Annotated in this window: 54 protein-coding genes (1 of these 54 only partly in view); 17 read left to right on the forward strand and 37 right to left on the reverse strand. The window is 46.3% G+C overall.

Translation table 11 applies throughout. The features are described from left to right. Nucleotides 1–679: 679 nt before the first annotated feature. The 12 genes from hag to GDZ68_RS12660 all read right to left on the reverse strand — a co-directional run bounded on the left by hag (nt 680) and on the right by GDZ68_RS12660 (nt 9,851). The gene (gene hag / locus GDZ68_RS12605) at nt 680–1,534 is read right to left on the reverse strand and encodes a flagellin Hag (protein ID WP_153722659.1); all 855 of its coding nucleotides are present in this window, start codon (nt 1,532–1,534) and stop codon (nt 680–682) included. Between the two features lie 336 nt (nt 1,535–1,870). Beyond that, nucleotides 1,871–2,092, reverse strand: coding sequence for a carbon storage regulator CsrA (gene csrA, locus GDZ68_RS12610; protein WP_153722660.1), 222 nt, complete (start codon nt 2,090–2,092; stop codon nt 1,871–1,873). A 1-nt stretch (nt 2,093) separates the two neighbouring features. Next, complete coding sequence (fliW, locus tag GDZ68_RS12615) at nt 2,094–2,525, reverse strand: flagellar assembly protein FliW (RefSeq protein WP_153722661.1); 432 nt, start codon at nt 2,523–2,525, stop codon at nt 2,094–2,096. Between the two features lie 48 nt (nt 2,526–2,573). Beyond that, nucleotides 2,574–3,125, reverse strand: a complete 552-nt coding sequence (locus GDZ68_RS12620; protein WP_153722662.1) for a DUF6470 family protein — start codon at nt 3,123–3,125, stop codon at nt 2,574–2,576. 100 nt (nt 3,126–3,225) lie between these two features. Further along, nucleotides 3,226–4,095, reverse strand: coding sequence for a flagellar hook-associated protein FlgL (flgL, locus tag GDZ68_RS12625; RefSeq protein WP_153722663.1), 870 nt, complete (start codon nt 4,093–4,095; stop codon nt 3,226–3,228). Nucleotides 4,096–4,113: 18 nt separating this feature from the next. Continuing rightward, a complete protein-coding gene (gene flgK, locus GDZ68_RS12630) occupies nt 4,114–5,652 on the reverse strand; it encodes a flagellar hook-associated protein FlgK (protein ID WP_153722664.1) in 1,539 nt (512 codons plus the stop codon). A gap of 12 nt (nt 5,653–5,664) precedes the next feature. Further along, nucleotides 5,665–6,171, reverse strand: coding sequence for a flagellar protein FlgN (locus GDZ68_RS12635; RefSeq protein WP_153722665.1), 507 nt, complete (start codon nt 6,169–6,171; stop codon nt 5,665–5,667). Nucleotides 6,172–6,189: 18 nt separating this feature from the next. Beyond that, nucleotides 6,190–6,459, reverse strand: coding sequence for a flagellar biosynthesis anti-sigma factor FlgM (gene flgM, locus GDZ68_RS12640; protein WP_153722666.1), 270 nt, complete (start codon nt 6,457–6,459; stop codon nt 6,190–6,192). A gap of 130 nt (nt 6,460–6,589) precedes the next feature. Beyond that, nucleotides 6,590–7,003 (reverse strand): TIGR03826 family flagellar region protein, encoded by a 414-nt coding sequence (locus GDZ68_RS12645; protein ID WP_153722667.1) that lies wholly within the window; start codon nt 7,001–7,003, stop codon nt 6,590–6,592. Nucleotides 7,004–7,009: 6 nt separating this feature from the next. After that, entirely contained in the window at nt 7,010–7,624 is a 615-nt protein-coding gene (locus GDZ68_RS12650; RefSeq protein ID WP_153722668.1) for a ComF family protein, read from the reverse strand. After that, nucleotides 7,621–8,991 carry a DEAD/DEAH box helicase gene (locus tag GDZ68_RS12655; protein WP_194841153.1) on the reverse strand — a complete coding sequence of 457 codons (1,371 nt, stop codon included), beginning with the start codon at nt 8,989–8,991 and terminating at the stop codon, nt 7,621–7,623. Before GDZ68_RS12655 ends, GDZ68_RS12650 begins: the two co-directional genes overlap by 4 nt. An 11-nt stretch (nt 8,992–9,002) precedes the next feature. Beyond that, complete coding sequence (locus GDZ68_RS12660; RefSeq protein WP_153722710.1) at nt 9,003–9,851, reverse strand: DegV family protein; 849 nt, start codon at nt 9,849–9,851, stop codon at nt 9,003–9,005. A 130-nt stretch (nt 9,852–9,981) separates the two neighbouring features. Between GDZ68_RS12660 and GDZ68_RS12665 the strand changes: the two genes are divergently transcribed. Next, entirely contained in the window at nt 9,982–10,758 is a 777-nt protein-coding gene (locus tag GDZ68_RS12665) for an enoyl-CoA hydratase-related protein (RefSeq protein ID WP_153722669.1), read from the forward strand. 282 nt (nt 10,759–11,040) lie between these two features. Here the strand turns inward: GDZ68_RS12665 and GDZ68_RS12670 are convergent, their stop codons facing one another. Continuing rightward, the gene (locus tag GDZ68_RS12670) at nt 11,041–11,436 is read right to left on the reverse strand and encodes a flagellar protein FliS (RefSeq protein WP_153722670.1); all 396 of its coding nucleotides are present in this window, start codon (nt 11,434–11,436) and stop codon (nt 11,041–11,043) included. A gap of 114 nt (nt 11,437–11,550) precedes the next feature. On the opposite strand from GDZ68_RS12670, the gene GDZ68_RS12675 reads away from it, so the two are divergent. Further along, nucleotides 11,551–12,360, forward strand: a complete 810-nt coding sequence (locus GDZ68_RS12675; RefSeq protein ID WP_153722671.1) for a flagellin — start codon at nt 11,551–11,553, stop codon at nt 12,358–12,360. Nucleotides 12,361–12,380: 20 nt separating this feature from the next. Here GDZ68_RS12675 and GDZ68_RS12680 read toward each other — a convergent pair whose 3' ends face one another. From GDZ68_RS12680 to GDZ68_RS12725, 10 genes are all read right to left on the reverse strand, one after another. Continuing rightward, on the reverse strand, nt 12,381–12,674 hold the full coding sequence (locus tag GDZ68_RS12680) for a late competence development ComFB family protein (protein WP_153722672.1): 294 nt from the start codon (nt 12,672–12,674) through the stop codon (nt 12,381–12,383). A gap of 158 nt (nt 12,675–12,832) precedes the next feature. Then, the gene (gene aspA, locus GDZ68_RS12685; protein ID WP_153722673.1) at nt 12,833–14,278 is read right to left on the reverse strand and encodes an aspartate ammonia-lyase; all 1,446 of its coding nucleotides are present in this window, start codon (nt 14,276–14,278) and stop codon (nt 12,833–12,835) included. 91 nt (nt 14,279–14,369) lie between these two features. Continuing rightward, nucleotides 14,370–16,340 carry a S9 family peptidase gene (locus tag GDZ68_RS12690; RefSeq protein ID WP_153722674.1) on the reverse strand — a complete coding sequence of 657 codons (1,971 nt, stop codon included), beginning with the start codon at nt 16,338–16,340 and terminating at the stop codon, nt 14,370–14,372. 288 nt (nt 16,341–16,628) lie between these two features. After that, the gene (locus tag GDZ68_RS12695) at nt 16,629–18,317 is read right to left on the reverse strand and encodes a methyl-accepting chemotaxis protein (RefSeq protein ID WP_228551098.1); all 1,689 of its coding nucleotides are present in this window, start codon (nt 18,315–18,317) and stop codon (nt 16,629–16,631) included. Nucleotides 18,318–18,709: 392 nt separating this feature from the next. Next, nucleotides 18,710–20,263 carry a fatty acid--CoA ligase family protein gene (locus GDZ68_RS12700; protein WP_153722676.1) on the reverse strand — a complete coding sequence of 518 codons (1,554 nt, stop codon included), beginning with the start codon at nt 20,261–20,263 and terminating at the stop codon, nt 18,710–18,712. A gap of 808 nt (nt 20,264–21,071) precedes the next feature. Next, nucleotides 21,072–23,006, reverse strand: a complete 1,935-nt coding sequence (locus GDZ68_RS12705) for an FtsX-like permease family protein (RefSeq protein ID WP_153722677.1) — start codon at nt 23,004–23,006, stop codon at nt 21,072–21,074. Further along, on the reverse strand, nt 22,978–23,769 hold the full coding sequence (locus GDZ68_RS12710; protein WP_228551095.1) for an ABC transporter ATP-binding protein: 792 nt from the start codon (nt 23,767–23,769) through the stop codon (nt 22,978–22,980). The genes GDZ68_RS12705 and GDZ68_RS12710 overlap by 29 nt, the downstream gene beginning before the upstream one ends. Further along, nucleotides 23,738–24,772, reverse strand: coding sequence for a sensor histidine kinase (locus tag GDZ68_RS12715; RefSeq protein WP_153722678.1), 1,035 nt, complete (start codon nt 24,770–24,772; stop codon nt 23,738–23,740). Before GDZ68_RS12715 ends, GDZ68_RS12710 begins: the two co-directional genes overlap by 32 nt. After that, entirely contained in the window at nt 24,772–25,470 is a 699-nt protein-coding gene (locus tag GDZ68_RS12720; protein WP_153722679.1) for a response regulator transcription factor, read from the reverse strand. Before GDZ68_RS12720 ends, GDZ68_RS12715 begins: the two co-directional genes overlap by 1 nt. Nucleotides 25,471–25,584: 114 nt before the next feature. Then, a complete protein-coding gene (locus GDZ68_RS12725) occupies nt 25,585–26,577 on the reverse strand; it encodes a lipoate--protein ligase (RefSeq protein WP_153722680.1) in 993 nt (330 codons plus the stop codon). Nucleotides 26,578–26,786: 209 nt separating this feature from the next. On the opposite strand from GDZ68_RS12725, the gene yhfH reads away from it, so the two are divergent. Continuing rightward, nucleotides 26,787–26,912 carry a protein YhfH gene (gene yhfH / locus GDZ68_RS12730; RefSeq protein WP_153722681.1) on the forward strand — a complete coding sequence of 42 codons (126 nt, stop codon included), beginning with the start codon at nt 26,787–26,789 and terminating at the stop codon, nt 26,910–26,912. A 467-nt stretch (nt 26,913–27,379) separates the two neighbouring features. Here yhfH and hemY read toward each other — a convergent pair whose 3' ends face one another. From hemY to hemE, 3 genes are read right to left on the reverse strand one after another with little or no spacing between them, the layout of a single operon-like run. Next, entirely contained in the window at nt 27,380–28,798 is a 1,419-nt protein-coding gene (gene hemY, locus GDZ68_RS12735) for a protoporphyrinogen oxidase (protein ID WP_194841155.1), read from the reverse strand. Nucleotides 28,799–28,826: 28 nt separating this feature from the next. Further along, complete coding sequence (hemH, locus tag GDZ68_RS12740) at nt 28,827–29,762, reverse strand: ferrochelatase (protein ID WP_153722683.1); 936 nt, start codon at nt 29,760–29,762, stop codon at nt 28,827–28,829. A 24-nt stretch (nt 29,763–29,786) separates the two neighbouring features. After that, on the reverse strand, nt 29,787–30,830 hold the full coding sequence (hemE, locus tag GDZ68_RS12745; RefSeq protein ID WP_153722684.1) for a uroporphyrinogen decarboxylase: 1,044 nt from the start codon (nt 30,828–30,830) through the stop codon (nt 29,787–29,789). 297 nt (nt 30,831–31,127) lie between these two features. Here hemE and GDZ68_RS12750 point away from each other — a divergent pair, with 297 nt between their 5' ends. From GDZ68_RS12750 to GDZ68_RS12770, 5 genes are all read left to right on the forward strand, one after another. Then, on the forward strand, nt 31,128–31,637 hold the full coding sequence (locus GDZ68_RS12750) for an antibiotic biosynthesis monooxygenase family protein (protein ID WP_153722685.1): 510 nt from the start codon (nt 31,128–31,130) through the stop codon (nt 31,635–31,637). Nucleotides 31,638–31,789: 152 nt separating this feature from the next. Continuing rightward, nucleotides 31,790–32,953, forward strand: a complete 1,164-nt coding sequence (locus tag GDZ68_RS12755; RefSeq protein WP_153722686.1) for a M20 family metallopeptidase — start codon at nt 31,790–31,792, stop codon at nt 32,951–32,953. A 317-nt stretch (nt 32,954–33,270) separates the two neighbouring features. Continuing rightward, nucleotides 33,271–33,702: a MarR family winged helix-turn-helix transcriptional regulator gene (locus GDZ68_RS12760; RefSeq protein WP_153722687.1), complete on the forward strand. Its 432-nt coding sequence runs from the start codon at nt 33,271–33,273 to the stop codon at nt 33,700–33,702. Continuing rightward, nucleotides 33,692–34,102 carry a rhodanese-like domain-containing protein gene (locus tag GDZ68_RS12765; RefSeq protein ID WP_228551096.1) on the forward strand — a complete coding sequence of 137 codons (411 nt, stop codon included), beginning with the start codon at nt 33,692–33,694 and terminating at the stop codon, nt 34,100–34,102. Before GDZ68_RS12760 ends, GDZ68_RS12765 begins: the two co-directional genes overlap by 11 nt. 5 nt (nt 34,103–34,107) lie before the next feature. Beyond that, the gene (locus GDZ68_RS12770) at nt 34,108–34,539 is read left to right on the forward strand and encodes an EVE domain-containing protein (RefSeq protein WP_153722688.1); all 432 of its coding nucleotides are present in this window, start codon (nt 34,108–34,110) and stop codon (nt 34,537–34,539) included. Nucleotides 34,540–34,621: 82 nt separating this feature from the next. On the opposite strand, the gene GDZ68_RS18105 is transcribed toward GDZ68_RS12770, so the two are convergent. Genes GDZ68_RS18105 through GDZ68_RS12785 form a run of 3 tightly spaced genes read right to left on the reverse strand, consistent with a single transcriptional unit; the run spans nt 34,622 to nt 38,344 of the window. After that, nucleotides 34,622–35,923, reverse strand: coding sequence for a hypothetical protein (locus GDZ68_RS18105; RefSeq protein WP_194841156.1), 1,302 nt, complete (start codon nt 35,921–35,923; stop codon nt 34,622–34,624). Then, nucleotides 35,916–37,667 (reverse strand): sensor histidine kinase, encoded by a 1,752-nt coding sequence (locus GDZ68_RS12780; RefSeq protein WP_153722689.1) that lies wholly within the window; start codon nt 37,665–37,667, stop codon nt 35,916–35,918. The genes GDZ68_RS18105 and GDZ68_RS12780 overlap by 8 nt, the downstream gene beginning before the upstream one ends. Further along, the gene (locus tag GDZ68_RS12785) at nt 37,664–38,344 is read right to left on the reverse strand and encodes a response regulator transcription factor (protein ID WP_153722690.1); all 681 of its coding nucleotides are present in this window, start codon (nt 38,342–38,344) and stop codon (nt 37,664–37,666) included. Before GDZ68_RS12785 ends, GDZ68_RS12780 begins: the two co-directional genes overlap by 4 nt. A 642-nt stretch (nt 38,345–38,986) precedes the next feature. Between GDZ68_RS12785 and GDZ68_RS12790 the strand changes: the two genes are divergently transcribed. Continuing rightward, on the forward strand, nt 38,987–39,523 hold the full coding sequence (locus GDZ68_RS12790; protein ID WP_194841157.1) for a competence protein ComK: 537 nt from the start codon (nt 38,987–38,989) through the stop codon (nt 39,521–39,523). Here GDZ68_RS12790 and GDZ68_RS12795 read toward each other — a convergent pair. The 4 genes from GDZ68_RS12795 to GDZ68_RS12810 all read right to left on the reverse strand — a co-directional run bounded on the left by GDZ68_RS12795 (nt 39,486) and on the right by GDZ68_RS12810 (nt 43,148). Further along, entirely contained in the window at nt 39,486–39,863 is a 378-nt protein-coding gene (locus GDZ68_RS12795; protein WP_153722692.1) for a hypothetical protein, read from the reverse strand. The genes GDZ68_RS12790 and GDZ68_RS12795 overlap by 38 nt on opposite strands. A 164-nt stretch (nt 39,864–40,027) precedes the next feature. Further along, nucleotides 40,028–40,591: a nuclear transport factor 2 family protein gene (locus GDZ68_RS12800; RefSeq protein WP_153722693.1), complete on the reverse strand. Its 564-nt coding sequence runs from the start codon at nt 40,589–40,591 to the stop codon at nt 40,028–40,030. Nucleotides 40,592–41,287: 696 nt separating this feature from the next. Continuing rightward, on the reverse strand, nt 41,288–41,962 hold the full coding sequence (locus GDZ68_RS12805) for a response regulator (protein WP_153722713.1): 675 nt from the start codon (nt 41,960–41,962) through the stop codon (nt 41,288–41,290). 40 nt (nt 41,963–42,002) lie between these two features. Beyond that, on the reverse strand, nt 42,003–43,148 hold the full coding sequence (locus GDZ68_RS12810) for a sensor histidine kinase (RefSeq protein ID WP_376776799.1): 1,146 nt from the start codon (nt 43,146–43,148) through the stop codon (nt 42,003–42,005). Nucleotides 43,149–43,295: 147 nt separating this feature from the next. Here GDZ68_RS12810 and GDZ68_RS12815 point away from each other — a divergent pair, with 147 nt between their 5' ends. Further along, a complete protein-coding gene (locus GDZ68_RS12815) occupies nt 43,296–43,928 on the forward strand; it encodes a YigZ family protein (protein ID WP_153722694.1) in 633 nt (210 codons plus the stop codon). A gap of 135 nt (nt 43,929–44,063) precedes the next feature. Continuing rightward, nucleotides 44,064–45,104 (forward strand): LCP family protein, encoded by a 1,041-nt coding sequence (locus GDZ68_RS12820; protein WP_194841159.1) that lies wholly within the window; start codon nt 44,064–44,066, stop codon nt 45,102–45,104. 277 nt (nt 45,105–45,381) lie between these two features. Here GDZ68_RS12820 and GDZ68_RS12825 read toward each other — a convergent pair whose 3' ends face one another. Then, nucleotides 45,382–46,431, reverse strand: coding sequence for a glycosyltransferase family 4 protein (locus GDZ68_RS12825; RefSeq protein WP_153722696.1), 1,050 nt, complete (start codon nt 46,429–46,431; stop codon nt 45,382–45,384). Between the two features lie 348 nt (nt 46,432–46,779). On the opposite strand from GDZ68_RS12825, the gene secA2 reads away from it, so the two are divergent. Together secA2 and GDZ68_RS12835 are read left to right on the forward strand one after the other, a co-directional pair. Continuing rightward, nucleotides 46,780–49,146, forward strand: a complete 2,367-nt coding sequence (gene secA2, locus GDZ68_RS12830) for an accessory Sec system translocase SecA2 (protein WP_153722697.1) — start codon at nt 46,780–46,782, stop codon at nt 49,144–49,146. Further along, entirely contained in the window at nt 49,143–50,051 is a 909-nt protein-coding gene (locus tag GDZ68_RS12835) for an accessory Sec system S-layer assembly protein (protein ID WP_153722698.1), read from the forward strand. Before secA2 ends, GDZ68_RS12835 begins: the two co-directional genes overlap by 4 nt. A 267-nt stretch (nt 50,052–50,318) precedes the next feature. Here GDZ68_RS12835 and GDZ68_RS12840 read toward each other — a convergent pair whose 3' ends face one another. Together GDZ68_RS12840 and GDZ68_RS12845 are read right to left on the reverse strand one after the other, a co-directional pair. After that, complete coding sequence (locus tag GDZ68_RS12840; RefSeq protein ID WP_153722699.1) at nt 50,319–50,798, reverse strand: C40 family peptidase; 480 nt, start codon at nt 50,796–50,798, stop codon at nt 50,319–50,321. Nucleotides 50,799–51,662: 864 nt separating this feature from the next. After that, on the reverse strand, nt 51,663–52,367 hold the full coding sequence (locus tag GDZ68_RS12845) for a glucosamine-6-phosphate deaminase (protein WP_153722700.1): 705 nt from the start codon (nt 52,365–52,367) through the stop codon (nt 51,663–51,665). 353 nt (nt 52,368–52,720) lie between these two features. Between GDZ68_RS12845 and GDZ68_RS12850 the strand changes: the two genes are divergently transcribed. The 3 genes from GDZ68_RS12850 to GDZ68_RS12860 are packed head-to-tail and all read left to right on the forward strand — an operon-like array spanning nt 52,721 to nt 55,044. Then, nucleotides 52,721–52,861 (forward strand): cytochrome c oxidase subunit 2A, encoded by a 141-nt coding sequence (locus GDZ68_RS12850; protein WP_228551097.1) that lies wholly within the window; start codon nt 52,721–52,723, stop codon nt 52,859–52,861. A gap of 26 nt (nt 52,862–52,887) precedes the next feature. Continuing rightward, nucleotides 52,888–53,388 (forward strand): cytochrome c oxidase subunit II, encoded by a 501-nt coding sequence (locus GDZ68_RS12855; protein ID WP_153722702.1) that lies wholly within the window; start codon nt 52,888–52,890, stop codon nt 53,386–53,388. A gap of 3 nt (nt 53,389–53,391) precedes the next feature. Next, entirely contained in the window at nt 53,392–55,044 is a 1,653-nt protein-coding gene (locus GDZ68_RS12860; protein ID WP_153722703.1) for a b(o/a)3-type cytochrome-c oxidase subunit 1, read from the forward strand. A gap of 47 nt (nt 55,045–55,091) precedes the next feature. Here the strand turns inward: GDZ68_RS12860 and GDZ68_RS12865 are convergent, their stop codons facing one another. Continuing rightward, nucleotides 55,092–56,993, reverse strand: a complete 1,902-nt coding sequence (locus GDZ68_RS12865) for a sensor domain-containing phosphodiesterase (RefSeq protein WP_153722704.1) — start codon at nt 56,991–56,993, stop codon at nt 55,092–55,094. 254 nt (nt 56,994–57,247) lie between these two features. Between GDZ68_RS12865 and GDZ68_RS12870 the strand changes: the two genes are divergently transcribed. Continuing rightward, nucleotides 57,248–57,671: the 5' portion of a C40 family peptidase gene (locus tag GDZ68_RS12870; RefSeq protein WP_153722705.1), read on the forward strand. 293 nt of this gene lie beyond the right edge of the window; 424 of the gene's 717 nt are visible here — the first part of the coding sequence; the start codon lies at nt 57,248–57,250; its stop codon lies beyond the right edge, outside the window.

A 57,671-nucleotide genomic window follows, 5' to 3' on the forward strand; every position in this document is an offset into this window, starting at 1 on the left:
GTTTCTAATAGAAGAATACTCTTCTAGATAGATTCCAATCTTTTTATGACCCGCTATTCTCTTTCCGAATAAAACTGACGCAATTTTACTTTTTTTGTGATTCATCTAAATATTTTAGAGCATTATCAGTGATACAAATATTTCCGCAATTATAACAATCTAATATTTTGTAATCTAAATCATTTTTCTTTATGACCTGTTTGTTGTTTCTTATTTGCAGATCGGACAATAATTTTGCATGGTCATTTCTCCCTTAATAATTTTATATTAAAAAACACGATCCGATAACTCGGATCGTGTCTGTTTAACCATATTAACGTAACAACTGAAGTACGCCTTGTGGTTGTTGGTTGGCTTGCTTTGCCGCCATGTCTTTCGATCATGGAATAGACTATATCTTCACCCTCATGTTACAAGGGGCTGGGCACTTCGAATGTTAACTAGTAACACCCTACGGATTTCATCGTCGTAGCGGCTGCCTTAGACGGTATATCCTAGTCGTTGAACGTTCCCCACGGTTTTCCGACAGGGGCTTCGCTGCTGATTGTCCAATCTCTTCTTTTTCAGGCCTTCGCGTTTACCGTTTCCAGTTCCGCTGTGGCAGAAGAGCTCTCAGGAGGTTCCAGCAATTCACCCAGTGATGATCTTATCCGTTGCCAGATAAGACGCCCGTACAACATTATCGAAGAAGTTGTAAAACTCCTTGCGACGACTGTTGTGCTTGAGCCAACATTGCTTGTGCTGCTTGAGTTAAGATGTTGTTCTTTGTGAAGTCCATCATCTCTTTCGCCATATCGACGTCTCTAATACGTGATTCTGCAGCTGTTAAGTTTTCAGACGAAGTACTTAGATTATTAATTGTATGCTCTAAACGGTTTTGTGTTGCTCCTAGATTAGAACGCTCTGCTGCAACATTCTTAATTGCAGTATCGAGAGTTGTAATAGCTGTATTTGCTGCGGTAGCTGAAGATACATCTAATCCTTTTCCTGTCTTACTGTCGCCTGATCCCACTTTTAATCCGCTTGCACTCATATCTTTAATATTTAAATGAATATTTTGTCCTGTATTAGCACCGATATGGAAGTTTAGACCGCCTGCCCCTGATCCAGAAAGTGATCCATCAACTAGTTGCTTGCCATTAAACTGTGTAGTTTCAGAAATACGTGTAATTTCTTTAGAGAGCTGGTCAACTTCTTTTTGAATAGCTACTCTATCAGTATCATCGTCATTTGTATCGTTTGAAGATTGAACAGCTAATTCTCGCATGCGCTGAAGAATATCATGTGTCTCATTTAATGCCCCTTCGGCAGTTTGAATCAATGAGATTGCATCCTGTGAGTTCTTTTGTGCCATATCTAATCCACGAATTTGTCCGCGCATTTTCTCAGAGATTGCAAGACCAGCTGCGTCGTCTCCTGCACGGTTAATTTTTAGTCCTGAAGATAGTTTCTCCAAATTTTTAGACGCGTTTGTATTATTTGCTCCCAATTGACGGTGCGTGTTAAGTGCTGCGATATTGTGATTGATAATCATTTTATTTTCCTCCTTGAGTGTTTGTTGGGTTCACGTCCATGTGACCCGTTTTTTTGGGCGGTTGATGGATCCGGCCGGTCTCTATCTCCCGCTTACATTACTAATATCGGATAGGCGGATAGAGTGTTTAGTGTTTAATAGAATTTATTTTAGTTTGTTTTTAAATGTGTACGCGGTGTGGCGCTTGGTGGGTGGGTTGGAGATACCGATATCTGGTTAGACGACCGAAGGTTGCCAGGTCTTAGTTACCGGGATGCCAGATCCCGTCACCATTCGCTAAGGCTGTGCGAATGGTAGCAGGAGCCTGGCACCCTAGTGTGTGGGTATAGCTTTAGGTTAGTCTTTTTTGATTAGCTGTGAGAATAGGTTTGCGTCGAGTGTGATAGCTTCTGTGTTAGTTTCGCTGATCGACTGAACAAGCTCACCTCTCAGGATGTCGACGGATTTTGGTGCTTCGATACCGATCCGCACGGTGTCACCTTTAATTTCGAGTATGCGGATTTCGATGTTTTCTGCGATTTGAATAGTGTCGTTTGATTTGCGGGATAGAACGAGCATGCTAGTTCCCTCCTTTGCCGATTGGGTGTCTGACTTCGAAACGGTTTTCGTTGAGGATCATTTGCTTTGCTTTTTTGTTATGCAGTTGAAAGATGAGCGGCGCCTTCAGGTTGATGGTTGATTGTTCGAATGGCTGCTTCATTGACAGGATGCCGAGTACCATGACATCTTCGGGTTTCGTGATTATGAGTGAGTTGATGGTTGGTTCATCGATTTCGAAAGAGTAGTCGTCTGTCAGTGTGTATGGGTTAGCTACGATGAATGCTGTGTTAGCTTGTTTTGTTGATTGGAGTACTTGAAACGTATTATTGCCTTCGATTGGCAGTAAGGCGAATTCGATTTCTTCTTCGAATCCCGGGAGGCCTTTTGGGAAGTGCCAAGTTTCGGTTGGTTCTATTTGGATGTTGCCGTGAAATTTGGTTTGGATTTGCATTGGGTTTGCTCCTTTTTTCGGGATACCAGGTCCCCTTGGTGTGTAATGTTAGGCTTTCCAGTCGATTTGGATCGAGTTGTACTGCTCCATGACGCCGGTTACTTTCCCTTGTGTGTAGTTGTGAATTGGTTTATTGATTTGGACGTCTATGTTGGCTTTTTGCGGTGTGGCGTTGATGTTGAGTGAGCCTTCGCTGAAACTCATTTGCAGTTTGGAGCGGTCGCCTACAAAGCGGACGTTGATGTCGGCTTGCGGGCGGTCTGTGTTTTGTTTGACGACGTCTGCGATGCTGGCGCCGTTTTCGATTTTCATTAGCTGCTGTCCTTCTGACGCGCGGCGGCCTGTTCCTTCTTGGACTTTCTGCATGCCGTATTGCGCATTTTCTGCACTGCGGCGTAAGGGACTTTTCAGGTCAATGTCGGCACGGTTTTCTGTCGTGTCGAGTAACAGTTGCGGACGTGTTGTCGACATTTCCAGGATGGCCGCGGGCTGTTCGATGCTTTGGGTGGCTTTTGGCTGCTCTAGTTTCTGGATCGGTTTGTCGATTTGCAAGCCTAGTTTTGCCGGTGTGGTCTGGATTTGCAGTTGTGGGATGTTCATTGGGTTCACTCCTTTAAAAACGGGTGCCAGGTACAGCCACAATTCGCAAAGTTCATGCGAATGGTGTCCATACCAGGCACCCTGGATACGAATTATTTTGTTATCGCAAGAAGTCGACGAGCGACGGCTGGATGATGCGCGAACCAACGGAGAGAGCTGCACGGTGAATGGATTCTGATGTAATCAGTTCCGTGATTGCCACTTCATAATCGACGTCTTCATTTAACGAACGCTGTTTTTTTGCAGCTCCTTCTTGCATTTGAAGACGGTTGTCCATGAGTTCTGCACGATTTGAACGGGCACCGATGTCGGCACGAGCTGTTAGAACAGAATCCATATGTCCTTCCAATTTAGTAATTGCCCCGCTAAAGTCGTTTCCATCTTCCGCATATTCTGCAATTTCATTGAACAAGTCATCAATGTCTTTAAACATTTTACTTCCATCGGTGTTGACTTTTAGATTAACACCGTCAAACACTTCAATCTCAACATTTTTTCCGAATGCATCATCAGTTTCATAATTATTTCCGTTAAATAGTGGTTTATCAGTCATCGTGCCACTAAAGATATGCTTATCACCGACTTTAGTATTCGCCAAGTCTTGTAATTGTTTTTGCATTTGTCCCAGTTCTATTTTAATTTTTTCACGATCATCCGGTGTCATTGCACCTGTGTTGGATGCGTTTCTTACAAGATCTTGTGCGCGAAGCAGCACTTCTCCCACTCCATCCAGCGCATCATCCGAGCTGTCAAGCCAGTTGTTTACTTCGCCCAAATTCTTTTGGAATTGTCCTACTTTGTCTACGGTCATATTATAGCCAAGACTTTTCATGACGACAACTGGATCATCTGATGGTCGATTCACTTTTTTACCTGTATTCAACTGTTCTTGCAACTTACCCATTTTATTGTAGCTGTTCGATAGATTGCGCAGCATATTATTGGATAGCATTGATTGTGTAACACGCATAGCTATAATTCCTCCTTATTATCTGCCGACAACACCCATGCCGTTGATGATTTTATCTAATGTTTCATCCATAACAGTGACCATACGGGCAGATGCATTGTAGGCCTGCTGGAAACGGATCATGTCTGTCATTTCTTCATCCAACGAGACAGAACTGATGGAGTCTCGGCGGTTAGACACCGCTCCAAGCAGCGTCACGGAGTTCCCCGTCATCTTGACAGCTTGTTGTCCTTCTACACCAAGCCGACCAACAACTCCAGAATAATAGGTTTGTACGCTAGAACCTTGCAAATCTGCTAAAGGATTGAACAATACATCTCCTAGTTTTTTTGCATTTCCAGCATTTCCGACTTGCCCTGAAGCACTTGAGGCATTGATTCTACTAGGGTCTTCTTGAATTGCATCAACTACTTTGATTCCACTTGCACCAGTACCTTCAAAAAAGTTAGGTACTTTTTCTTTTTCTGGCTGACCGTCAGGAGTAGGAAGTGGTTCCCCTGAAGCATGGACCTCATTAAACGCTTTTATAAAAGCATTTGCCATCTTATCCAACTCAGCCAGCATATCGGGGTACAGTCCTTTTTTTGCCCCTGTAGAATCTATATATCCAAAAGAAGTCACTAAAGATTTAAGTGATCCTGATTTCTGCATATCATTTACATCCAATGTTTCAACTTCTTGAGGTCCACCTGTAATTGTAAAACCTGTCATTGCGCCAAGAGGATTCCCTTCAGAATCTGTACCCTCTTGCCCAACCGGTTTCAGTTCAGAGACACTATCTTTGTGCACGACGGTAATCGGTTCACCATTTGTCTTAATCTTCACGGTTACTGTACCATCGGCCATCGCTGGTGCACGGCCGCCAGTTTTTTCGTAACTGACCTCAATTGGTACAAGTGTTGATAATTCATCCAATAGGTTATCACGTGCGTCATATAAATCATTTGGCAGATAGCCGTTCGGTTCGACTTCTGCAATTTGACGGTTCAGTTCACCGATCTGTTTAAGAAGAGAGTTAATATTCTTCGCAGAGACACCGATTTCTTTACCGAGGTTCGTCTGGATATCATTCAACGATTTATCTATGTAGTTGAATGAATCTGCAATAGCAACACCGCGTTCTGCCACGACTGCTCTCGCTCCGCCGTTCTCTGGACTAGCCGCAAGTGTCTGCAACGCCTGCCAGAAGTCGCTGAAAGATTGTTGCAATCCATATTTTGAAGGCTCTGCCAGCACATCTTCCATTTGGGAAATGGCGTCTGTTCTCGCGCCCCAATAGCCTAATTTATTCGACTCATCCCGATACTGCTTATCCACAAATCCATCCCGAATCCGCTGTACAGACCCGGCCTCCACACCAGTCCCCAAAAACCCCGGCATAGTCCCAGCATTAATCCCTACCCCCGGAAATCCGGAAGTGGCCTGCATATTAACTCTTTGTCTAGAATAACCCAGCGTGTTCGCATTACTAATATTATGTCCTGTCGTATAAAGAGCGGATTGCTGGGTGTACAATCCGCGTTTGCTTGTTTCTAGTCCCATGAATGTTGAGCGCATGTTGTGTCCTCCTTAAGCTTGGGAGTCGAAGGATGAGAGCTTTGGTTTGGCTCCTTGCTGCGACTGCCCTTGTACTTCGTTTTTTGAGTAGTTGACGGATTCCGGACGCGGACGGATCATGTCCAGCGATAGATTCACGAATTGAAGCGATTGGTACGTCATTTGCTGATTGAGTTCGTTTTGCTGTTTCAACGCATGAATCGCATGCAGGAGACGGTCCTTCGCCTCTGCCAACGGTTGTTTGTCCGGTTCGTCCGCCAGTTCGATCAGTTGCGTCATCGTCGGTTCAGCAGAGACTGGACTTCCTTGTTCAGTCAGGTACTGCTTCACGGCTTTTACGCGGTTTTGGTCCATTTGCACGATGGCGGCAAGATGCGCCTGCTCCTCCTTCAACAGCTGATCAATTCCGTCGATGTCTCCGCTTTTCAGCAGTGCCGTCTTGTCGTTGGACAGTCGAAGCAGGCTCGTATGCAGTTGTTCGAGATGATTGAGCATTGTCAAAATTGGTTCGATGGACATGTGGTTTCCTACTTTCTCTTACAGCTTATTGAAATAAGACAGCATGCTGGAAGCGAGTTTATCCGCGTCCACTTGATAGTCGCCGGACTGTACTTGCGCTTTCAGTTCCTGTACGCGCTGCTGGCGTGCCGTTTCCACCGGTGAAGCAGCGGACAGCTTTTTCGCTTCTGATGAAATCTCCAGTTTGTCAGTCTTCATTTCCTGTGTTTGCTTCGCTTGATTGACTTTCATTTGCTGATTGCGGTAGGGATTAACCGACTGTGTGTTTTGAATTCCATCCAGTTTCATAGGTGTCGCTCCTTTCGTTTTTGCACTTTTATTTAGCCTTATTCTTTATTTCGGCAGATTTCCGATAATATTTAGGGGCTTTGGTACGAAAAACAGCGTGCAGTACGAACTGCTCGCTGTTTTTCCTCACTTACGGTCTTTTTTGCGCGTGATAGGTACCGCGTTCCTGTTCCGCCATCGCATCCCGCAGTTCCTGTGCCGCTTCGATCGTATTCAGGTCTTTTTTAATTTCATCCGTACATTTTGCACACAGCTTGCCGCTGCTCGTCAGCGCGCCGCATTTATCGCACGGATAGCCGAGGTTTGGAAATAAAGCGGGCTGCAGTCTGCCTTTGCGCACCCATTTATGCAGCAGGCTTTCCGTCACGCCTGTTGCCTCGACAATGCGGTCGATATTCGCTGCACGGTTTTCCCGTTTGCGCAGGAACCGGTAGACCGTTTCGTACATTTTCTCTTCACTCACCGCGCAATTCGCGCACACTTCACGGATTCCCGTATAATTGAAAAATTCGCCGCAGCTCGGGCAATTTTTGAGTTCTGCCATATCTGATCACTTCTTTCCTGTAGGTCTGAATAAAGTCACCGCTTCTACACGTGCCGCACCCGCCAGCTTCAGCGTCCGGGCCGCGTGCTGCAGCGTGGTGCCCGTCGTGAAAATATCATCGACGAGCACGATGGCTTCCTTATTGGGTATATCGGCAGTCACCGCAAATAATTCAGTCATCGCCAGACGTTCCGCACGGGATTTTTCGCCCATGACCGATTCCGTAGTTTTCTGCAGCAAGTTTTCGTATGTCACGCCTGCCGCATCTAGCAATGCATCGACTTGCGCGAACGTGCGCTTTCGTTTATTCCGCGCATGCATCGGAATCGGCACGACGACTTTTTTCGAATCATTCAGTGCACCCCGGAGATCATCCGCAAACACCGCAGCGAGCGCAATGTCCTGCAGAAATTTGAATTGATGCAGAAACTCCCTCGCCGCTTCATTATATGCATACAGCGAATGAACAGAATCGAGCCATTCGGTTTCTTCCCGGCTGTCGATCCGTTCAAATGAATTCCGGCACGGCAGGCAGATGGCAGTCGTTTTCGCGATGCCGAGCAGCTGCTGCCAGGTCGGCTGGTCGTCAAGCGGTTTATCGCAGATCAGGCAGCCGTTCATAGCGGTACCTCGGTCTTGTTGAGCTTGCAGATTTCCCGTTTTGCTTCGTCCATTGCGCTCGTAACGCCTTGGTGGAACAGCACGAAATCACCCGACGTATGAGGCACCGACCGTCCGACTCTGCCGCCGATCTGGATGAGCGCGCCTTTATTGAAAATGGTCTGTTCGGCACCGACGACCGCTACCTGCACATTCGGAATCGTGATGCCGCGCTCGAGAATCGTGGTGGTCAGCAAGCCCGGAATCTCTTTCTTTCGCAGCAGCTGCACACGCTCTTTGCGGTCTGCATGCTCTGCGTGAACGGCGCAGATCTTCCCGTCCAGCTGCTGAAACAGCGGTTCCGCCAGCTCCATCAGTTCGATCTGATGAAAGAAGATAAGGAACGGCTGCCCGTTATTCAGACAGTTTTGCGTCCAGTCGAGCAGTTTCTTCGGAATACGCTTCTTTTTGAGCTGCTTGTCGTAATTCCACAGCGCTTCATGGCGGGGCACGGGCAGCGGCTGTCCATGATAGCGCCGGGCCAGCAGCGAAATATTGCCTTGCTTTTTATTCATCGCAAGCAGCTGAGCAGATGGCGTCGCCGTGACGAAATGAATCGGCGAATTTGGTTTCGCCGCTTTCCTCACTGCCTGCTGCAACGTTTCTTCTGCGGTATAGGGAAATGCGTCCGCTTCGTCTACAAACACGGCGTCAAATGCTTCGTGAAAGCGGTACAGCTGATGCGTCGTCGCGAGAATGAGCTGTGCGTCAAACCGCTCTACTTCTGCCCCGCCGTACAGCGCTTCCACAATGGTGTCCGGAAAAGCCGCCTGCAGTCTCGGCAGCAGTTCTAGAATAACATCCACTCTCGGCGCTGCCAGACAGACGCGCTTGCCTTCCTTCAATAGATAGTGAATCGGCTGGAACAGCATTTCCGTCTTGCCCGAGCCGCATACGGCATACAGCAGATGCGAAACACTTTGCTTCGTGCTTTCTAGCAGTTCACCTGTCGCCTTCTGCTGCGCAGGCGTCAGATTGCCTTGCCAGTTCATCCGGTGTTCTGTCGGAAACAGCGGTGCCTCTCCCGTCCAGATCACTAATTCCGAACAGCAGGACACACGCCCCATGTTCAGGCAGTGGCGGCAATAGGCACACGGCGCTTCACACTGCGCACACTGGAATACTGTGAATCTCATCTGATTTTCATTGAGACAGCGGTTGCATGTATAGTGCTTACCGTGCCATGTTGTTTTCACTTTGACACCTTTTATTTGCTGTATCGAACGTTGCTGTATTGCTTCGTCAATCGCCTCTTGCGGAAACGGCAGTAACTGACGCAGCCAGATGCGGCCCGCCAAAAATTGCCGGATTTCTTCGTTAGCGGCCATACGGTTCCTCCTCAGGTTCCGCGCCGTTTCACCCAGCCGAGTCCCATCGCCCCTTCGCCGAGGTGGGTGCCGATGACCGGACCGAAATGGCTCACGGTGAAATCGACGTTCGGATGTTTTTTCTCCAAGATTTCTTTCCATTCGACTGCTTCTTCGTAACGGTTCGCATGGATGACCGCCGCATCCAGCAGCTGGTCTTTCGCGTCTTCCGCCAGCAGATCGGCAATGCGTTTCATAGCTTTCTTCGACGTGCGGATCTTCTCGAACGGCACGATGACTTTGTCTTCAAAATGCAGGATCGGCTTTACTTGCAATAGCCCGCCAACAAGTGCCTGCGCGCCTGAAAGCCGTCCGCCGCGCTGCAGGTGAGACAGGTCGTCCACCATGAAATACGCTTTCAATGTCTTCTTCATTTGATGAAGCTCTTCGATAATCTCATGCGGGTGTCTGCCTTCATTCGCCAGCTGGGCTGCACGGACGACGTAAAACCCTTGCGGATACGCCGAAATTTCCGAATCAAACGGAAGCACTTCGATATCGCCGACCATTTCCCCGGCCTGCACCGCGCCCATATACGTGCCGCTGATGCCGCTCGATAAATGAATGGAAATGACCGCGTCGTAGTCTTTCGAGAGTTTTTCGTACAGTGCTTCAAAATCGCCGATCGCCGGCTGGGAAGTTTTCGGAAGCGGACCTTTGCCGCGCACAAGATCATAGAATGCACCGGTCGTCAGATCCACGTCTTCTTTGAATGCCTTGCCGTCAATCGTCACTAATAAGGGGATGGTGTGGATGCCAAGCTCTTCTTTTATATCATCCGGCACATAGGCCGTGCTGTCTGTCACAATCACTGTTTTCAACATGATCAACTCCTGTCCCCTATTCTACCTGAAATCGCCACAATTGGCATCTGTGAATATTAAATATACAGGCCGCTCCCTGTCATGCTATCGTGTAAATAGACGAATTATTTTGAAAGGGGTTTTGATTATGCAGGACATCCAGTACGAACAAAGAAATTCGGTCGCGTATATAACACTCAACCGGCCGGAAGCAATGAATGCTTTCAACTTTAATTTGCTGATGGAGCTTGGGCAGGTGGTGGAGGGAATTCGAATAGATCCGGATATCCGTGCAGTTGTGATTACAGGCAGCGGAGATCGTGCGTTCAGCGTCGGAGCCGATTTGAAGGAACGTAAACTGCTGACGGAAACGCAAGTACGCCGGAATCTGAATAAAATTGGCGATGTCTTTACGATGATCGACCAGCTGCCTCAGCCGACCATTTCGTTGATCAACGGCTTTGCATTCGGCGGCGGAATGGAATTGGCGCTTGCCTGTGATTTCCGGATCGCTGCCAATGAAGCAGTGATGGGCTTGACGGAGACCGGGCTTGCGATTATTCCGGGAGCCGGCGGAACGCAGCGGCTGCCGCGGCTGATCGGCGAAGCGAAGGCGCTCGAACTGATTTTGACAGCGCGGCGGCTCGATGCGGAAGAAGCATTCGCATACGGCCTGCTGACACAGCGCGCGCCGGCTGATTTATTGGAAGAAGTCGCAGATGCATTTGTCGCTTCACTGCTCGCGAACGGACCGATTGCGCTGCAGCAGGCGAAATTCGCGATTAAACAGGGAATGAATGTGGATCTGCAGACGGGGCTCGCGATCGAGCGCAAAGCATATGAAATGACCTTGCCGACGGAGGATCGCGTGGAAGCGCTGAATGCATTTGCGGAGAAGCGGAAGCCGGTGTTCAGGGGGAGGTAATTGTTTTCTACAGGCTATGAGCATAGGGGCGGTGTGTATGATCACTTGTGCAGCGGGTATGATCACGCGCGGGAGCTGAATGAGCGGCTGGCCCGGATGTATGATCACGTGTGCGGAGTTAATGATCACGCGTGGGCATTGTATGATCATTTGGCCGGTGGATTGGTTCGGTGTGCCGTGTGGCCGGGGTGTTTTGGTGCGGCGGAGGACCCGTTTCGCGCGGTCAGCAGCTATTTCTGCGCGCACGCAAAAAAAAGCCGCCCGGTACCCGCGCCGGACAGCTTAAAATGAATTTGAATATCGTTTGTTCCGCTGATTGTGGCTGGCTTCGCTCCAGGCGTCTTCCAGCTGATCGATCTGCCGGCGGATGTCCGGCAGCAGCTCAAACTGCTTATGTAATTGCACAGCGACCAGGCTTTGATTGATCACGACGTAATTCAGCAGCAGCCGCTTGCCTTCTTCGCTGTGGTGATCCACTACTCCCATCAGTTCGAACAGCACGTACTGCAGCTTTTTCAGCGGCTCTGCGACGTCGGGATTTGCGACCTGTTCTGTCGCCGCCTGGATATCTGCCAGCAGACTGCCCATTTCATTGAGCAGCTGGACGATCAAGTCGATGGTCGGCGTCGTGGTGCTTGCGGTATTCTGATAGACTTCGATCGCACGTTTTACGTACATGCGGCTCACTCCAAATGTTTTTCTTTTATTATCGGACGTTTCGATTGATTTTGAAGAAACCGGACCGATATAAAGCGTGATGCACTAAAAGAAAAAGCTAAAGTGGGTGAAGGGATGCGAATACACAGCTCTGAAAATATTGCGTTTTCGACGAATCGTGCGCAAAGGAATGCGACGGACATTGAAAAGACGCTGCTGAAACTCGGCAGTGGATCAAAAGTGGCAAAGGGAAGTCAAAATGCTTCCGGTCTCGCTATTTCTGAGACGATGCGTGCTCAGATCCGGGGACTTTCCCAGGCGCAGCGCAATATGCAGGACGGACTATCCGTGCTCGAAGCTTCGAATGAAGGATTGAATAATGTCACGAACCTGCTGCAGCGTGCGCGTGAAATGGCCGTGTCGGCAGCAAACGGCACACTGACCGATTCCGACCGCGAAGCAAGCAGTCTCGAATTGGAGCAGATCAAGGAAGCCATCAACGACACAGCCGGCAAACTCGAGTTCAATACGAAGAAGATTCTTGGCGAAGACAAAGCTTTGATTCTGCAGGTCGGTGCGAATCCAGGACAACAGATGACAATCGGCAATATTGATGTCAGCACGAAAAAGCTCGGCCTTGACGGTACTTCAATTTCGACACGCGAAGATGCTGAAAAACTGATTTCGACTATCGACAAAGCGATCGGTACGATTACCGGTCATTTGACGAAAGTCGGGTCGGAGATGGAAGCGATTGAACACCATCTGACGAATGCGTTAGTGTTTGAAGGCAACTTAACAAAGTCGCTTTCATTGCTGGCGGATACCGATATGGCGGAAGAAATGATGAATTTCGTTCAGCAGGATATCCGGCAAAAAGGCGATCAGCTGCTGATTAAGACAGTGAACAGCAATTTGCAGGATGTACTTTCTCTTTTAAAGTAAGCATAGAAAAAACCTTCCAATTACTGATTGGAAGGTTTTTTCATGTTATCGCACCGCGGGTTTGCGCCCACGACACCGGCAGCCCATGCCACTTTTGTCATAATCGCCGTGGCACCTTGGCGGTCGGCTTGGTGAACGGCTCGTATGTAGGCACTGTTTGCTTCGTCGACGATGTATTGGGCAGGCAGTTTATTGAGCGTCATCGCCAGCACGTCGCTCATGCAGTGATCGCATGTGCACGACATATTCAGCTGAGATTTATACTCCTTCAGCACTTCCTGAACCACAATCTCCATCACGTTTTGCACTTTCATATTCTCTACCCCTTAGCAGACTTCCCTCCGTTACCTGCATGGGAAGTTAATGTGACGCTATTCTTGCGGGTCTGGCCTAAGCCAATCGAACAGTGCAGGCGCAACGGCGGCGTAAGGCAATCCCCCAAGCGCCGAAGCAACTTTCTTTGCACTACTTATTATTTCGACAAAATAATCTTTTTCTTTAGTAAATCTTTACCTGAAATTCCAGGCTTCGTCATTTCGAACGGATGCAGGATCAGATCTAGCTCCTCTTCCGTCAGTACTTTTCTCTCAATACACAGCTCACGGATCGACTTATTTGTCAGCAGAGCTTCTTTTGCAATCTGCGACGCCACTTCATAGCCGACGTGCGGATTGATCGCCGTGATGACGCCGATGCTCTTCTCGACATACTCTTCCAAATGCTCCACATTCGCTTTAATTCCGTCCAGGCAATAATCGCGGAATACTTCAAATACATTCGTCATAATTTTCAATGACTGCAGCAAATTAAACACCAGCACCGGCTCCATGACGTTTAATTCGAACTGGCCGGCTTCTGAAGCAAGCGCGATCGTCGTATCGTTTCCGACTACTTGGAACGCGACCTGGTTCATGACTTCGGCCATAACCGGATTCACTTTACCCGGCATAATGGAAGATCCAGGCTGTCTTGCCGGCAATGAAATCTCTGATAAACCAGTGCGCGGGCCTGACGCCATCAGACGCAGGTCGTTACAGATTTTAGACTGGTTCAGCATCGTGCCGCGGAGCGCAGCCGATACTTGTACGTAAGAGTCGGTATTTTGCGTTGCATCGACTAAGTGAGTGGACGATTTTAATTCGAATCCGCTGTTTTCGGATAAGTATTCTGCCACCTTTTCAATGTATAACGGGTCCGCGTTCAAACCAGTACCGACGGCTGTCGCACCCATATTGATTTCGTATAAGTAGACGCGTGACACACGGATGCGTTCGATATCGCGGCGAAGCACCATTGCATAGGCTTCGAATTCCTGACCGAGACGGATCGGAACCGCGTCCTGCAAATGTGTGCGCCCCATTTTCAAAACGGACTGAAATTCGATTGATTTTTTCAGGAACGTCTTATGGAGTGATTCCATCACACCGATCAGTTTATCCACTTTGACGAGTGTCGCGATGTGGATCGCTGTCGGGAACGCATCGTTTGTCGACTGCGCCATATTGACGTGCGAGTTTGGACTGATAATGTCGTAAGAACCCTTCGCGTGGCCGAGAATTTCAAGCGCCCGGTTTGCGATGACTTCATTTGCATTCATATTGACGGATGTACCTGCACCGCCTTGAATCGGATCGACTAGAAACTGATCACGCAGCCCGCCGTTCATCACTTCTTCGGACGCCTGGATAATCGCTTCTGCGAGATTTCCATCCAGCTGGCCGATATCGCGGTTGGCCTGTGCAGCTGATTTTTTCACGATCGAAATCGCACGGATCAAATCGCTGTTGATGCGGTAGCCGGTAATCGGAAAGTTTTCAGCAGCGCGCAGTGTCTGAATTCCATAATAAGCGTTTTGCGGCACTTTCTTTTCTCCAATAAAATCCTTTTCAATACGGTACAACAATTCCTCTTCCATCATGCAGAACCTCTTCTCAAGTATTTTTCTTATATTTAGACCTGCAGAACGCCCAGATGCGTTTCGACAGGTTTTTTTACTCTTTCATCTTACCTCAAAGATAACGTTCAAACCACCCAATAATTTCTTCCAACCTGGCGACACGTAAATTCGGTTTGCCGGTCCTTGACAAATTATGGTCAGATTCAGGAAAACGGACGAATTCCGTCTCTTTGCCTAAACTTTTCAGCGTAATATACAACTGCTCCGCCTGCTCGATCGGACAGCGGAAATCCTTTTCCGAATGAAGAATCAATAGAGGCGTTTCGATATTTCCGGCATATTTCAGCGGCGAATGTTTCCATAACTTTTCGGGATCGTTCATATCTGCATCGAGCTGCCAGTCCGTGAAAAAATAACCGATGTCCGACACGCCGAAAAAGCTGATCCAGTTGCTGATGGACCGCTGGGTGACCGCCGCTTTGAAACGATTCGTCCGACCGACAATCCAGTTCGTCATGAAGCCGCCGTAACTGCCGCCCGCCACGCCGAGCCGCGTTTCGTCGATCCACTTTTCATTCGCAAGGACTGCGTCCACGCCAGCCATCAAATCCTCATAATCACCGCCGCCATAGTCGCCGCGCACGCCGTCGACATGAGCCTGGCTGTAGCCGTGGCTGCCGCGGGGATTCATGTACAGTACGCCATAACCGCTGCCGGCGAGCACCTGCAGTTCATGGTAATACGTATGGCCGAACATCACATGCGGACCACCGTGGATTTCGAGAATCAGCGGATACTGTTTACCTTCTTCATAGTCTGCCGGTTTCAGCAGCCATCCATGCACGTCCTCGCCATTATTTGTAAACTGCACCGCTTGCGGCTCAACAGGCTGTACTTTTTTCAGCCAATTTTCATTGAATGAAGTCAGCACTTGCCGTTCACCCGTCGCAATGGTCTGTTTATACAATTCACCCGGATTCGTCGCCGTGCTGACCGCAATCAGCGCGAATTCACCGTTCGCCGCCACGTCATAGCCATGCACATGCTCGTCTTCGCCTGTCGCCGGATACATGGCCCCGTCCAGAGTTGCCGCGTATAACCGCACATCCCCCATGACAGATAACTGGAAATAAAGCTGCTCGTCATCGGTCCAGACCACACCCGGCGCAGAAGCCTGCTGCAAATGGTCGGCTGCCGCGTGATCCCCGACCGGCGCATCGATTCCTGCCGTCAAGTTCATCGTGCTGCCGTTTGATTGGTCATAAATGAAGACATCCGGCTGCGTAAAGTTTTTATAGGTCAGATCGCTGCCGACGTACGCAATATACCGGTCGTCTTTTGAAAAATGGACATCGCCGAAAAAACCTTGCTCATCGGCCAGCAGCGTTTCTTCCCTGCTTTCAATATCCACGATCAGCAGCGGCAAACTGAAATCATAATCCACATTTTCATTCCGGTTGACGCTGATGACCAGCTGTTGGCCGTCATGTGACACCGCTTCTAATGAATGGTCAAATGGCGCTGTGGTGAAATTCGAAACACTGTTCGTTGCGATATCAATGAAGCCAATCTGCGAAAACTCCTCTTGCGGCAACACACCTATGCCGTCTGTTTTATAGTTCATTTTCGTCACACGGACAGGCTGCGGCAGTTCGTCTTTTTCTTCTTCCGTCGAAGCAAATGTCTCGCCCGTCTTCACACGGCCGCTGAACCAGATTTTCTGTCCGCAAGGCGACCATTCGAATGAATCGACGCCATTTTTGCAATCAGTCAGCTGCCTCGCTTCCCCGCCCGCCGCCTGCATGACGTACAGCTGATTTTTCTCCGTACGATCGGAAAGAAATGCGAGCATCTTGCCGTCCGCAGACCATTTCGGCGCACTCACTTGCTGCTTGCCGAATGTCCACTGCGTCACATCATTCGTCTGCAAATCGATGTGGTGGATTGCGGAACGATAGTCATTGTCCTCTTTATTCACTTGCGTCACGAGGAACACCGCTTCTTTTTGATTCGGCGCGAGCACAGGACTCGTCACCGATTTTGTTTCGAATAAATCCTCCAGTATTACGGACCGTTTTTCCATTCCATCACTCCTGCCTTTATATGAGGTTTTATCTACAGTATACGCTTCTAAACCATAACAAGTTTACGCGGGGTTTGGCAATTAAGAGCGTGCGCAAAAGCCCGGGAAGCCATGATTCCCGGGCTGACTCTGTACTTTTTTGCCGGATGATCATTGAACTCCCTGGCGTGATCATTACATCTGCACGTGTGATCATACTCACCTGATGTCCGCTCATAGCCCGCCTGCGCGTGATCATAACACCGGGCCAAGTGATCATACCCCTCCATCAAACGCTCATTCATCCAATTAAATCTTAAACACCGCAATCATTTTCTGCAGTTTTTCCGCCATATCACTCAGCACATTTGACGTATGCGACATTTCCGCCATCGACGCATTCTGCTCTTCAGCCGCCGCCACGATATCCTGCGCGCTGTCTTCCATTTTCTCCGACATATGCGCCGCGTCATCCGACAATGCTTTCACCTGCTGAATCGCCTGATGAATTTCTTCGCTCAGGCTCGCGATTTCAACAGACTGCTGCGAAACTTCCCGGATTTGATTCGAAATTTGACGGAAGTTGTCTCCGGACTCATTAATCATCGTGATGCCGTCCTGCACGAATGCGGAGGACGTATCCATCGCGTTCATGGCCCCGCCGACTTCGCGCTGAATTTCTTCAATTAAAAGTGTGATATCTTCCGCTGCTTTTCCGGAACTGGATGCAAGGTTCCGCACTTCATCCGCCACGACCGCAAACCCTTTGCCGTGCTCCCCTGCCCGCGCCGCCTCGATTGCCGCGTTCAAAGCCAGAAGATTAGTCTGCTCTGCAATGCCAGTGATCAGCGCGACAATTTTGCCGATTTCCGCCGATTTATTCTGCAATGAATGAACGACCTGCCCTGTCTGCTCTGTCGACTGCTGGATGTCATCCATCTTTTGAACCGTAGAATCCATCATTTCCATTCCACGCTGCGTGATATCTGCCGTTTCAATCGACAACGCGGAAACCCGCTGGATGCTGTGGACGGTCTGCCCGATATTTGCAGCGATTTCATCGACAATCTGACTGCTCTTCTTCGCGTCATTCATTTGCTCGGTCGCATTATGCGAGACGTCGATGATCGAATCGGTGATCTGATCGGACGCCGCAGACGTTTGATTGGCACTTTCCGCAAACTGAATCGAGTTTTCAGCCAATGTTTCCACATGCCGATGCAGATCCGTAACCAGTGAATGCAGACTTTTCGTCATATCATTGAAATGCACTGTCAGTTTCCCAATTTCATCATCCGACTGCACCTGTACTGCGGGAACCGTCAAATCCCCCTGCGCCATCAGTGCCACCTGATCCGACAGCTGAACAATCGGCGTTTTAATGGTCCGCAGCAAATAGCGGATTCCGACTAATGAAATAAGTATAGCCAGCAATGTGCCGGCAAGCAATATCCAAATCAGCGTTGTGTAAAGCTGATCGCCCTGCTGTTCGATTGACTGCAGTTCTTTTTCGTGCAGCGTTGCGAGTTCGGCAAGCTGTTCTTCGATGGATGAAATTGTCAAAATGGCATCATAAGACTGCACGACCGCTTCGTCTTCATTCCCCGTATTGCTCAGACGCAAAATTTCTTCAATTTGACTGTAGAATATGCCCCACTCTTCTTCCACCTGCTGAAATAACGCATTTTCAGCAGGCGCCATCAAAAGCTGATCGTAGATTTGCAGTTCCTCTTCAATTTCTACGCGCTCCGCTACAATATCTTCCGAGTACTTCTTTTTGAATTCTTCTTTTTCGGATAAAATATGCCGCTGCGCTTGCGCCATTACTTGCTGAACCTGCAAATTCAATTGCCCGATCTGCTCTTTTTTCGGTATAATTTCTTTATTGATCGTCGTCGTATTCTGATTTAATTTATAGGTGCTGAATATTCCTGTCGCACTCATTCCCAGAATCAGTATCATCATTAACGTGAAAATCACGATAAATTTCTTCTGCACATTCAACGCCATCATCCCCTCGCTAGCTTTTTCTCTTTACTATCGGTTATTTTGCACAAAATTACAAGATACGACAGAACAAAAAAAGAGCGGGTGCACATCAAACAGGCACTCGCTCTTTTGCATATAGAAAATAGACGTTTCGTGCAGTTTAAACACGCTGCGGCGCTGGGGGATTGCCTTGCGCTATGAGCCTATTGGCGAAGAACACGCATCACTGCCTTAATTTCTGCAAAGAGCGCAAAAATACGGCAAAGCGAACCCTTCGCTGTTCGCTTGGCTCACCGCGGGCCCGCAAGACACGCGTCCGCCTGGAACGCAGGGAAACGGTATCTTCCCGCTTACTACCTTTAATGGAATCAACTCTTAAGTATAAGTTTTGTCTAGGAGCCTTAATGTTTCACCTGATCTTTCAATGAACGGCGAAGGATTTTTCCTGTCGTATTTTTAGGCAGTTCATCAAGGAACTCAATGGACTTCGGCACCTTGTACTTCACCAGACGCTTTGCACAGAATGCCTGCAGCGATTCTTCTGTCGCTTCAGAACCTTCTTTCAGCACAACATAAGCCTGTACCTCTTCACCAAAGTTCACATCCGGCACACCAATAACAGCTGCTTCGATAATATCGCGGTGGCTGAACAATACCTCTTCCACTTCACGCGGATACACATTGAAGCCTCCTACGATGACCATATCTTTTTTGCGGTCTACGATATAAAAGTAACCGTTTTCATCGCGCCGTGCAAGATCGCCTGTGTACAGCCAGCCGTCACGGATTGCGACTGCCGTTTCTTCCGGCAGCTTATAATAGCCCTTCATGACGTTTGGTCCGCGGACAATCAATTCGCCGACTTCATTGTCAGCAACTTCCTCGCCGTTTTCATCGACGACTCTGTTTTCAACATTCATGATATTCATTCCGATGGATCCCGGTACACGGTCACGGTCCAGCGGGTTGAAGCATGTAACCGGCGACGCTTCCGATAGTCCATAGCCTTCCGAAACGCGGACTTGGAATTTTTCTTCAAACTCATGAAGCAATGAAACGGGCAGTGAGGATCCCCCGGAAATCGACAAACGAATCGTTTCGAAGTCTTCTGTCTTGCCTTCCGGGAATTGGTACAGGAAATTGTACATTGTAGGCACGCCGGCAAAGACTGTCGCTTTCTGCTCGCGGATCAATTGGAAGATTTCCCCCGGGCTGAAACGCGGCTCAAGTAAAATGGTTGCGCCTTTTACTAACGGTGCGTTCGCTACTACTGTCAATGCGAATACGTGGAATAAAGGCAGAGTCGCAACAATTTTATCACTTTCATCGAATCCCAGATAGTTGCCGACGTCACGCGCATTAGAGTAAATGTTCTTGTGTGTCAGCATTGCGCCTTTCGGATGTCCGGTAGTTCCGGATGTGTATAAAATGATAGCGGTTTCATCTTCATCAGCTTCAAACATCTCTGTCAAAGGAGTTGCATTTTTCATCAGAAATATAAACGGTTTCACTTTTGTCTTAACGGAATCGGGCAGTGCTTGAATTTTCTCGCCTGCATCCGGGCTCATTTCGCAGACTATATAGTGTTCAATTGTAGGGAAAGCCTGGCTTGCCACTTCTACCAGCGGCAATAGCTGATCGATCGCAATGACTGCTTTGGCATCACTGTTTTCCAAAATGAAGGAGATTTCATCAGGTGTATACAGCGGGTTAATCGGCACAGCAGTCGCTCCGATGCGCATGGTTGAGTAAAGGGAGATTAGGTAATGGGGCGTGTTTCCTAATAAAAAGGCCACTTTGTCCCCTTCATTGACTCCTAAGTTTTTCAGTGAGGAAGCAAACATCGAAACTTGCATGTCGAATTCTGCATAGGTCGTGTCTTTGCCCATGAAGTGATAGGCGGCTTTATCGGGTTTTGTCTGAGCTGTCTGGTGTACGCTAGTAACTAAATTCATCGTTTCATCTCCTAAGTAATGAATGAGTAACCATTCAGTATTTCATTCATTATACTGATAAAACAATAGTGGCGCAACCGAATACTGAAAGTTTTGTAGTTTTGGTGTCGGATTTTCAGATGTGGTAAGTGGAAGGATGCTGTTTCCCTGCGCTTCAGATGGACGCTTTCCGGAGGGCCCTCGGTGAGCCAAGCGAACAGCGAAGGGTTCGCTTGGCCGTATTTTTGCGCTCTTTGCAAAAATTAAGGCAATACATTGTAACTTCTGAACGCTATTTTCGCTCCGCTCCCTTTAATTGTCTCATCCTATCGGGCTGATCCTCCCGGAGTCGCCATCTTCCGCTCCGGTACACTGGCTGGTTTTTCAGGACTTTTTATTTGGATAGCAGTATGAGCATGCTGTCTGTTTCTTTTACACTGGTTATGGTGTTCATGCAATACCCGCAGGAACTTTGCTAATGAGCCATGAATACTTGATATACTACGAGATTCCCTAAACTTCTCAGATTTTAGACAGCTATCATACACTTATAAAGTACTTACGCAAGAGATGTAGGATTGAAGCGGAGAGCGGGGCGACTCCTGCGGGAATAGCATGAGCTGGAGACCCCGCAGGAGCGCAGCGACGAGGAGGCTCCAGCCATGCCCGCGGAAAGCGTCCCCGCACGCAGCGAAAGCCGTAACGAAGAACGGCTTTTGCGAGTAAAAGCGAAGCGTTAGGAGCACATCTTTGCTTTAAATCCCTTGCCACGTACCCGCTACACTATCTTATAACTCCATAAAAGTCGTAACACGAAAAAAACACCCACTTAAGAAGTAGGTGCCTTGATATGTGAAATATAGCGCCAGCGGATGAGGTAGAAGTAGAGCACCTGCATCAGCGCAAAGCCCGCCAGCACCAATGTTAACTCCTTCACTATCGAAATCTCCGCCAGCGCCTCCCAGATCACCTGCAGTGACAGGAAGGCGAAAACGCTATGGATGAACGACACGCCCCACGGAAAGAAAAACTGCGGGATTAACTGGCGGTTGACGATCTTCTTGAACTCGCGGTCCGTCATGCCGATCCGCTGCAGCACCGCATACTGCCTGCGGTCGTGGCTGAGTGACGTGTACAGCCGGAAATAGATAAAGCTGCCGGATGCGAGGAAAAATACGCCCGCCAGCAACAGTCCAATGAACAGCAGCAGCGAGAACGTCATCCGGATATGAGAATAATTCAACCCCGGATTCTCAAACTCAAAACGCACCGGGTCCCGGTCATCCAGCATCAGCCCCGCCAGCACCTGGGCATTAATCGACAATCCGATATCTTTCGTCTTCTGCCATTCATTCACATTGAATGCGTAATACGTAAAGGATAAAGCCGAGCCTTTCGTCTGCTCTTCCACCCGGTCAAAATCCAGATGATTGAGCACGATGGTGTTGAGTCCCATCGCGTTGGGTGGGAATAATTTATACGGATAAACGCCTTCAACATTTAGCAGCAGATTGCTTTCCGCAAGCTTTGTACTGACGGTGGTATTCGACAGCTGCCCGGCAGCGGATGCACTTGCCGGCAGGAACATCGCATGCCCCTGCTCCAGCTGAAGCGGTTGCTGGCCGAATGAAGCGGCGAGCTCATTAAGATCCGCCAGCCTGACAATATTGACGCTGTTCTGCGTATAGGAAGACTGCTGTTCGAGAACCCGGAAACGCACAGCAAAGTAATCCAGGTTTTCCTGCTCCAGTTCACTTGTCAGCTGCGCGATATGGCGGTGTTCAAATTCATTATGCGGCAGACTTTTGTACACCAGCCCGAGCGGATTCACTTCCCTGTACTGAGAGGCGAATGACGTCAAGGAAGCCAGGATTCCGACGGACATAAAAGCAATCGTCGAGACAATCGTGACAATGAAAAACATCCGCGCATTTTCTTTCAGACGCACGATGCTTTCTGAGATGGAAATCATCCAGAAATCACGCCAGAAAATATTCTTGCGGCTGCGCAGCGTATGCAAAATGAGCGGCAGTGTATCTGTAAAGAAGAAGTACGTGCCAAACGTAATAAGCGGCGGCAGCAGGAAAAACAGGCTCAGTATGCTTGAGCGTGAGACGAAAGCGGCCATCGCATAAGCCAGCACCAGCAAAATCACGCCGAAAATGCCGCGGCTTTTTGAATACATATAAACCGACTGGACTGCCGTATCGCCGTGCAGCAGATCGGAAATCTTTCCCTGCTGAATGAATACCGGCGCAATATAGGAAATGATGGCGAACAAACTGAGGAACGCCCCCATCGTCAGTCCAAATGGTTTCCATGACAGATAGAGCGGCAGCACCGGAATCTGCACAATTGCTTTCACAATCATGAAAAAGAATTTCGAGAACATAAAGCCAATGAAAATCCCCGTTAAAATCGAAGCGAAACCGAGCAGCATGGTCTCGATGAAAATGAGCCGGTGCAGCTGCCGTTTCGCCATGCCGAGCAATAACAGCACCCCGAACTCTTTCGATCGCGCCTGCAGAAAGGCCCGCATCGAGTAGAACAGGAAAAACAGCGTGAAGATGAACAAGACTAATTCGGCAATTCCCATTCCAAGTGCTGAAATTTCTTTCAAAAACGTATTTTCAATCGACGGGTGGAACAGCAGCATCGAATACAGGAAAAACACCATGACCGAAAACACACTGGCCATGAAAAATGCTGCGTACACCCGCCGATTCCGGACGACATTACGGTAAGCGAACTGACGAAAAGTCATTTACATTGCCTCCAAGTAATGACAGCACATTCAGGATGCGCTGGAAAAAAGTCTGACGGCGCTCGTCTTTATAAATTTCATTGAAAAATTCGCCGTCTTTAATGAACAGCACACGGTCGCAATAACTTGCGGCGATCGGATCATGTGTCACCATGATGATCGTTGTCTTTTCATGCTGATTAATATGTTCGAGCAGCTCGAGCACGTCTTTTGCCGATTTCGAATCCAGGTTTCCTGTCGGCTCATCCGCCAGTACAATGCTCGGCTGGTGAATCAGAGCGCGGCCAATTGCGGTGCGCTGCGCCTGTCCGCCAGACAATTCATCCGGACGGCGCTCCAAAATATCCTCCAGACGCAGTTTGCGCGCCATATCCTCTACTTTCGCTTTCATTTCATGGACAGGCAGACCGTCGAGCGTCAGCGGCAGCACTAGGTTTTCCTCCACTGTCAGCATTTGCAGTAAATTGATTTCCTGAAAGACAAAGCCGATCTGGCGCCTTCTGAACAGCGCAATTTCATTTTGACTGAGTGTTTCGGGTTCGACGCCGCCAATGAGAATTCTGCCGTACGTCGGAATATCCGTCGCCATCAGCAAATTCAAAAGTGTCGTCTTGCCACTCCCAGAAGGTCCCATAATCGCGACAAATTCGCCTTCCTGCACGTCAAAATCCAGTTGATTCAGCGCGCGGTGCATCACTTTGCCTTCGTAGATTTTCGTGACTTCCTCCATCTTAACGACCGGTTTCCTCATTTGACCGTTCATTCGGCTGTTCACCCGCCTCTCCGTCTGTAAATAATAGGGCCACCGTCGTACCTTCCCCTTGCTTCGATGAGATCGTCAGTTCATGGCCTAAACGCTGACAGACTTCTGACGCAATATAAAGACCCATCCCGGTAGATTCACCGGACAGCCGGCCATTTTCTCCCGTGAAGAACGCCTTCGTCACCCGGTGCAGATCGGACGCGGGAATGCCTATTCCTTCATCCGTAATCTCGAGCAGCAGGCCGTCCGTTCGCTGATTGGCCGTTACATAGATTTTCTTGCCTTTTTCAAACGTATATTTTACCGCATTTGTGATAAATTGATTGAGCATGAATTTGATCCATTTATGATCGGTCGCGACCGTCAGCTGCTCGTCTACATTCAGTACTGGAAATAAACCGTTCGCAATGAACAGCCGCTTATTTTCATTCAGCACTTCCTGCAATAAAGTCCTTAACGGCAGTCGCTCGATCTGCATATCGTCCTCAAACGTTTCAAGCCGTGCATTCACCAGGACGATTTCGAGACCCAAACGGATCCTTTCGACTTCCTGCCCGACACTTTTCTTGTCTACTTCCTCTTCCTGCAGCAGCAAATTAATGACCGAAATCGGCGTTTTCATTTGATGCACCCACTGATTCATGAAATGCAAGTGGCGGTGCTGGACATTATACAGATTCTGGACTTCATGCTGATACAGGCGGTACAATTCGCGCGTGAATTCCGTCGTCTTGCGGTTTTCCGGCGTCAGTACATGCCGGATGAGCGCATCTTCCATTTTCTGCGGCTTGTCTACAATCGCTGCATAGAACGACCGCCGCATAATAAATTTTCCCGTCAAATAAAAAGCAGTCAGCAGCATACTCATCGCCACTGAATAAATGGCGGTGTTCGGATTCCTAAAACCATCCAGCCAGTACAGCAGCAAAATGAACAGTACCAGTCCTACCTGAAACAGCATGAACGGGACATGTTCTTTAACGAACAGCATAACCGCTTTCATTACGCTTCAGACTCCGGTACAAATCGATAGCCTGCGCCGCGGACTGTTTCAATCCACGAGCTCACATCGTAATCCGACAGTTTCTTGCGCACCCGCGCCATATTGACGTTGAGTGTGTTTTCATCGACAAACGACTGATCATCCCATAATTCTTCCAGCAGCCGCTCCCGCGAAACCACTTTCGGCGACTCGCCCATCAATAATTCCAGAATGACACATTCCTTTTTCTGCAGCGGAATCTCTTCGTCGCCCTTTTGCAGCGCCATCCGCTCTATGTATAATGTCAAATCTCCGGACACGATGATCCGTTCCGATTGATTCGGCGAATATTCCCCCACCGAACGCCGCAAATGACTTTTAATTTTCGCCAGCACAATCTCATAATGAAACGGTTTCGTAATGAAATCATCTCCGCCATTTTCCAGCGCAAATACCTGATCCATATCACCCGACCGTGCCGAAATGAAAATGATCGGACACATCGTATGCTGCCGAAGCTGGCGGCACCAGTAGTAGCCGTCGTAAATCGGCAGGTTAATATCGAGCAGCACCAAATGCGGATTATACGCCGTGACTTCCTCCACCACTCTGTCGAAGTCTTCTATAATGGCCACTTCATACTGATACTTCTCGAGCGTCCCCGCCAGCAGCTGTGCAATTTTCTGATCATCTTCCACAATGAAAATCCGATGTTTCACCGCAATCCCCCACTTTCCTGTTGCTATAAGTATAACGTATTTAGCCGTCCGGATAAATTCAGACCCTTACTCGAAAAAAGCGCATGCCCCGAAAGACACGCGCTCCTGTTCTCCTTAATAAATCAAACCGACAAACTCGTCCAGCTGAATACCGCCTAAAATCTTCTCGACATCCATTGATTCCAGAGCTTCTGTAATCGCCTGACGCTCGTACTTCACGCCAATTAATTTCTGTTCAATCTCCTGCACTTCCCCGACGCCGAAAAAGTCACCGTAAATATGTATATTTTCAATGATTCCTTTTTCCACATGCAAGCGCACATCGATGCCGCCGACAGGAAAACGTTTCGACTGCTGGACATTGAATTTCGGTGAGCGCCCGTAATTCCAGTCCCAGTTGCCATAGCGTTCTGCCGACAGCTCATTAATTTTATTCCAGTCTTCATCCGTCAGTTCACGGTATTCAATATGTTCTTCGCCGTCGAACATCGAGTTGAGGATTTCCTGTCTGAACTGCTCAATTGAAATCGGCTCTTCCAGGAACTCCGAAATATTCGCTACACGGCTGCGAATGGACTTAATGCCTTTCGACTCGATTTTATCTTTCTTCACTTTCAGCGAGTTGACGACGCCTTCCATGTCTGTATCAAACAGCAAAGTTCCATGACTAAACATCCGGCCGCCCGTTGCAAACTGTGCATTGCCGGAAATTTTCCGGCCGTCGATCAGAATATCATTGCGCCCCTGCAATTCCGCTTTAACACCCATTTTCGCCAGCGCATCTGTTACAGGCTCCGTAAACTTCTTGAAATTACGGAAGGACTCGCCGTCGTCTTTCGTAATAAAACTGAAATTCAGGTTGCCGTGGTCATGGTACACCGCCCCGCCGCCGGACAGCCTGCGCACCACATGGATTCCTTCGCTGTCCACAAACTCTGTATTGATTTCTTCAATTGTGTTCTGATTCTTGCCGATAATGATGGACGGTTCGTTGATATAGAACAGCAAGTACGAATCCTTGTCCACATCCATCGTCTGCAGCACATATTCCTCAATCGCCAGGTTAATCCGCGGATCTGTAATGCCTTTATTATCGATAAACTTCATATTTGCACACTCCTCACAATTTTGTCACATTTATTTTTAATGAATTCTCACAATTCAGAACCTCTAAAACCTCACTGAAGCGCGTCACGAAAGGCCTGAATCCAGTTTAACAGAAATTTATGGCGAGTGTTGACTTTTACACCCTGTTATAATACACTATGAATATAGCAAGGAGTTATACAACAACAACCAAAGGGGATGTATATATTATGGTAGAAAGTATTGTAGAGTTTTTCAGAAACTTGCCGGCGAAGGTTTGTGTAACATGTGGAAACGACATCGAAGAGCAGCACGAGTGCTACTCTAATCACTGTGATCACTGCAACGTAAAATAAATAAAACTTTCATTCGGCGGATATTTCGATATTCGCTTTTTTTTATGCCTAAATTCAGCGCCAGCGCGCGAAAACTGTGCACTGCCGCGCGAAACAGCGGCGGCAGCGAGCGAATCATTCATTCAACCGCACCTAAAAGCCGCTGCCGCGAACCAAAGGCTGCGTTTGCCGCGCGTTACCGGCGTCATCGCGCGCCATTCACCCCGTTCTGCGAGCCAATCCGCTGGTCCACCGCACATTTAGCACAGGCTATGATCACCTGCGGGGCAGCATGATCACAGCGCCGGCGTCCATGATCACTCCGCAGACCCCAATGAGCGCACGGCCACTCTGTATGATCATTCCAGCACGGACTATGATCACCTGACACAATCCAATGATCATCCGGCCAAAAAACCAGAAAATGTCCAAACGAAAAAAGCTGTCCGGCAAGTCATCATTCAATGACTTGCCGGACAGCCTGGTTCTTATTCAGTAAAAAGCTGCGACAGTACATTCTCCATCGCCTCGACTCCCTGATCGATACAATCCGGCAAGCCGACGCCGTCATATGACGCCCCAGCCAGCTGTACCATCGGGAACTGCGTCTGAAGTTCCTGCCGTGCGCGAATAATCTTCTCTTTATGTCCGACCCGATACTGGGGCCGGTCATCTTTCCAGCGTGTGATCACACAGAATTCGGGCTGTCCTTCCAGGTCAAGAATTTGGCGCAGATCCTCCAAGACGATTTTCTCGATTTCGCTGTCCGGCAAATCAACGATCGCTTCTTCCCCTAGGCGTCCGACAAACGCGCGGATTAATACTTTATCATCTGGCGTTGTAGTCGGCCATTTGCGGTCAACGAGTGTGCACGCGGTAATCGAATAATTACTGCTGCGCGGCACAAGGAATCCCGTGCCGTCTATTTCACGTTTCATTGCTGCCTTTGGAAAACCGAGTGCTACCGTCGCGACAGAAGTCGTCGGGATCGTACCGAGTTCCTGCAATAAACCGTACGGCTCGAACAGCTGACTCGCAACGGAATGACTCGTGGCTAAAATGACGGCGTCCGCTTCTATCTGCTGCTGATCGCTCATCTTCAAAATGGCCCGGCCGTCTTGCTTGTTCAGCTTCATCACACGTGTGCCTTTTAAAATTTCCACATCAGCCAGCTGTTCTTCAAGCGCCTCCACTACCGATTCCAGTCCATTTCGGAACGTATGGAATGCTCCTGCCTTTTTGGAACTGTGGCTGTTTTTCTGCGGCAATTGTTTAGGCGTTGTTTTCTTCATGCCTACAATCAGGCTGCGATGCTTTTTTTCCACTTCATAGAATTGCGGAAACGTGGATTCCAGGCTCATTTGGTCAATATCGCCGGCATACACACCGGACAGCAGCGGCTCAATGAGATTTTCCACTACTTCTGTCCCGAAGCGGCGGCGGAAAAAGTGGCCCAGCGACTGATCGCCCGTTACTTCAGACCTCGGCAGCACAAAATCCCCTGCCGCACGAAGTTTGCCCGTCAGACTGAACAGCCCCGACGTAATGAAAGGTTTGATTTCTGTCGGTATGCCCATTACCGCACCCGCAGGAATCGGATGCATTTCATCCTGCAGTAAAATATAGGCCTGCCCTGTCGCATTTCGCACGAGCTGATCAGCGATGCCAAGATCCTCCGCCAGCTGATCAACACTTTTCTTACGGATCAGAAAGGAGTCGGGACCGCGTTCGATAATATAGCCGTCTCGACGGACTGTCTGGATTTTCCCGCCCAGTTCAGTTGACGCTTCAATCAAGGTAATATCAAGAGGATATCCTTGTTCTTCAGCTGCCTTCTGCATATAATAAGCCGCTGAGAGTCCTGTAATGCCTCCACCGATGATGACTGCTTTTTTTCGTTCACTCATGTCCTCCGTCACTCCGATCCTGCTGCATTTAATTCGCTTCGTTCAATTTATCGAGCACCGCATCCGCCATCGCATCTACGAATAAAGCATCCGTATTCGGCATGGCCGGTCTGTGATACGCTGCGCCGATTTCATCACAAACTATTTTACATTCGTAATCATTGTCATACAGCACTTCCAAGTGGTCCGACACGAAACCAACCGGTGTGTAGACAAATGATTGATAGCCTTTTGTTTCGAATAATTCACGCGTCAAATCCTGTACATCAGGCCCGAGCCAAGGTTCGCCCGTCTGCCCTTCACTCTGCCAGCCGAGCGCGTATGTTTTTACGCCTGCTGCCTCTGTAATCATCTCTGCTGTTTCTTTCAGCTGGTCGGCATATGGATCGCCGTTTGCCAAGATCTTTTCGGGCAAGGAGTGCGCTGATACAATCAGGCATGTATTTTCGCGTTCCGCTTCGTCCATCGCACCATAAGTCTCGCGCAGCTGATTTGCCCAGTACTCGATAAATTTCGGCTGCTTATACCAGCTTTCCACTGATGTCAGACGAATGCCGTGTTTGTCCGCTTCTTCCTGCGCGCGGCCATTATAGGATTTAACAGAGAATGTGGAGAAATGAGGTGCCAGAACGATCGACACAGCTTCTTCGATTCCGTCATTGTGCATTTTCTGGACTGCATCTTCAATGAACGGCGCAATATGCTTCAAGCCGATATACACATGGAACTCGATATCATGTTGCACTTCATTCAAATGGCTGCCAAGCGCATTCGCCTGATCTTCCGTAATGCGTGCCAGCGGAGATATCCCGCCGATTGCTTCATAACGGCTGCGTAAATCTTCCAGTTGTTCAGGTGCCGGCGGACGGCCTCTGCGGATATGCGTATAGTAAGATTCTATGTCTTCATATGAATTCGGTGTGCCGTAAGCCATTACAAGTAAGCCCATTTTCTTCTTTGTCATCTGTATCACCTCAAAAATTTGATTTTATTTTGCCCGTAATTGCGCACTGTACTCATGAACGAAAGCTGTCAGCCGCTTCAGTGTTGCCGGATTCACTTCCGGGAATACCCCGTGCCCCAAGTTAAAGATATGGCTGCCGTGTTCGACGCCTTGCTCCACGATGATTTTCGCGCGCTCTTCAATCACCGGCCAGTCTGCAAGCAGCATAGACGGATCCAAGTTTCCTTGAAGCGTCTTTGTCAATCCGCGTTCCCCTGCTTCTTTAACCGATAAACGCCAGTCCAGTCCCACCACATCAACAGGCAGATCATGCCATTCATTCGCCAGATGGCTTGCGCCTACACCGAATGTAATCAAAGGAACGTTTAATTTGCGAAGCTCAGTGAAGATTTTCGTCATCGTCGGCTTAATGAAAATCCGGTAGTCCGAGACGTTGAGCGCTCCCACCCACGAATCAAAGATTTGTACCGCTTTGGCTCCCGCCGCCACTTGCGCCTGGATATACGTAATCGTCATATCCGCAAGTTTATCCATCAATGCGAACCAGGCTTCAGGTTTAGATACCATGAAAGATTTCGTCAGGTTATAGCTTTTCGACGGTCCGCCTTCAATCATATAGCTCGCAAGCGTGAACGGAGCGCCCGCAAAACCGATCAGCGGCACATTCAGCTGCTCCTGTGTAAGAAGTTTGATCGTATCTAATACATACGGCACTTGCTCTTCCGCTGAAAACTCTCCCAGATTTTCGATATCCTGAGCAGATCGGATCGGATTCGAGATGACAGGTCCCACGCCTGATTTAATCTTTACATCCACACCGATTCCCACTAATGGCGTCACAATATCTTTATACAGAATGGCTGCATCGACATCATACTGATCAACCGGCAGCTTCGTTACGTACGCACATAACTCAGGCTGATGTGTGATTTCCTCCAAGGAGTACTTTTCTTTGATTTTACGATATTCCGGCTGCGAACGTCCCGCCTGGCGCATGAACCATACCGGAGTATGCTCAATCTTTTCTCCTCTGGCAGCACGAAGCAATGTATCATTAAACGCTGTCATATTCACCGAACCCTCTTTCCGTTATTTTACGTTATTCAATCAGTAAATTATTATCCGTTAATCATCATAAACCGTTGACAAGTCAATGTATAGCGAATTGCCCCTTTGTCATAATTTTGTGCTTACCGCGGGCGGCACTTCGTCATTTTTTAGACAATCATTCTTCGATAACAAACTCACTCCGTGTTTGATTTGAAGTATTTAGGGGAATTAATTACTATATACAATACATAACAGGACAGAAATCTTTACGCATATGTTCACAACACTGTTACTAGTCAAAGGAGGAAATGATTTATGTATATTTATATGACAACCGGAACGATGGATTTTATGGAAAAAGTACGGGACCAGTACGTTGATGAATCTATTATCTTAATGAATGGAGGCGGCAGCACGCTTCTGCTCCATGAAACAAACGGCAAGTCTGTTTTCCAGACGCCGAGAAAATATGAAGTCGTCGGAACTGCAGGCGATCTTACACACGACGGCTATTTTGCAATGGATAATGTCGCAGTCACTGATGAAGGGAAACCGATTTTTGAGCATAAGTATAAAATGACCGGCGATCAATTAGTAAACATGCCCGGTTTCCAGGCCTTCAGACTGCTGCGTCCGATCGGTTCAGATACGTATATTGTTCTGACGGAGTGGAGCGACAAACGCCATTACGACCTCTGGCACAATTCACCCGGCTATCAGCTTTCCAATCCCGGTGATTTCAAAGATCAAGGCGGCGCTACCCTGCATATTTTCACAAGTGCTCCCTACACCGCCACATACACTACACCGACTGATGAGATTTGAATGGAAGAAGCGAAGAGATTTGACACATACGCGTCAAATCTCTTTTTGTGCTGTCTGAATCTTTCAATTCCTTGATTTGCTTGCCTTCCGCCTCATTGCTATAATAAACACTATACAGACTGGACTTATCGGCAAAAGAAAGGAGAATGATCATGAAAGAACTGCTGTTTGAGAAATTGGAACAATCCTACGGTGATATGGTGGAAATTCGCCGCTATTTGCATATGAACCCAGAGGTTTCGTTCAAAGAAGAAAAGACTGCTGCCTATCTGGCGGATTTTTATAATAAATTGGGCATTGAGGTGCGCACAGGTGTGGGCGGCAATGGACTGATCGCGAAAGTGAAAGGCGGGAAGCCCGGTAAAACGGTCGCGCTGCGTGCAGATTTCGATGCACTGCCGATTCAGGATCAAAAAGAAACATCCTACGCTTCTCAAGTACCCGGTGTGATGCATGCCTGCGGACATGACGGACATACGGCGGCCCTTCTGCAGCTGGCGAAGGCCATGCATGAAATGTGGGAAGATCTTTCAGGCGAATATGTTTTTATTCATCAGCATGCAGAAGAACTTGCTCCAGGCGGCGCTGTCTCCATGATAGAAGATGGCTGTCTTGACGGCGTCGACGTGATTTTCGGCACCCATTTATGGTCGCTGTACGAGTCGGGCGTCATTTATTATGCTTCGGGTCCGGTCATGGCTGCACCTGACAAATTCCATATTACAATCCAGGGGGCCGGCGGGCACGGTGCTGCTCCTCATCAAACAAAAGATGCCATCGTTATCGGCGCACAGTTAATCATGAACCTGCAGCAGATTGTTTCCAGGCGTGTCGATCCAATTGAATCCGCCGTACTTTCGGTCGGCTCATTCATTTCAGACAATGCCTTTAACGTCATTGCGGACCAGGCGGTAATGACGGGAACGGTCCGGACATTCACGCCGGAACTGCGGGATCTGATGGAAGAGGAAATTCACCGGGTTGTACAAGGCACGGCTGTCTTGAATAATTGTGAAATTACAGTCGACTACTCCCGCGGCTATCCTGCAGTCGTCAATCACGAAAAAGAGACAGAGTTTCTTAAATCTGTGGCAGAAACGATTCCCGGCCTGCGCGGCGTAGAAGAAATGAAGCCGCAGATGGGCGGAGAAGATTTTTCGTACTATCTGGAAAAAGTTCCGGGAACCTTCTTCTTTACAGGAGCAAAACCTGAAAATGCCTATCCTCATCACCATCCGCGTTTTGATTTTGATGAAACAGCGATGCTTGCTGCTGCGAAAACGCTCGGTGCCGCGGCGATTGAATTCCAGTCGTAAACTGATGCTGTCTGCCTTTTGATAAGGGCAGGCAGCTTTTTTCGGTTAAATATATAGAATAACTACTACACGCGACCGATATTGTGTTAACTATATCTTTGCGTATCATACCGACAATCACACCTATTTATTTAAGTAAACTTTTTCACCAACTGAAACTGCTAATTATATTTCTTCATTGTTGCAGCCCTCCCTATAATCATGCAGGAACTCACTACATTATTTTTATTTTAAGAACAAAAGGCTTGAAATAAAATTATTGATCAGCTAAACTGATTATATAATCGACTGACTATCGTTGGAGGTGAATATTAATTTTGGAGAAATGGAACCAATCATATGGCTTTTTACTTGGAAAGGTTGTTCAGCAGTTGGAAACCAAGTTCGCTGAAGGACTTGCTGCATATGGTATTAACTCTAGACAATATGGAGTACTTCTATTTATCGAAGGAAATCCTTACTCATCACAAAAAGACATTTCTGAAAAACTGCAAATTGATCGGACGACAATGGTAAGTCATATCGATCATTTAGAAAACTCAGGATTCGTGGAGAGGACAAGGAATCCTAATGATAGAAGGTCCTATAGCCTTTTGCTTACATCAAAAGGTAATGATGTATTAGAATCACGTTGGGAGTTTTTACTCAATACGGAACTAGAAGTTTTAGCGCCTTTAAATCATCAGGAAAGAAAACTGCTAAAGGATATGCTTGTTAAAATTTGGAGTACATTACAAAATGGGAGGTAACAAATTTATGCACGCGCTTGATTATTTTAATGCACGTTTGGAAGCAACAATTAGCCCTATGGATTATTTAAAATCAACACAAATGAATCCAGATAAATACTTTTTGATTGATGTTAGAAATGGCCCAATTCACGTTAGAAGTTTAACAATTAAGGATGCTAATGTTATCCCTCAACAAGAGTTGCAATATCGTTTACATGAAATACCAAAAGAAAAGGAAATTATTGTTTACTGTTGGGATGTCTGGTGTAACACTGCAGCCAAAGTTGCAAAGTTTTTATTAGAAGATGGATATAGAGTGAAAGAGTTGACTGGTGGGATTGCAGCATGGAAAGAAATGAACTTCCCTGTTTCAGACTCTTCTCAAGGCGTCAACATTTCTGATAGTTGTGGGTGTTAACTCTGATGCATAATAAAAGATATTGGATTGGCGTTGCTTCACGAGACCATGTGATGGATGCAGTTCAGGGTGAGTTTGCTCAACTTTGTCATGGTAAACAAGCTCCTTTAAAAAAGATGAGCACTGGTGATTGGATTATTTATTATTCTCCAAAGGTGACTTTTAAAGAAAGAACTCTGCATCAAAAATTCACTGCTATTGGAAAGGTGATTGATGATAATGTTTACCAGGTAGAGATGGGTGATTTCATACCTTTCCGTAGAAATATTGGTTTTATTTCTTGTAAAGAAACGTCAATTCGTCCATTAATTTCACAACTTTCATTTATTAAAAGCACAAAGTACTGGGGTTATTCTTTTCGACTTGGCCATTTCGAGATAAGTGAAAAAGATTTTAAACTAATTGCAGAAAATATGGTTAATGTAAAAGAATATTAGACTGTTATAATCTCCTTGTAAATGACATCATCCTTTTTGATGATGTCATTTATATTTCAGATTCTTTTTGATGAATCACAACTTAAGCTTGGTAGGGGGATAGTTCCATCACTTTCAGTTTGCCATTGACCTTTTTAACTGTATACGTAAAAGTAGCAGTAATCGTGTCGAACTCCCTTGTCTGGAATCTCGTGCCATCTTCATTTTTGAATGCTACTACAAACGTATACACGCCTTTGCTTACTTCGGTCCTGCTCAAAATCGTTTCTAATGATATTTTAGGCCCTAGTTCCAGATACTGTTTAATTAATTCATAATTATCATTGGCATCAGTTTCAGGAAATAAGTTCCTGAGCCCTTGATAGCTCCCTCCATATAACCCGACAATTGCTTCGGCATTCTGACTCGCAATAGCCTGCATATAGATCTCAAGCGTCTCTTGTGGATTTTCAGCGACAACTTCCTTTTTACTCTCTTTCTGAGAAGTTGCTGAGGGATTCAATATTACATTCTTCTTCCACTTTACCTTTTTTCCTTTGCCATCAGTGAATAGAAAAACAACCTCCCCTTGCTCACCCTTCATCGTATCCGGGTAGATGAACCCTGAAAACTGCCCGTTTCCACTAATGTAAAAGCCGTCTTCTCCATTCGCCCCGTGCTCCCTTGCTGTTTGGACAGTATCGGCAATCCGGTGTTTCTCGGAATTCCACTCCATTTCAGCTAGCGTAAATCCTTCCGGTACCTGCTTCACGACGAAATCGAAACTATTGCCCTCAGTCGGTTTTGGTGTCTGGTCAATAATGACGAGAATTTCCTTCATAGGCTCCGCTTTCACGGCCTCTTTATCGTCAGCAATAACACCATCTGCTGCATTCTCCTCTTTTTCTAGAAACATCAACGTCAAGTTCTTTTTCCACTTTACTTCTTTACCTTTCGAATTGGTGAATCGGAAGACAACTTCTCCTTCATCCCCTCTCATCGTGTCTGGATAGATAAATCCTGAAAATTGTCCGTTTCCACTAATGTAAAATCCGTCTTCCCCATTAGCACCATGTGCTTTGGCTTCTAGAACCGTATTGACGATACGGTGTTTCTTGGAATTCCACTCCATTTCAGCTAGCGTAAATCCTTCCGGTACCTGCTTCACGACGAAATCGAAACTATTGCCCTCAGTCGGTTTTGGCGTCTGATCAATAATGATGAGTACTTCCTTCTGAGGATCTGTATTAGCATCTTCTACTTTCGTAGGACTGCCTTGATTGGTTTCAGATGGCTTCGCATGGATGGTATCCGATGCGTCAGGTTCTTTTCCCGAGGCACAACCACTCGTCATAAGAAGCACGAATAATACTGAAACGATATAGCCGTATTTTTTGTTATTCATGTAGTTCTCCTCCGCTTTCATATAAAGTAAAAGAAAATGCGACTCCGTTATTCGTATTCATCACACCAAACTCACTATGATGGAGCTCCAGGATGTGTTTGACTATAGATAGTCCCAGACCCGTGCCTCCAGATTTCCGATCTCGAGAGCGCTCAATTCGGTAGAATTGGTCCCATACTCTGCTTAAATCGTTCTCAGCAATCGGCGACCCCGTGTTTTCAATGACTGTAAGTATCTTTCCGGAAGAATCCCGATCGATGGTAATTGTGATGACGCTGTTTTCCACTGCATGACGTATGGCATTGCTCATTAAATTCAGAATGACCTGTTCGATTCTTCTGGAATCTGCCGTGACGTATTGTTCCTCTTGATGATTCAACTTGTACTGAATGCGCCTGCTTTTCATTTGATGAGAGAACGAATCCACTAAATTTCGAACCAGTTTTGTCATAGAGAAGTTTGAACATGTTAATTGAATCGCCTCGGCCTCAAATTTGGAGAGCTCCAGCATATCCATGATTAATGCATTCATCCGATCTGTCTCATTTACAATGTGATCCAGATACCGTTCTTTTTTGTCATTCGCTACTCCATCCTGCAATCCTTCCGCGAATCCTCTCACAATGCCTAATGGAGTTTTTAATTCATGCGATATATTAGCAATCAGTTCTTTCCGAAGTTGTTCTGACCGTTGTTTTTCTTCTATCTCCGCTTGCAACTTATCATTTGTATTAGTCAGTTTCTGTAAGGCTGTGTCCAGATTCTGAGACATCACATTAAGATTATGGGACAGCTCTCCGAATTCATCTTTCGAGTCAACTCCAGGGCCTCCAGTGAAATCCAGGTTAGCAATACGTGCAGCAGCATGATTGAGTGTAACTAATGGACGAGTTACAATTCTGGAATAAATCATCGACAAAATAGTAACGAGCCCTAGAATCATAGGTGCCAAATAGACAAAGTATTTCTTAAGTATATCGACTGCTTCCCCAACTGGTTGTAGAGAAGTCATGACAAATAAATAACGAGCAGTAGGCTCATCAGTTGCTAGCGGTTGAATTACAATCGCATATGGAACACCACTCCAATTATCTACCCATTCCAAATGAACAGCCGCCCCTTCTTGCAAGCGGGATTGATAGTGCTCTAACTTGGGCATCCATTCCTGGAGAGCTTCGTCGATCAGCGTATCCTGATAGAGGGGGTTATATGAGCGATGCTCAGGTACCATCAGATCGATAATCTTCCCTTGCACCCGTGTTAACCCCTTTGTGAGTTCCGTTTGATCCTTCTGAATAGTAATAGGTTGCATGACGGTATCATCTTCGTCCATAAAAATACCGTCTATTACCAATGGATCGCCAATTTGAATTCCCTTTGGAAGCGCGTCATGTTCCATTCCGTCCGTAGGCAAAGGAACAGTGACGATCTTATGGTCTGTTTGCAGCACTAAAAAATAAGGATTGAAAATTATCTGGTCAAACCTTTGATTTAAGAGTGAAGTACTCGTATCGGTCTCATTCATAAATGCACCGAGTAACCGTGAAAACTTCAGATGATCGTGTTCTACTTGGTCGTATTGTTCCTCAAAGCGACTTATATTCTGCTCTAGAGTATGGATTTTGGACGTTCGGTAAAACCGCTCGAAAAAAAGTCCTTCTGCAATCATGACAATTGAAAATACAATCAAGATCAAACTAGTCGTGACAGCAAAAAGTTTAAGGACGACCCCCTGTCTCCTCATCCTTCCAACTCGAACTTGTATCCTGCACGGATGACTGTACAGATATATCGGCCCTCTGCACCAAGCTTCGCTCTCAATTTTTTAATATGGGTGTCTACCGTTCGCAAATCACCTTCATAATCATAGCCCCACACAGCATTCAGAATAGAATCACGTGACAACACTTTTCCATAATGCCTGGTAAGATAAAGAAGTAACTCGTATTCTTTTGGTGCCAAAGATATCGGTTTTCCCTCCAAGGAAACAGTATGGGCCATTCTATTGACCACCAGCCTGCCAAAGGTGAGTAGATTTCCCTCTTGACCGATCGTACCTTCCGTTCGTTTCAACAGTGTAGTCGCACGAGCTACTAATACTCTTGGGCTAAAAGGCTTTGTGACATATTCGTCCGCACCAAGCTCGAACCCTTTCAATTGATCTTCATCATCTGCCCTAGCTGTGATCATGATAATTGGAACATTTGAATTCCTGCGAATCTGCCTGCATACTGAAAACCCATCAAGTTCAGGCATCATAATGTCCAGCACAATCAGATCAATGGAATGTCTTTCAAAAATCTTGAGTGCAAGTTTACCATTTCCGGCTTCATACACGTCCCATTGTTCCTTCTTGAAATAATCCGTGATAAACTCACGCATCAGCAAGTCATCTTCAACTAACAATAGATTTCTTTTCATGGTTTTCCTCTCCGCATCTATCCACGCCCTCTTTCACTATGGGACATGGATACTAATATGGCTTCATTCTTCTACACCTCCAACTGGACCATGTAAACCTAGTATAGAAGACTCCTGTGTACGTCGTGTGTACTGCTTGTATGTATTTTTTAAGAATAGCACGGACTTTTCTGTGATAAGAGAGTAACTATTTTTTGTCACTTGGTCTAGCGATAAATATAGATCAACCATTTTTATCTCCAGCAATAAAATAATATTCTCAAGTAAACCGTAATACTAGCCCATTAAGGGTAAACTCTCTTGCTCTCCAGCTTGCTCTTTCAACCATTGTTATCGCTCTTCTTTTGTTTCTCTTCCGCATTTTTTTGCACTTTCTTCTTGGCTCTTCATCAAAACATGTGCTTGACAACCTGTCACGTGCATGTTGGCAGTGTGTGGATTTAATATGTGCGGGTTTCGTTTCTCGACTTTGCAGGATTTTTAATTGAAGTGTGGATCGTTTCGCTCGTATATCATTGGGCACAATCAGTAAAAAAGATACACCTTATTACTTGTTTCTCTACTTTTCTTGTTGATTTTTGATTTTTCTGTCATATAATGAGATCATACGTATATCGGCCTATAAAAACTGGAGGGAATGCTATGGTTCATGAACAGATTTTATCTTCTTATATCGTGACGTTTCATACTTTCGCATTACTGAGCGGAAAACATCCTAATCCTTTTTTCACGCAAGTCATTGAAAGCAACCGAACGTTCTTCGTCGAAAAGACTCCGCTGGAAATCATGCGAGACTCCTGCGCTCATTACCGCACCAACCTCGAAGCGATCATTGAAAGCTCCAAAAAAGATTTGAAGAAACGGCATAAACCACCCATCATGCTAACTCACTCACATAATAAACCGTTATTGTTTTTCCCTTTATTATCACCATCACTGCACCAGAATACATGGATTGCCTTTCACGCGGTCAAAGATGCCCACCCGCATAAAGACGGAGTGTCTCTCGTGCTGAAGACGAATGCAAAATTGCTGTTGAATACGTCAATGAATACCGTGTATCGCCAAGTGACATTGTCTCATGTGCTCTCTCAGCGGTTTGATAATGCACAGGAGGAATTGCGCAGTTCCTATTCGATGGTCATGGAGCCGAAACATTCTGACTCCCCAATTTCCTGAGATACTGATTCAGGAGTTCTTCAGAACGGTTTCGAAGCCGCACATTCAAATAACGCCGGTAATCTTCGTAGCCGTCATGCAGAAATAGGTATTCAGTGAATAATTCATCTGTTGATCTGCGGATGACTTTCATTTTATGCCGGCGTAAGTAAATCGCAGTTTTCTGGAGATCTGCACTGACAGCGTTCATCGTGTCGTCCACTAAGTTGAGGTAAGGGCTTTTTAATTTGAAAGGCATTTGCTCTACAAGCTGCCGGTCTCTTTCAAGAATTGTCAGCAGCATAGGCAGGTAAATATGATTTTCTAAATAGGGCAATGCTTCCGTGGGGATTAAAGGCATGTGCTTCGCCTCCTGTAAGAACTAGTGTTCGTATACCGATTATAATCTGTACACGCAGGAAAAGCAAGCAAGTTTCAGGTGGGAATTTTTGTTGGAGTTGCCAGGATAAAAAAGAGGCTGCTGCAGGCAGTCATCTGCATGACTATCCGCAACAGCCTTCTACTTTACTTCGCCGGATCGTCTCCAATGAAGTGGATCGAGAATACTTTCCATGCGCCGTCTTCTTTATGGAAGACGGTTACTTGGCGTCCGTCTGCAATGTTTTCCGCACCGCTTGCCGTGTCGATCAGCGTTGTTTTCAAAGTCGAAAATACCTGTGCTTCTTCCTCGGCATATTTTACGATAGTTTTATTGTCCGCTTCACGCTGAATGTCTGTAGTTTCGAGCATTTCTTCCATTGCTTTACGCTCTTCTGCCTCGTCATAGCCTTTTGTGGAAAGTGTAGCAAGATAGCCGTCCACGTCTTTATTATTCAGCGTTTCGATATAGTGGTCGAATGCTGAAAGAATGCTTTCTTTTTCCTCTTTTGGCACATCTGCCGCTTCTTCGACTTGGTCGCCTGACATGCTGAAGCCGACTTTTTTATCGTCGACACCATGATCAATCGCTCCGCTGCCCGGAGCTGCTTCGCCGTTTTCCACATCATTCGGGTTCGTTTCTTCTGCTTTATTACACGCACCCAATACTAGCGCTAGGGCGATGGATGCTGCTGCTAATTGTTTTTTCATTGCTGCCTCCTGAACGGAGAAAAGGGCCTTTTTTCTGCAAAAGACCTTTCAGTTTGTAGACAAGAATTAGTGAGAAAGTGAGTAGGTGGTTAAGATACCGTTTCCCTGCGTTCCAGGCGGACGCTTTCCGTGGGGCGCGGATCCGCTTCCTCCGCTGGCGCTCCGTCCAGGGTCTCATCACTCGCGCTGAATCCCGCAGGAAGAGCCGTAACGAAGAACGGCTTTTGCGAGCATAAGCGTAGCGTTGGGAGCACATCTTTGCTTTTCGCCGCCCTGCACTACGGTCAACTGGCTTTGTTTTCAAGACTTTGTATGAAGAAGTCCTTTTCTCATAGCCTTGTGGATTCTGCAAGCAAAGGATTTTGTATTGGAGTACTCATAAAATTATCGTGGTCAACAATAAGTTCACGCAATAAATTCAATGAGCAGACCAAGTAACATTGCACATTTTATAAGGATTGGAGCGTAAGCCGGTCGACTCCGGGAGGATCAGCCCGACAGGTAAGACGACTTTGGGGAGCTTGCGACCAAGTCGGCTTACCGCGGGCCCTCCGGAAAGCGTACCGGCTGAAGCGCAAATCCCCTACTGCCATCCTATATCGACAAAACTTATTGCCCACAAAGCCCTAACCACTAAACTTGTTAATCTACAAACTGAAAGGCCTTTTTCGCAAAAGACCTTTCTCGTTTTTTTATTTATTTTACTTCTACCCAGCCGTTTTTGATGGCTGTGACTACTGCTTGTGTACGGTCGTTTACGCTCATCTTCTGCAGAATGCTGGAGACGTGGTTTTTGACTGTTTTCTCTGAAATGAAAAGTGTCTCACCAATTGTCCGGTTGCTTTGTCCGTCTGTCAGCAGCTGCAGTACTTCACATTCACGCTTCGTCAGCAAATGAAGCGGACGGCGGATGTCGTTTTGCTGGAAAGAGCCTTTGTGCTCTCTCTCGCTCAAACGGCGGAACTCGGATACTAGGTTATGCGTTACTTTCGGATGAAGATAAGAGCCGCCGGCAGCGACCACTTTAATCGCCTGCACAATTGCATCTGCATCCATTTCTTTCAGCATATAGCCAAGAGCGCCTGTTTTCAGCGCATGTGTCACGTACGACTCATCATCGTGGATCGACAGCATAATGACCTTCGCATCCGGGTGTTCTTTCACCAATAACTCTGTTGCATCCACGCCGTTCATGCGCGGCATATTGATATCCATTAATACAACATCCGGTTTGTTCTGCTCGTAAAGTCCAAGCACTTCGTTTCCGTCGTCCCCTTCCGCCACTACGTCGAACGACTCTTCAAAATCCAAGATTCGTTTCACGCCTTCACGGAATAATTGATGATCATCTACAATTAAAATTTTTGTTATTTCCATTTCCTGTTCCTCCAAGTCTATACCTTACTTATCATTATTCATCTAATGGGATTCGGAAAAGAATTGATGTGCCTTCTCCAATATTCGAGTTCACTGTCATTTCTCCCTTTAGCAAATCCACACGTTCCTGCATTCCAATTAAACCAAATGATTTTTCTTTTACTTCATTCGTATCAAAGCCGCAGCCCTGATCTTTCACGAGTATATTTACAGTATCACGCATCCATTCAATTTTCACCCAGATTTCATCTGTTTTCGCATGCTTGATGCAGTTATTCACAGATTCCTGAATCATCCGGAAAATTCCTACTTCAAAATTAGAATCAAATCTTCTTTCAGAACCGCTGCTATGAAAATGAATGGTGAGCGGAGCCTCATATTCACTAATTGTGGATAGATACTTTTTCAATGTTGGGACAAGTCCTAAGTCATCCAACGCCATGGGACGCAGATCATAAATAATACGGCGTACTTCAGATAAAGCCCCTCTGACTGATTCTTTTAATTGGGATAGTTCCCGCAGTGCATTGTCCGGACCTTTTTGAACGAATGTTTTTTCGATTAACCCTGACCGCATCAAGACATTCGCCAGCATCTGCGCCGGGCCGTCATGTATATCACGTGACAGTCTTTTACGTTCTTCTTCCTGTGCTTGGATAATTTGAATGGCAAAGTCCTGCTTGTGACGGGCCGTTTCAAGTGCCGCACTTACATTTTTCAAATCGGATGTTAAGTAAGTAATCACAGTGGTTACTTGATTAACAAGTTGATCAGCCCTTTCAATTGTAGAAAGCAGAAGTGCAAGCCGGCGTTCCAGTTCATCACGTCGTTCGCGCATTTGCTTTTCCTCCATTTTATTGATGGAGACGCGTACAAGCAAATCATTTGCTATGCTATAGGCCTGTTTCACTTCGTCTTCGCTGTAATTAGTAAAATTCTTCGACACGTTCGCTAAGCGTTTTCTAGAGTGGCGTGACATATCTTCCAAATAATCGCCTTCTGTGATGACATGCGAAATGCTGTCTTTCACTTCAGCTAATTCCCTTTGCATCTCTTCAAAACTTTTTCGGCTTTGCTCACTGATTAGAAATATGTCATTTTTTGACTGATCCATTACATGTACCATATTTCCAAAGATTTTCTCCATCTGATGGATGTCAATCGCCTTCTCGTTCAAAATTACTCCCTCCCGCACCTGTCTATGTAAAAATGAGCAAAGTGAGCAGCATTGCAGTTTAGCCTAAATACTTATACACTCATATACAGTATAGCATCTAGATGCTGTAAAAGTATTATAAGTATATTACAAATGCAGGGGGTACGACAAATGCGAGCGAATTATAAAACCGTCAATCTTTTTGGAGAAAGTGAATTCGTGATTCAAAAATCGCGTTTTCTTTCATTTGTCAAACGGGCAGAGACAGAAGAAGAAGCTTTGGAATTTATTCAGGAAATCAAGAAACGGCATCATTCCGCTACGCATAATTGTTCGGCTTATATAATAGGTGAACATGACCAGATCCAAAAAGCGAATGACGACGGGGAACCTTCCGGGACCGCCGGCGTTCCAATCTTGGAGGTTCTAAAAAAACAGCATCTCAAAGATACCGTCATTGTCGTGACACGCTATTTCGGAGGCATCAAGCTCGGCGGCGGAGGATTAATCCGCGCTTACGGAAAAGCTGCATCCGAAGGCATTGCCGCAACAGGCGCTGTCGAACGAAAATTGCATGCACTCATTAAAACTTCCATAGACTATACATGGCTCGGTAAAGTCGAGAATGAAGTCCGGCAGTCTGACTACCCTTTAGAAGAGATCGTCTATGAAGAGGACGTCCAATTGTTTTTATATGTTCCTGTCGAAGAAGAAATGATTTTCAGAGACTGGATGATGGAGCTGACAAACGGCCAGGCGGAAATGGCTGCGGTCCGTCACAAGTTTTTGGAATTTGCTGTTTGAATACTATACGTTTGTTGAAAAACCAGGTATAATAGCAGAAGGTGTAACTAAAGATGAACAGGTGTTTCTTTCCGGCTGTTTTTTGCTTGATTTGCCACTGACGGCTTTTCCCGCCGTACACTTTGGAGGTATATAATGAAAAGAAAAGATTATAAAAAAAAGAAGAAGTCCTCATCAAAAACCAGGCTCTTCTTAAAAATATTTTTATTCCTATTTCTTGCTGTAGTGGGAGTGGGTGCCGCGTATGCCGCGAAACTGCATAACCAGACAGTAGATGTCCTGGACCGTTCCTATGAACCGCTTGCCGAGAAAGATACACCGAAAGAACTGCGTGTGGAGCCGGCGAAAGATAAAGTATCCATTCTGCTTGTCGGGGTGGATGAAAGTGATGCCCGCAAAGAAAATGAAGAACACGGACGTTCCGATGCCTTGATACTGGCCACTTTGAATCCGAAGCAGAAAAGTGTAAAGCTCGTCAGCATTCCCCGTGACTCGTATGTATTTATTCCAAAAGTCAATTATAAAGACAAAATCACACATGCGCATGCTTACGGAGGCACAGCCGCTTCCATTGATGCAGTGGAAGAACTTTTCGATATTCCGATCAACTATTACGTCAAGATGAACTTCAATGCATTCATCGATGTAGTGGATGCACTGGGCGGAGTCGAAGTTGAAGTACCGTATGAACGAATTGAAAAAGACGAAAACGATAAAAACGCCATCCACTTAATGCCGGGTATGCAGCGTCTGGACGGACGCCATGCACTCGCTTTAGCACGGACACGTAAACTTGACAGTGACATCGAACGCGGCAAGCGCCAGCAGATGATTCTGCAGGCCATGATCAAGGAAGCAACTTCTGTCAAGTCCATCACGAAATACGGCGATGTGATCAGCGCACTTGGCGATAATATGAAGACAGACATGACGTCAAAGCAGATGCTTTCTTTCATTGAATACGTCAAAAGCGGAATGCCGGAAGTCGATACACTCAGCCTGAACGGTTATGATGACTGGTCTACGGGTGTTTATTATTACAAGCTGGATGAACAGGATTTAGAAGATACGAAACAAATCTTAAAATCTCACCTGGGTCTCATCCCGGACTCCTCTTCCCTGACGGAGCTCGATACAAACCAGGCATCTACACCTTCCGAGGTCGCACATCAATAATTCATATTACTAGAAACGAGTGATGGAAACCAAGTGGTTTTCGTCACTCGTTTTTTTATATTGCTTGAACGTCTATGATCATTCCAGAATGCCGTATGAGCGCGGGCGGCAGATTTATGATCACAAAGCGGGACAGTAGGAGCGCGAGCGCAGAGCCTATGAGCGCCTGCAGAACTAGTATGATCACTTGTGGAAGTTTTATGAGCGAGACGCTTTTTTGAGCCATATAAAAAAGCTCCCAGCCGCCATATATGCGGATGAAAGCTTGTCTACTTGCTTATTTACCAATCATGCGGACCAGATTCAACAGCGGGCGGTAGTTCGCGCCTGCCAGTCCAATTAACTCAACGAATAGTTCAATGACAATCAGCATGACGAGCAGAAGCAGTAATGCACCCCACACGGTCGCCTGCGAGAACAGGACAGCTGCCGATCCAAACAAAATGGCGATTCCGTATATCGTCAATACAGCTTGTCTATGTGAAAAACCGGCTCGCAGGAGACAGTGATGCAAATGCGATTTATCCGCTGCTGTGATTGACTGCTTCATTCGAACGCGTCTGACGATTGCGAAGAATGTATCAGAAATCGGAACACCCAGCATGATGATCGGGAACACTAAAGATACGACTGTGACGTTCTTAAAACCGAGAAGTGCGAGTACCGATATCATGAAACCGAGGAATAACGAGCCGGTATCGCCCATAAAAATTTTCGCCGGATGAAAGTTGTAGATCAGGAATCCAAGCGAACTGGCTGCCAATATAGATGCTGTGGCTGCAACGAAGAAGTTCCCCATCATCGCTGCCATTACAGTAATCGCAATGAGCGCAATGGTTGAAACGCCTGCTGCCAGCCCATCGAGACCGTCAATCAGATTAATTGCATTCGTGATGCCGATGATCCAGATAACTGTAATTGGAATACTCATGTAGCCGAAGTCCAGCTGTCCGAGCAATGGTAAGTTAATGAATTCGATTTGCAGGCCGCCCCACAGGACGACAACTAACGCAGCAACCAGCTGGCCCGAAGCCTTTGCCTTTGCTGTTATTTCCAGCATATCATCTAAAAAGCCAATCATGACGATCAATAATGCACCGACTAAAAAGCCGATTTCATTCACATGTTCGTCTTGCGGCAATAAAATTGCATATCCAATAATAAACGCACCGAAAATAGCCAATCCACCAATCCGAGGCATAATTCTCGCATGGACTTTCCGATAATTGGGACGGTCAACCGCACCGATACGAAAAGCGAGTTTGATGACAAGTGGTGTAAGTATGACGGCAGCGATGAAAGCCGCAGCCATTGCGATGAATAACATGTCTTTCCTCCCCGATCAGCAATAAAGTTCATATTGCATTTTATTATAGCACGGTTACTGCTAGATTTCACTACTTAGTGTACTTACCGTTCTCTTTCCCTTGACAGCTCGCTTGCAAACTAACGTGCAATGTAAAATACAGCGAGCGGCGGCCTGTTTCTATGTGTCTACTATGACGCTTATTAGATGAAAGAAGTTCCCTCTCTTGCTGTCTATTCCCAAACTTCACTGGCCATTCACCGCTTTTGCTGAAGGCTTTATTCAAAGATAGTCTTTTGCACGGCTTTTTGGTAAAATGAATAGGAATCTCTCATTCAGATAGAGGTTTATTAAAGGAGCGTCTAACTTATGTTGAATATCTTTAAGCGAAAAACTGGGACGAGTGAGCGCCAGCTGCGTAAATACCGCAAAATCGTGGAGCAGATCAACTCACTTGAGCCTAAATACATTGCCATGTCAGACGATGATTTATCGGGTATGACGGATCAATTTAAGGAGCAGCTGGAAGGCGGCGCAACGATCGAAAAGATCATGCCTGACGCATTCGCAGTCGTACGCGAAGCTTCCAAGCGCGTTCTTGGCATGCGTCATTTCGATGTCCAATTAATTGGCGGAGCTGTTTTGACAGAAGGTAATATTGCCGAAATGCCGACAGGTGAAGGGAAAACACTTGTCGCTTCCCTGCCCTCTTATGTACGGGCACTGGAAGGAAAAGGCGTTCACGTCATTACGGTCAACGATTACTTGGCGAAGCGTGACTATGAGCAGATTGGACAGATCCACCGTTTTCTCGGCCTGACTGTCGGATTAAACGTCCCGATGATGCAGGGGCCTGAAAAACAGGCGGCCTATCAATCGGACATCACATACGGCGTCGGAACAGAATTCGGTTTCGATTATCTGCGCGATAATATGGTGCAGCATCCTTCGCAGAAAGTGCAGCGGCCGTATCATTTCGCTATTATCGATGAAGTCGACAGCGTACTGATCGACGAAGCTAAAACGCCATTGATCGTAGCAGGTAAAATGCAGGCGGATGCAGATTTGCATCATATTGCGGCACGCCTTGCGAAGCGATTCAAAAAAGATGAAGACTTCGAATTTGACGATGCGACAAAAGCGACTTCATTGACGGAGCAGGGTATCGAAAAAGTTGAGAAAGCATTCGGCATCGACAACTTGTATGATCTGGATCACCAAACGCTTTACCATTACGTTATCCAGGCCGTCCGCGCATACGTCATCTTCAAACGCGATGTGGATTATATTGTACGTGATGGAAAAATCGAATTGGTCGATATGTTCACCGGACGTATTATGGAAGGCCGTACTTTATCTGACGGTCTGCACCAGGCGATTGAAGCCAAAGAAGGCGTCGAAATTACGGATGAAAATAAAGCACAGGCACAAATTACCATTCAAAACTATTTCCGTATGTATAGAAGATTATGCGGCATGACTGGTACAGCGAAGACGCAGGATAAAGAATTCCGCGAAGTGTACAATATGGAAGTTATTCAAATTCCGACTAACCGTCCGCGCGCGCGAATTGATTCACCTGACTTCGTCTACAGGACGATTGAAGAAAAATACAAAGCAGTGGCAAAAGAAGTCGAAGCACGCCACGCAACAGGCCAGCCCGTTCTCGTCGGTACTACTTCAATTCTGCAGTCCGAGGAAGTTGCCAAACACTTAAGAGAAAAAGGTCTGTCTTTCCACCTGTTGAACGCGAAAAGTGTCGAACAGGAAGTGGAATTGATTTCACAGGCGGGACAGCACGGACATATTACGGTTGCTACGAATATGGCGGGGCGCGGTACCGATATCGTGCTCGGTGAAGGCGTGGAAGAAAACGGTGGTCTGTTTGTACTCGGCACGGAAAAACACGAGAGCCGCCGGGTGGATAATCAGCTGCGGGGACGTTCAGGCCGTCAAGGAGACCACGGCGAAAGCCAATTCTATCTTTCATTGGAAGATGAGATGTACATCCGTTTCTCTCCGGAAGAGCTGGAAAAGTTCCTGACCAAAGTACGTACCGATGAAACTGGCAAAGTGGAGAATCCTGAAGTGCATGAGCTGACTGAGCGCACGCAGCGAATCGTTGAGGGAGCCCACTTCTCCATGCGTGAATACAATCTGAAACTCGATGACGTCATCAACGATCAGCGGGAAGTAATCTATTCATTGCGTAACCGCGTGCTCGAAGGAAATGATATTTTCGAGAAGCTGAAGACAATGCTTTCGGAAACTGTTGAATTTGCCGTGCTCGACAGCTGTCCTGATAATGAAGTTGCAGATAACTGGGATTTCGACCGCATTGAGCGGACGATGAATGCACTGCTTCTGACTCCTGTCGAATTGCCGGCTTCCTTGGATAGGACTGCTGATATTCTCAAGCAGTATGACGAAGGAATGGAAGAGTTGTTTGCATTTATCGACACATTCACTGATAATGAACAAGTGAGTCAACTGCTTCCGCAAGTCATGCTGGGCTACCTCGATACAATGTGGGTCAAGCATTTGGAAGTCATGACACGTCTTAAAGAAGGAATCGGACTGCGTTCATACGGACAAGAAGATCCGATGCGTATTTATCAGCGCGAAGGCCTGCAGTTATTCGCCAAGCACTATCAGCGTCTGCGCCGTGACATCGCGTCCGAAATCATCGCATTCATGAAACAATTACACACACAAGAACAGGAGGTTTCCCGATGAAACTCTTCAACCTATTTAAAAAGACAGACAAAACCGGGTTAGATAGTACAGTGGAATCCAATGAAATTCTAGAAAATGCAGGAAACGCTTCTGGTAATGAAGATATCGAAACAACTCTTTCTCTTCATCCTGAATGGACGCTGACACAGGAGCAGGAGTACGTTTTTCGCTTCCTTGCAAATGAACTGGAGCCATTAAAACCGAACCAAATTTCATTGTCAGGAATTGATATAGACTATGAGCCGGCAAATGACAGCTGGCTCGTCAAATCATTCTTCCGTTCTTCACTCGATCAGGCAATCACGGTAGGCTCTATCGAATTGCTGTTGATAGATGAAGACGGCAACACGGCAGCTTCCGCTGAATTTGATTTGAATGAACTCGGCGAAATACCGGCCCGCAGTGCGCGTCCATGGGTATTCGTATTTGAACAGAAAGATCAGCTTGCAGAAGAAATCCCTTCTAAGAACTGGAAACTTGCGTTCAATGTGCATTCTATGATGCCGCACCAACTGGAACTGGCTCCTTCATGGGAAGAACAGCTTCCAGCAGAACAAAAAGAAGCACTGGCTGAAGTGGTAGCAGGTCTTCCTAAATTGAAACCGCGTGAAGTAAACATCGCCGGCTTCCAAATTCAGAAACAGGATGACGGCAATATTGCCGCTTCTGTCTTCGTCCGTAACGGTCACTCGAAGCAGATCAATATCGAAAAGCTTCCATTAGAGTTAATCGACGCAACCGGCGAATTGGTAGCGCGGGGAACATTTGAATTGGATCCTCCCCTTTCAGTGAAAGCAAACAGCACGACTCCGTGGACATTCATTTATCCGACGGAACTGATCAAAAAGGATGAGCCGGACTTCTCACGCTGGACAATCCGTGTACCGCAGGATTCTACAAACTAATGAATAGACAGAAGCTGCCCGAACAGTTTATAACTGCCGGGCAGCTTCTTTTTTTGTTGTTATGCTGAATGGTGCGGCTGCCGGATGGTTTGGCGCGTTGGCACGAGGTTTTCGTTCGGTTGCATCTATGTTACGCTCGGTTGAGGCTGTGTTTCGCGCGTATGACCGTTATTTTGATTCGGCTTGGCTTGAGTTTGGCGCGTTAACTATATATAACAGGACAAAAAAAATCGGCCTCCCTTAATGGAAGACCAACTGTAGTTTGTTTTATTTAGCTGCTACCGCGTTCACGCCTGCAATGCGTTTCGCACCAACATAGCGCTTGCCCCAGTAATATGGGTCGTTTAATTTGTCTACGCGTACCCCTTTAGATGTGGAAGCATGTGCGAATTTTCCGTTCCCTACATAAATACCTACGTGCGATACACCGCGGCCGCCAGTATTAAAGAATACTAGATCACCCGATGTGAGGTTGGATTTCTTCACTGCTTGTCCAGATGCGTACATGCCGCCTGACGTGCGTGCTACTTTCAGTCCGTTTTGTGCAAATACATAACCGACGTAACCTGAGCAGTCAAAGCCGGCTTTTGTTGTGCCGCCGTAACGGTACTTGATTCCTGTAAGGCTTGTTGCAGTTTTTGTAATGTTGGTAGCATGTGCAGATGCATCTGCTTGTCCAGCGAAAGGAGCGACGAGTAATAAAATAGACATTGCCAAAACTGAAAACGTTTTCTTCAATAACTTCATGTGTTCCTCCGATAATTATATGTATTTTTTAGTAACTTGCTAACCTCTTATGTTGAATTAACTTTATCATTTATCAAACTCTAGTTATATTACAGTTATGTAACAGAATTATGTCGAAGACGTAATATCTGTTACTTTTGAAACACTTTGCAATATTACATTCATTTTTTTACATTTTACTGTATGCGGAAAGACTGTTTCCCGGGATAAAGATTGAGCGAGCAGAAAGGATACCGTTTCCCTGCGTTCCGGGCGGACGCGTTCCCGAGGGCGTGCGGTGAGCCGCTTCCTTCGCTACGCTCAGTCCAGGGTCTCACCTGTCACGCTAATCCTCCGGGAGTCGCCGCCCTGCACTTCGGTACACTGGCAAATTGTTTAATACTATTACATAATTTCTACTACTACATATCTGACAGTATTCAACAAAGTTAGAGTCTTTGACGTATGTTTAAAATCATAATGTCAGATAAATAGTATACTTTAAAATTCATAGAGAGTTGAACTGCTTAGTCCCACACTGTGCAAATTTCAGCTTAACGCTGTTAAAAGAATTACACTGCTAGGGCATTAACTGAAACTTCATTATTGAAAACACCAGAACTTTTCAAAGATAAACTACTTAAAATATGTTTATAACTAAACTAGTGTACCGGAGTGGAAGGCGGCGACTCGGGAAGGATCAGCCCGATAGGATGAGACAACTAAAGGGAGCGAAGCGACCAGTTGGCTCACCGAGGGCCCTTCCGAAAGCGTCCGCCTGAAACCCAGGGGAACGGTATATTATCCACTTACAACCTCCCTTCTACAAACAAAAAACTGCCTCTTTCACAAATACATGTGAAGGAGGCAGTTTTATTATGGTAATCAGTCAACTTTCAGATCTGTAATGACCACTACATCATTATGTCGCAATAATTTAGTAATCGGCCAGTCGGTTGTGACTTCGCCGGACTTGAGCTTTTCCATTGCCGCGCGCTTTTTCTCGCCGAATGCGACCATGATGAGTTTTTTTGACTTCATGATAGAAGAGATTCCCATTGTCAAGGCAATGTTCGGGATTTTATCGTCGTTTTCGAAGTACTGGCTGTTGACGCCCAGGGTAGAATCCGTGAGTGTCGCGACATGCGTCACGGACTCCGGCGATGTGCCGGGTTCGTTGAAGGCGATGTGGCCGTTCTCCCCTACTCCGAGCAGCTGAATATCAAGAGGGTGTGCGTTCAGCTCCTCTTCATAACGCTGGCACTCTTTGTCCAGATCGTCAGCCATCCCGTTTGGTATATGTGTTTCTTTGAATTGCTTCTTATTGAATAAATGCTCTTTCATAAAATAAGCATAGCTGTTCGGATTATCTGCATCGATGCCGACATATTCATCCAGATTGAATGCTGTCACTTGTGAAAAATCCAGATTTGAATCAGTCCATTCCTCATAAACCGGGATCATCGTGCTGCCTGTTGCCAGTCCCAGAACCTGCAGGCGGTTATTGCGGAGCTCTTCTTCTATTATACTGTAGACTTCTTTTGCGCCTTCTTCAGGGCCGCTTACTGTGATCCATTGTAAATTTTCCATCAAACATACACCGGCTTTCCTAAGTTTTACTTATTTATTTTAGTTTTAAATAAACTTCTGGTCAAGATTTACATCACACACCATACTCGTCTACGCTATCATTCCCCTGCTTCCCTTTTTAAAAACCTCTTCGACAGAAAACGATAGGCAGTTGACTATGTAATGTGATAATTCATCTGCCTGTCTAAAGCATAAATGCAGGTCTTTTTGTATGTCAAATAGATGTTAAGTGGTTGAACATATTGTGAACTTTTGTTGAGGTTTGGAAATCATAGGGTTTTCCCTAATTCTTTATTCACCGTCCAGGATTAAGATAAACGTAAGATTAAATCTTCAGCAAGGAGGTGGCTGCATTGAGCAAAAAAGATGTATCTTCAAAAAAACAAACGAAAGAAGATGTGAATTTAAAAGGCACGCTGATCATGGTTATGATTGTCGGCGCCGCTATTCTGGTCATGTGGTTCGCAAGTTACGGTCTATTCTTATCTAGATAATCAAAAGCATTTGAGGAGGAAATACTATGCATCTGCATAAATATGAAAAAGTATGGCTCGCGTTTGGTTTAGGGTCATTGGTCTTATTCTTAATCATCATCGGCTTTGCAGCGTTCTGGAAAGGAACTCACCCGCAAAGTCATATCGAAATAATTGATCCCCAAAACGTGGAAGCGAATGAAGCATTCCAGCCCGATAATCTTGGTCTGACTGAAGTAGCCGATGGCAAATATGTTGTGAATATGGTCGCTTCCGCTTTCAATTACGACTTTGGTAAAGAAGAGGACGGCAGCCCTACTAAGACGATTCGAGTGCCAAAAGGTTCCACTGTTCTGTTCCAGATTACAAGCAAGGATGTAGTTCACGGCTTCCAGGTTGCCGGGACGAACGTCAATATGATGGTAGAGCCCGGACATATCAGCCGACTTGAAACAGTTATGAAAAACGATGGTGAATTCACCGTAGTCTGCAATGAATATTGCGGTATCGGTCACCACTTAATGTTCGGCACAGTGGAGGTGTACTAAACAATGGAACTATTCAAATTCTCAAAAAAAGAATCAAGATTATATATGTCCTTCATGTATGTCACGTTTGTCTCGCTGTTAGTCGGCGGCTTGATGGGACTGCTGCAGACTTTGGTACGCTCAGGAAAATACAAGTTACCGTTTAACATTGATTACTATACAATCTTAACCACACACGGCGTAGTTCTCGGCCTTGTGTTAACGACCTTCTTTATTATTGGATTCCAGTTCTCTCTCATGGGGAAAACTGTAGGGATTGCTGATAAACAGATTATGTGGGGCTGGGTATCATTCTGGGTCATGCTGGTCGGTACCGTTTTGGCTGCATGGATGATCTTAACAGGAGAAGCTTCCGTATTATATACATTCTATACACCTCTTCGTGCACATCCTGTTTTCTATATTGGGTTAGCACTTGTTATTATAGGCAGCTGGATCGCCGCTATCGTAAACTTCCGTCAATTATATGTATGGAAGAAAGCACATAAAGGGGAAAAGTCTCCTTTGCTTGCGTTCATGGTTGTCATTAACATGATCATGTGGGTTGTCGCATCACTGGGTGTCGCTTACTCTGTAGTCGTCCTGATCTTGCCTTGGTCACTCGGTTACGTGGCGACTGTCAACGTCTTGCTGACTCGTACTCTATTTTGGTATTTCGGTCACCCGCTTGTTTATTTCTGGCTGCTTCCGGCTTATATGGCTTGGTATGCAGTGCTGCCGAAAATTATCGGCGGAAAACTATTTAGTGATTCATTGGCAAGACTGGCGTTCATCTTGCTGCTGATGTTCTCGATTCCTGTAGGTTTCCACCACCAATTAACTGAGCCGGGGATTGACCCTACTTGGAAGTTCATTCAGGTTGTTTTGACTTTCATGGTAGTCATTCCTTCCTTAATGACTGCATTCTCTTTATTTGCAACTTTTGAAACAACCGGCAGAAATAAAGGCTACACTTCTTTATTCGGATGGTTCAAGAATCTTCCTTGGGGCGATGTTCGTTTCTTCGCGCCGTTTGTCGGTATGGTTGCCTTCATTCCAGGCGGGGCCGGCGGTATCATAAACGCTTCTCACCAAATGAACTCTCTTGTGCACAACACGATCTGGATTACAGGTCACTTCCATTTAACAGTTGCGACTACTGTCATCTTGACGTATTTCGGTATTGCCTACTGGCTGGTTCCGCATTTGACCGGCCGCCGTCTGACTCCTAAATTGAATAAATTAGGGATCATTCAAACGATTATCTGGACAGTCGGTATGATGATCATGTCTACTTCTATGCACATTCAAGGTCTGCTTGGCGGTCCGCGCCGTTCGAACTTCTCTGAATACGCAGGCGGAGATCAGGTCGCTACATGGATCAGCTATCAAGTGGCACAAGCGGTCGGCGGTATCATTTTATTCGCCGGTATTATATTGATGGTATACATTTTTATTCAGCTGGCATTCTTCGCCCCGCGCGGTTATGAAGACTACCCGATCGCTGAAGAAGATATGGATGCTGAAAAAACACCGAAAATCCTGGAGAACTGGTACTTGTGGATTGGCATCACCATCGCGTTGATTCTATTCGCTTATACTATACCAATGATTGATATTATTAAGCACTCGCCTCCCGGATCGATTCCATTTGATTGGCCGATAGGACGCTCTTAAACAATCAAAAGCCTTAAAAATCCGATAGTGGATTTTTAAGGCCTTTTTTACACACTGACTACAGGCAGGCTCAGCTGCGGCTTCGTTTGCATACGTGTCAGCAGGGACTGCATATCCGCTTCATTCAGAGGTCTCGCGAAGTAGAAACCTTGCAGTTCATCACAGTTTTTCCTTTTCAGGATGTCCCATTGTTCTTCTGTCTCAATACCTTCTGCTACAGTACGGATCTCCAGTGTCTTCCCCAGCTGGATAATCGAGTCAACAATTGCACGGCTTTTATCGTTATGGGCGATATTCATAATGAATGAACGGTCAATTTTCAGCTGTTTGATCGGGAACGACTGCAGATAAATAAATGCAGAGTATCCTGTACCAAAATCATCTATCGCAATGGAGAAGCCTTTCTCAGCAAGCTCATGAATTCGCTGCTGCACAATTTCATGCCGTTCCATCGCGACGCTTTCCGTTATTTCCAGCAGCAGATTTCGGGGATTGATCTGTGCCTCTTGAATGCATGTATCCAAATAAACAGGCAGACTCTGCTGCAGGAAATGCCTTGGCGATAAATTAATGGAAACGGTCAAATCATGCAGCCCTAATTCTTTGAATTGCTTCAGCTGCACGAGCGCTTGGCGGATGACCCATTCACCAATGGATATAATAAATCCGGTTGATTCCGCCAGTTCGATGAAGTCAGCAGGATAAATCAATCCCAGTTCAGGATGCTGCCAGCGGATCAACGCTTCAAACCCGATCACTTCGCCCGTTTCACATAACACTTGCGGCTGATAGAAGAGTCTGAATTCATTCATATCCAGACCTCTGCGCAAGTTCATTTCGGACATCATAGTCTGCTTCATATGCTGATGGGTATCGGCATTATAGACACCAACGCTTTTTCTCGAAGACTGGCGCTTGCTCGTTTCGAGCGCAAAACGGGCGGCCTGTACTCCTTCGATCGGCGTCAGAACGTCTTTAGGATAATACGCGACACCGTAACTGACGGTTAGATAGACCTCCTGGCTGGCGACAAGGATCGGCTCCCGCAGTTTCTCGATAAGCTTGTCCATCTTCCTTTTAAATATCGTTCCACCTTCGCCGTATGGTATGAAAATAACAAAGTGATCAAATGCAATTCTCGCAGCATGATACGGCTTTTCAAAATGCAACAGAAAACGATCAGCAACTACACGAATGATTTTGTCTGCCAGTTCCGGACCCAGCACACTGTGGATTTCAATGAATTGATCGATATTCATATAGACAAAAATACCTTCTTGGCCCTTATCCGCTTCTGCAATACGGGCTTCTGTTTTAGCCAGAAATGCATTATAGTTCTCCATCTCCGTCAATGGATCAAAGAAAGCAAGGCGGTGCAGATTCTCTTCAAAGTCAATCCGGCTTAAGCGATCGAAAAGGAAAGAAAGCATATCCGCAATACTTGATACTACCATGCGGTCAAATGAATTCCACTCGCGGCGTTCTCTCGATTCGCAGCAGAGCAATCCGCCGATTCCTGAACCGAGGATAATGCAGGCATCCAGCAAAGAGGCGAACTGATCAGGAGATTTGAAATACTTCTCCGCTATTTCTTTAGTCGCAGGGCAGCTTCCGACATCATCCGCAGCCAGCGTCCGCTGACTTTGAATTGCTTCAAAATAAAGAGGAAATTCCTCTATGCAAAAATCACGATCGATGTAGTGCTCTTTTGTTTCTTCATTATAGGCGTTTTGCGGGAGGAGACGCGTGCGATCTTCATTGAAAAGCCAAATACTGACTCGCTGACATTTCATAATATGCGAAACTTCAAAGCAAATCTGCTCCAATAAACTATTGATCGTCTCTTCACTTACTGCGTAGTATTTAGCCATCTTGAATACTTGTTCTTGCTGTTTGCGTATTGCATCAATTTTTTGCAAGGTTTGAGTCATATCGTCATGTTTCTGCAAAAATGCACCACCTTTTCACTATAAAGTTATAGTATTTTGACACATCGTGAATAATTCTATTATAGCAATTTTCACGCAAATTTATAGTGAAAATTGCCAAAAAGTAATTATACCTACTAAAAATCATTTAATATCAGTCTTTAGTTATGTATATTTTCAAATTTTTCTTCGGTATACTAGGTTTATTGGTTGAATTTAGTAAGTTGCTAACTTAGTAGAAATAGCTAAAGATATTTCAAAAGGGGATAATCAGAATGAAGAAAACAGTTCTAGCAACTATTGCTTCTATCGCACTTGCGGCAAGTATTTCCGCAGGCAGCGCAGACGCTTCGACAAAGACGTATACAGTCCAGCCCGGAGATACTCTTTGGAAAGTTGCTAATCAGCATAAGCTGACCGTAAACGAGTTGAAAAGTTTAAATGCACTTGCAACAGATTCCATTAAAGCAAACCAGAAATTAATTGTCGAAAATAAAGCAGCAAATGCGAAGACCGTATCCTCCATTAACTCATTGCATAGCGGAAAAGCTCCTTCAGTGGACAAGCCTGTTGCATCAACGAAGCCTTCTGCAGGGACGAATACTGCGGCGCCTTCTACTGCATTGTCGAATAAAATCGTAAATAAAGCGATGCCTCTTCAAGGTATTCCGTATGTTTGGGCCGGCGTAACACCATCGG

The organism is Sporosarcina cascadiensis (assembly GCF_009650995.1).
GTDB lineage: Bacteria > Bacillota > Bacilli > Bacillales_A > Planococcaceae > Sporosarcina > Sporosarcina cascadiensis.

Bases quoted from the DNA above. Each gene is read 5' to 3' on its own strand.
- hag (WP_153722659.1), bottom strand. From the start codon at position 1,534: ATGATTATCAATCACAATATCGCAGCACTTAACACGCACCGTCAATTG.
- csrA (WP_153722660.1), bottom strand. From the start codon at position 2,092: ATGCTCGTTCTATCCCGCAAATCAAACGACACTATTCAAATCGCAGAA.
- fliW (WP_153722661.1), bottom strand. From the start codon at position 2,525: ATGCAAATCCAAACCAAATTTCACGGCAACATCCAAATAGAACCAACC.
- GDZ68_RS12620 (WP_153722662.1), bottom strand. From the start codon at position 3,125: ATGAACATCCCACAACTGCAAATCCAGACCACACCGGCAAAACTAGGC.
- flgL (WP_153722663.1), bottom strand. From the start codon at position 4,095: ATGCGTGTTACACAATCAATGCTATCCAATAATATGCTGCGCAATCTA.
- flgK (WP_153722664.1), bottom strand. From the start codon at position 5,652: ATGCGCTCAACATTCATGGGACTAGAAACAAGCAAACGCGGATTGTAC.
- GDZ68_RS12635 (WP_153722665.1), bottom strand. From the start codon at position 6,171: ATGTCCATCGAACCAATTTTGACAATGCTCAATCATCTCGAACAACTG.
- flgM (WP_153722666.1), bottom strand. From the start codon at position 6,459: ATGAAACTGGATGGAATTCAAAACACACAGTCGGTTAATCCCTACCGC.
- GDZ68_RS12645 (WP_153722667.1), bottom strand. From the start codon at position 7,003: ATGGCAGAACTCAAAAATTGCCCGAGCTGCGGCGAATTTTTCAATTAT.
- GDZ68_RS12650 (WP_153722668.1), bottom strand. From the start codon at position 7,624: ATGAACGGCTGCCTGATCTGCGATAAACCGCTTGACGACCAGCCGACC.
- GDZ68_RS12655 (WP_194841153.1), bottom strand. From the start codon at position 8,991: ATGGCCGCTAACGAAGAAATCCGGCAATTTTTGGCGGGCCGCATCTGG.
- GDZ68_RS12665 (WP_153722669.1), top strand. From the start codon at position 9,982: ATGCAGGACATCCAGTACGAACAAAGAAATTCGGTCGCGTATATAACA.
- GDZ68_RS12670 (WP_153722670.1), bottom strand. From the start codon at position 11,436: ATGTACGTAAAACGTGCGATCGAAGTCTATCAGAATACCGCAAGCACC.
- GDZ68_RS12675 (WP_153722671.1), top strand. From the start codon at position 11,551: ATGCGAATACACAGCTCTGAAAATATTGCGTTTTCGACGAATCGTGCG.
- GDZ68_RS12680 (WP_153722672.1), bottom strand. From the start codon at position 12,674: ATGAAAGTGCAAAACGTGATGGAGATTGTGGTTCAGGAAGTGCTGAAG.
- aspA (WP_153722673.1), bottom strand. From the start codon at position 14,278: ATGATGGAAGAGGAATTGTTGTACCGTATTGAAAAGGATTTTATTGGA.
- GDZ68_RS12690 (WP_153722674.1), bottom strand. From the start codon at position 16,340: ATGGAAAAACGGTCCGTAATACTGGAGGATTTATTCGAAACAAAATCG.
- GDZ68_RS12700 (WP_153722676.1), bottom strand. From the start codon at position 20,263: ATGAATTTAGTTACTAGCGTACACCAGACAGCTCAGACAAAACCCGAT.
- GDZ68_RS12705 (WP_153722677.1), bottom strand. From the start codon at position 23,006: ATGACTTTTCGTCAGTTCGCTTACCGTAATGTCGTCCGGAATCGGCGG.
- GDZ68_RS12710 (WP_228551095.1), bottom strand. From the start codon at position 23,769: ATGAACGGTCAAATGAGGAAACCGGTCGTTAAGATGGAGGAAGTCACG.
- GDZ68_RS12715 (WP_153722678.1), bottom strand. From the start codon at position 24,772: ATGAAAGCGGTTATGCTGTTCGTTAAAGAACATGTCCCGTTCATGCTG.
- GDZ68_RS12725 (WP_153722680.1), bottom strand. From the start codon at position 26,577: ATGAAGTTTATCGATAATAAAGGCATTACAGATCCGCGGATTAACCTG.
- yhfH (WP_153722681.1), top strand. From the start codon at position 26,787: ATGGTAGAAAGTATTGTAGAGTTTTTCAGAAACTTGCCGGCGAAGGTT.
- hemY (WP_194841155.1), bottom strand. From the start codon at position 28,798: ATGAGTGAACGAAAAAAAGCAGTCATCATCGGTGGAGGCATTACAGGA.
- hemH (WP_153722683.1), bottom strand. From the start codon at position 29,762: ATGACAAAGAAGAAAATGGGCTTACTTGTAATGGCTTACGGCACACCG.
- hemE (WP_153722684.1), bottom strand. From the start codon at position 30,830: ATGACAGCGTTTAATGATACATTGCTTCGTGCTGCCAGAGGAGAAAAG.
- GDZ68_RS12750 (WP_153722685.1), top strand. From the start codon at position 31,128: ATGTATATTTATATGACAACCGGAACGATGGATTTTATGGAAAAAGTA.
- GDZ68_RS12755 (WP_153722686.1), top strand. From the start codon at position 31,790: ATGAAAGAACTGCTGTTTGAGAAATTGGAACAATCCTACGGTGATATG.
- GDZ68_RS12765 (WP_228551096.1), top strand. From the start codon at position 33,692: ATGGGAGGTAACAAATTTATGCACGCGCTTGATTATTTTAATGCACGT.
- GDZ68_RS12770 (WP_153722688.1), top strand. From the start codon at position 34,108: ATGCATAATAAAAGATATTGGATTGGCGTTGCTTCACGAGACCATGTG.
- GDZ68_RS18105 (WP_194841156.1), bottom strand. From the start codon at position 35,923: ATGAATAACAAAAAATACGGCTATATCGTTTCAGTATTATTCGTGCTT.
- GDZ68_RS12780 (WP_153722689.1), bottom strand. From the start codon at position 37,667: ATGAGGAGACAGGGGGTCGTCCTTAAACTTTTTGCTGTCACGACTAGT.
- GDZ68_RS12785 (WP_153722690.1), bottom strand. From the start codon at position 38,344: ATGAAAAGAAATCTATTGTTAGTTGAAGATGACTTGCTGATGCGTGAG.
- GDZ68_RS12790 (WP_194841157.1), top strand. From the start codon at position 38,987: ATGGTTCATGAACAGATTTTATCTTCTTATATCGTGACGTTTCATACT.
- GDZ68_RS12795 (WP_153722692.1), bottom strand. From the start codon at position 39,863: ATGCCTTTAATCCCCACGGAAGCATTGCCCTATTTAGAAAATCATATT.
- GDZ68_RS12800 (WP_153722693.1), bottom strand. From the start codon at position 40,591: ATGAAAAAACAATTAGCAGCAGCATCCATCGCCCTAGCGCTAGTATTG.
- GDZ68_RS12815 (WP_153722694.1), top strand. From the start codon at position 43,296: ATGCGAGCGAATTATAAAACCGTCAATCTTTTTGGAGAAAGTGAATTC.
- GDZ68_RS12820 (WP_194841159.1), top strand. From the start codon at position 44,064: ATGAAAAGAAAAGATTATAAAAAAAAGAAGAAGTCCTCATCAAAAACC.
- GDZ68_RS12825 (WP_153722696.1), bottom strand. From the start codon at position 46,431: ATGTTATTCATCGCAATGGCTGCGGCTTTCATCGCTGCCGTCATACTT.
- secA2 (WP_153722697.1), top strand. From the start codon at position 46,780: ATGTTGAATATCTTTAAGCGAAAAACTGGGACGAGTGAGCGCCAGCTG.
- GDZ68_RS12835 (WP_153722698.1), top strand. From the start codon at position 49,143: ATGAAACTCTTCAACCTATTTAAAAAGACAGACAAAACCGGGTTAGAT.
- GDZ68_RS12840 (WP_153722699.1), bottom strand. From the start codon at position 50,798: ATGAAGTTATTGAAGAAAACGTTTTCAGTTTTGGCAATGTCTATTTTA.
- GDZ68_RS12845 (WP_153722700.1), bottom strand. From the start codon at position 52,367: ATGGAAAATTTACAATGGATCACAGTAAGCGGCCCTGAAGAAGGCGCA.
- GDZ68_RS12855 (WP_153722702.1), top strand. From the start codon at position 52,888: ATGCATCTGCATAAATATGAAAAAGTATGGCTCGCGTTTGGTTTAGGG.
- GDZ68_RS12860 (WP_153722703.1), top strand. From the start codon at position 53,392: ATGGAACTATTCAAATTCTCAAAAAAAGAATCAAGATTATATATGTCC.